54 protein-coding genes, 2 tRNA genes and 3 rRNA genes (2 of these 59 only partly in view) are annotated in these 54,128 nt (G+C 70.1%); 38 read left to right on the forward strand and 21 right to left on the reverse strand.

What is annotated here, in order from left to right; all coding sequences use genetic code 11:
• The 5 genes from AC2EAQ_RS17615 to AC2EAQ_RS17635 form a co-directional block, all read left to right on the forward strand.
• Positions 1-92: the final stretch of an Lrp/AsnC family transcriptional regulator gene (locus AC2EAQ_RS17615; protein ID WP_484645744.1), read on the forward strand. The gene continues 346 nt to the left of window position 1, outside the view; the window shows 92 of its 438 coding nt (coding positions 347-438); its start codon lies beyond the left edge, outside the window; the stop codon is at positions 90-92.
• 82 nt (positions 93-174) lie between these two features.
• On the forward strand, positions 175-1,494 hold the full coding sequence (locus tag AC2EAQ_RS17620; protein WP_484645745.1) for a cyclic di-GMP phosphodiesterase: 1,320 nt from the start codon (positions 175-177) through the stop codon (positions 1,492-1,494).
• A 90-nt stretch (positions 1,495-1,584) separates the two neighbouring features.
• The gene (locus tag AC2EAQ_RS17625) at positions 1,585-3,165 is read left to right on the forward strand and encodes a class I SAM-dependent methyltransferase (RefSeq protein WP_484645746.1); all 1,581 of its coding nucleotides are present in this window, start codon (positions 1,585-1,587) and stop codon (positions 3,163-3,165) included.
• 1 nt (position 3,166) lies between these two features.
• A complete protein-coding gene (locus AC2EAQ_RS17630; RefSeq protein WP_484645747.1) occupies positions 3,167-3,796 on the forward strand; it encodes a YbhB/YbcL family Raf kinase inhibitor-like protein in 630 nt (209 codons plus the stop codon).
• Positions 3,796-4,437: a histidine phosphatase family protein gene (locus AC2EAQ_RS17635; protein ID WP_484645823.1), complete on the forward strand. Its 642-nt coding sequence runs from the start codon at positions 3,796-3,798 to the stop codon at positions 4,435-4,437. The genes AC2EAQ_RS17630 and AC2EAQ_RS17635 overlap by 1 nt, the downstream gene beginning before the upstream one ends.
• A gap of 28 nt (positions 4,438-4,465) precedes the next feature.
• Here AC2EAQ_RS17635 and ruvB read toward each other — a convergent pair whose 3' ends face one another.
• Genes ruvB through AC2EAQ_RS17655 form a run of 4 tightly spaced genes read right to left on the reverse strand, consistent with a single transcriptional unit; the run spans position 4,466 to position 8,767 of the window.
• Positions 4,466-5,518 carry a Holliday junction branch migration DNA helicase RuvB gene (gene ruvB, locus AC2EAQ_RS17640; protein ID WP_484645748.1) on the reverse strand — a complete coding sequence of 351 codons (1,053 nt, stop codon included), beginning with the start codon at positions 5,516-5,518 and terminating at the stop codon, positions 4,466-4,468.
• A 37-nt stretch (positions 5,519-5,555) separates the two neighbouring features.
• On the reverse strand, positions 5,556-6,128 hold the full coding sequence (gene ruvA / locus AC2EAQ_RS17645) for a Holliday junction branch migration protein RuvA (RefSeq protein ID WP_484645749.1): 573 nt from the start codon (positions 6,126-6,128) through the stop codon (positions 5,556-5,558).
• A gap of 40 nt (positions 6,129-6,168) precedes the next feature.
• Positions 6,169-6,816, reverse strand: a complete 648-nt coding sequence (locus AC2EAQ_RS17650) for a response regulator (RefSeq protein ID WP_484645750.1) — start codon at positions 6,814-6,816, stop codon at positions 6,169-6,171.
• Positions 6,817-6,856: 40 nt separating this feature from the next.
• Entirely contained in the window at positions 6,857-8,767 is a 1,911-nt protein-coding gene (locus tag AC2EAQ_RS17655) for a sensor histidine kinase (RefSeq protein WP_484645751.1), read from the reverse strand.
• A gap of 79 nt (positions 8,768-8,846) precedes the next feature.
• Here AC2EAQ_RS17655 and AC2EAQ_RS17660 point away from each other — a divergent pair, with 79 nt between their 5' ends.
• Together AC2EAQ_RS17660 and ybeY are read left to right on the forward strand one after the other, a co-directional pair.
• Positions 8,847-9,800, forward strand: coding sequence for a PhoH family protein (locus tag AC2EAQ_RS17660; protein ID WP_484645824.1), 954 nt, complete (start codon positions 8,847-8,849; stop codon positions 9,798-9,800).
• Positions 9,790-10,260, forward strand: coding sequence for an rRNA maturation RNase YbeY (ybeY, locus tag AC2EAQ_RS17665; protein ID WP_484645752.1), 471 nt, complete (start codon positions 9,790-9,792; stop codon positions 10,258-10,260). Before AC2EAQ_RS17660 ends, ybeY begins: the two co-directional genes overlap by 11 nt.
• Here the strand turns inward: ybeY and AC2EAQ_RS17670 are convergent.
• The gene (locus AC2EAQ_RS17670) at positions 10,239-11,336 is read right to left on the reverse strand and encodes a magnesium transporter CorA family protein (RefSeq protein WP_484645753.1); all 1,098 of its coding nucleotides are present in this window, start codon (positions 11,334-11,336) and stop codon (positions 10,239-10,241) included. The genes ybeY and AC2EAQ_RS17670 overlap by 22 nt on opposite strands.
• A 25-nt stretch (positions 11,337-11,361) precedes the next feature.
• Positions 11,362-12,366, reverse strand: coding sequence for a porphobilinogen synthase (hemB, locus tag AC2EAQ_RS17675; protein WP_484645754.1), 1,005 nt, complete (start codon positions 12,364-12,366; stop codon positions 11,362-11,364).
• A 214-nt stretch (positions 12,367-12,580) separates the two neighbouring features.
• Here hemB and AC2EAQ_RS17680 point away from each other — a divergent pair, with 214 nt between their 5' ends.
• Genes AC2EAQ_RS17680 through AC2EAQ_RS17710 form a run of 7 tightly spaced genes read left to right on the forward strand, consistent with a single transcriptional unit; the run spans position 12,581 to position 17,508 of the window.
• Positions 12,581-13,009, forward strand: coding sequence for a CopD family protein (locus AC2EAQ_RS17680; protein ID WP_484645755.1), 429 nt, complete (start codon positions 12,581-12,583; stop codon positions 13,007-13,009).
• Positions 13,009-14,121 (forward strand): VanZ family protein, encoded by a 1,113-nt coding sequence (locus AC2EAQ_RS17685; protein ID WP_484645756.1) that lies wholly within the window; start codon positions 13,009-13,011, stop codon positions 14,119-14,121. Before AC2EAQ_RS17680 ends, AC2EAQ_RS17685 begins: the two co-directional genes overlap by 1 nt.
• Positions 14,122-14,162: 41 nt before the next feature.
• Positions 14,163-14,495 carry a (2Fe-2S) ferredoxin domain-containing protein gene (locus AC2EAQ_RS17690; RefSeq protein WP_484645757.1) on the forward strand — a complete coding sequence of 111 codons (333 nt, stop codon included), beginning with the start codon at positions 14,163-14,165 and terminating at the stop codon, positions 14,493-14,495.
• Between the two features lie 6 nt (positions 14,496-14,501).
• Positions 14,502-15,128, forward strand: a complete 627-nt coding sequence (locus tag AC2EAQ_RS17695; protein ID WP_484645758.1) for an alpha/beta hydrolase — start codon at positions 14,502-14,504, stop codon at positions 15,126-15,128.
• Positions 15,125-16,294 (forward strand): D-alanyl-D-alanine carboxypeptidase family protein, encoded by a 1,170-nt coding sequence (locus AC2EAQ_RS17700; RefSeq protein WP_484645759.1) that lies wholly within the window; start codon positions 15,125-15,127, stop codon positions 16,292-16,294. Before AC2EAQ_RS17695 ends, AC2EAQ_RS17700 begins: the two co-directional genes overlap by 4 nt.
• Positions 16,295-16,330: 36 nt before the next feature.
• Positions 16,331-17,227 carry a D-amino acid aminotransferase gene (locus AC2EAQ_RS17705; RefSeq protein ID WP_484645760.1) on the forward strand — a complete coding sequence of 299 codons (897 nt, stop codon included), beginning with the start codon at positions 16,331-16,333 and terminating at the stop codon, positions 17,225-17,227.
• On the forward strand, positions 17,224-17,508 hold the full coding sequence (locus AC2EAQ_RS17710; protein WP_484645761.1) for a YbeD family protein: 285 nt from the start codon (positions 17,224-17,226) through the stop codon (positions 17,506-17,508). The genes AC2EAQ_RS17705 and AC2EAQ_RS17710 overlap by 4 nt, the downstream gene beginning before the upstream one ends.
• Before the next feature lie 51 nt (positions 17,509-17,559).
• Here the strand turns inward: AC2EAQ_RS17710 and AC2EAQ_RS17715 are convergent, their stop codons facing one another.
• Complete coding sequence (locus AC2EAQ_RS17715) at positions 17,560-18,216, reverse strand: tetratricopeptide repeat protein (RefSeq protein WP_484645762.1); 657 nt, start codon at positions 18,214-18,216, stop codon at positions 17,560-17,562.
• Positions 18,217-18,291: 75 nt separating this feature from the next.
• Here AC2EAQ_RS17715 and lipB point away from each other — a divergent pair, with 75 nt between their 5' ends.
• The 3 genes from lipB (at position 18,292) to AC2EAQ_RS17730 (ending at position 20,701) form a co-directional block, all read left to right on the forward strand.
• Positions 18,292-18,960, forward strand: a complete 669-nt coding sequence (lipB, locus tag AC2EAQ_RS17720; protein WP_484645825.1) for a lipoyl(octanoyl) transferase LipB — start codon at positions 18,292-18,294, stop codon at positions 18,958-18,960.
• Entirely contained in the window at positions 18,957-19,919 is a 963-nt protein-coding gene (gene lipA, locus AC2EAQ_RS17725; protein WP_484645763.1) for a lipoyl synthase, read from the forward strand. Before lipB ends, lipA begins: the two co-directional genes overlap by 4 nt.
• Before the next feature lie 347 nt (positions 19,920-20,266).
• On the forward strand, positions 20,267-20,701 hold the full coding sequence (locus tag AC2EAQ_RS17730) for a CAP domain-containing protein (protein WP_484645764.1): 435 nt from the start codon (positions 20,267-20,269) through the stop codon (positions 20,699-20,701).
• 24 nt (positions 20,702-20,725) lie between these two features.
• On the opposite strand, the gene AC2EAQ_RS17735 is transcribed toward AC2EAQ_RS17730, so the two are convergent.
• Entirely contained in the window at positions 20,726-21,235 is a 510-nt protein-coding gene (locus tag AC2EAQ_RS17735; protein WP_484645765.1) for a peroxiredoxin family protein, read from the reverse strand.
• A gap of 12 nt (positions 21,236-21,247) precedes the next feature.
• Between AC2EAQ_RS17735 and AC2EAQ_RS17740 the strand changes: the two genes are divergently transcribed.
• The 11 genes from AC2EAQ_RS17740 to rrf all read left to right on the forward strand — a co-directional run bounded on the left by AC2EAQ_RS17740 (position 21,248) and on the right by rrf (position 31,710).
• Positions 21,248-21,928, forward strand: coding sequence for a DUF4197 domain-containing protein (locus tag AC2EAQ_RS17740; RefSeq protein WP_484645766.1), 681 nt, complete (start codon positions 21,248-21,250; stop codon positions 21,926-21,928).
• 31 nt (positions 21,929-21,959) lie between these two features.
• Positions 21,960-22,487: a hypothetical protein gene (locus AC2EAQ_RS17745; protein ID WP_484645767.1), complete on the forward strand. Its 528-nt coding sequence runs from the start codon at positions 21,960-21,962 to the stop codon at positions 22,485-22,487.
• A complete protein-coding gene (locus AC2EAQ_RS17750; protein WP_484645768.1) occupies positions 22,484-23,725 on the forward strand; it encodes an MFS transporter in 1,242 nt (413 codons plus the stop codon). The genes AC2EAQ_RS17745 and AC2EAQ_RS17750 overlap by 4 nt, the downstream gene beginning before the upstream one ends.
• 24 nt (positions 23,726-23,749) lie before the next feature.
• Positions 23,750-24,202, forward strand: coding sequence for a PTS sugar transporter subunit IIA (locus AC2EAQ_RS17755; protein ID WP_484645769.1), 453 nt, complete (start codon positions 23,750-23,752; stop codon positions 24,200-24,202).
• Complete coding sequence (locus AC2EAQ_RS17760) at positions 24,171-24,440, forward strand: HPr family phosphocarrier protein (protein WP_484645770.1); 270 nt, start codon at positions 24,171-24,173, stop codon at positions 24,438-24,440. Before AC2EAQ_RS17755 ends, AC2EAQ_RS17760 begins: the two co-directional genes overlap by 32 nt.
• 37 nt (positions 24,441-24,477) lie before the next feature.
• Positions 24,478-26,247 carry a phosphoenolpyruvate--protein phosphotransferase gene (gene ptsP / locus AC2EAQ_RS17765; RefSeq protein WP_484645771.1) on the forward strand — a complete coding sequence of 590 codons (1,770 nt, stop codon included), beginning with the start codon at positions 24,478-24,480 and terminating at the stop codon, positions 26,245-26,247.
• Positions 26,248-26,593: 346 nt separating this feature from the next.
• Positions 26,594-28,122, forward strand: a 16S ribosomal RNA gene (locus AC2EAQ_RS17770).
• 71 nt (positions 28,123-28,193) lie between these two features.
• A tRNA-Ile gene (locus tag AC2EAQ_RS17775) sits at positions 28,194-28,270 on the forward strand.
• 9 nt (positions 28,271-28,279) lie between these two features.
• A tRNA-Ala gene (locus AC2EAQ_RS17780) sits at positions 28,280-28,355 on the forward strand.
• Positions 28,356-28,619: 264 nt separating this feature from the next.
• A 23S ribosomal RNA gene (locus tag AC2EAQ_RS17785) occupies positions 28,620-31,491 on the forward strand.
• A gap of 106 nt (positions 31,492-31,597) precedes the next feature.
• Positions 31,598-31,710 (forward strand): 5S ribosomal RNA (gene rrf / locus AC2EAQ_RS17790).
• The 16S, 23S and 5S rRNA genes sit together here with 2 tRNA genes alongside, the layout of an rRNA operon.
• A 98-nt stretch (positions 31,711-31,808) precedes the next feature.
• Here the strand turns inward: rrf and AC2EAQ_RS17795 are convergent.
• Entirely contained in the window at positions 31,809-33,518 is a 1,710-nt protein-coding gene (locus tag AC2EAQ_RS17795) for a long-chain-fatty-acid--CoA ligase (RefSeq protein ID WP_484645772.1), read from the reverse strand.
• A 47-nt stretch (positions 33,519-33,565) separates the two neighbouring features.
• A complete protein-coding gene (locus AC2EAQ_RS17800) occupies positions 33,566-34,276 on the reverse strand; it encodes a DUF8198 family protein (protein WP_484645773.1) in 711 nt (236 codons plus the stop codon).
• Positions 34,277-34,356: 80 nt separating this feature from the next.
• Between AC2EAQ_RS17800 and AC2EAQ_RS17805 the strand changes: the two genes are divergently transcribed.
• The 3 genes from AC2EAQ_RS17805 to AC2EAQ_RS17815 are packed head-to-tail and all read left to right on the forward strand — an operon-like array spanning position 34,357 to position 37,429.
• Positions 34,357-34,887, forward strand: a complete 531-nt coding sequence (locus tag AC2EAQ_RS17805; RefSeq protein ID WP_484645774.1) for a hypothetical protein — start codon at positions 34,357-34,359, stop codon at positions 34,885-34,887.
• A complete protein-coding gene (locus AC2EAQ_RS17810; RefSeq protein WP_484645775.1) occupies positions 34,884-36,500 on the forward strand; it encodes a GMC family oxidoreductase N-terminal domain-containing protein in 1,617 nt (538 codons plus the stop codon). The genes AC2EAQ_RS17805 and AC2EAQ_RS17810 overlap by 4 nt, the downstream gene beginning before the upstream one ends.
• Positions 36,497-37,429 carry an esterase/lipase family protein gene (locus AC2EAQ_RS17815; protein WP_484645776.1) on the forward strand — a complete coding sequence of 311 codons (933 nt, stop codon included), beginning with the start codon at positions 36,497-36,499 and terminating at the stop codon, positions 37,427-37,429. The genes AC2EAQ_RS17810 and AC2EAQ_RS17815 overlap by 4 nt, the downstream gene beginning before the upstream one ends.
• Here AC2EAQ_RS17815 and phhA read toward each other — a convergent pair.
• Complete coding sequence (phhA, locus tag AC2EAQ_RS17820; RefSeq protein WP_484645777.1) at positions 37,416-38,303, reverse strand: phenylalanine 4-monooxygenase; 888 nt, start codon at positions 38,301-38,303, stop codon at positions 37,416-37,418. The two genes, AC2EAQ_RS17815 and phhA, sit on opposite strands and share 14 nt — an antisense overlap.
• A gap of 2 nt (positions 38,304-38,305) precedes the next feature.
• Positions 38,306-39,409, reverse strand: a complete 1,104-nt coding sequence (gene hppD, locus AC2EAQ_RS17825) for a 4-hydroxyphenylpyruvate dioxygenase (protein WP_484645778.1) — start codon at positions 39,407-39,409, stop codon at positions 38,306-38,308.
• Positions 39,410-39,526: 117 nt separating this feature from the next.
• Between hppD and AC2EAQ_RS17830 the strand changes: the two genes are divergently transcribed.
• Positions 39,527-40,009, forward strand: a complete 483-nt coding sequence (locus AC2EAQ_RS17830; RefSeq protein ID WP_484645779.1) for an Lrp/AsnC family transcriptional regulator — start codon at positions 39,527-39,529, stop codon at positions 40,007-40,009.
• A gap of 21 nt (positions 40,010-40,030) precedes the next feature.
• Here AC2EAQ_RS17830 and AC2EAQ_RS17835 read toward each other — a convergent pair whose 3' ends face one another.
• The 4 genes from AC2EAQ_RS17835 to AC2EAQ_RS17850 all read right to left on the reverse strand — a co-directional run bounded on the left by AC2EAQ_RS17835 (position 40,031) and on the right by AC2EAQ_RS17850 (position 42,336).
• Positions 40,031-40,882 (reverse strand): HDOD domain-containing protein, encoded by an 852-nt coding sequence (locus tag AC2EAQ_RS17835; RefSeq protein ID WP_484645780.1) that lies wholly within the window; start codon positions 40,880-40,882, stop codon positions 40,031-40,033.
• 64 nt (positions 40,883-40,946) lie between these two features.
• Positions 40,947-41,207: a hypothetical protein gene (locus AC2EAQ_RS17840; protein WP_484645781.1), complete on the reverse strand. Its 261-nt coding sequence runs from the start codon at positions 41,205-41,207 to the stop codon at positions 40,947-40,949.
• 42 nt (positions 41,208-41,249) lie between these two features.
• Positions 41,250-41,423, reverse strand: coding sequence for a hypothetical protein (locus AC2EAQ_RS17845; protein WP_484645782.1), 174 nt, complete (start codon positions 41,421-41,423; stop codon positions 41,250-41,252).
• A gap of 334 nt (positions 41,424-41,757) precedes the next feature.
• The gene (locus AC2EAQ_RS17850) at positions 41,758-42,336 is read right to left on the reverse strand and encodes a hypothetical protein (protein ID WP_484645783.1); all 579 of its coding nucleotides are present in this window, start codon (positions 42,334-42,336) and stop codon (positions 41,758-41,760) included.
• 50 nt (positions 42,337-42,386) lie between these two features.
• On the opposite strand from AC2EAQ_RS17850, the gene AC2EAQ_RS17855 reads away from it, so the two are divergent.
• The 5 genes from AC2EAQ_RS17855 (at position 42,387) to AC2EAQ_RS17875 (ending at position 47,030) form a co-directional block, all read left to right on the forward strand.
• The gene (locus AC2EAQ_RS17855) at positions 42,387-43,241 is read left to right on the forward strand and encodes an aldo/keto reductase (RefSeq protein WP_484645784.1); all 855 of its coding nucleotides are present in this window, start codon (positions 42,387-42,389) and stop codon (positions 43,239-43,241) included.
• A 32-nt stretch (positions 43,242-43,273) separates the two neighbouring features.
• Positions 43,274-43,822: an SRPBCC family protein gene (locus AC2EAQ_RS17860; RefSeq protein WP_484645785.1), complete on the forward strand. Its 549-nt coding sequence runs from the start codon at positions 43,274-43,276 to the stop codon at positions 43,820-43,822.
• Between the two features lie 73 nt (positions 43,823-43,895).
• On the forward strand, positions 43,896-44,570 hold the full coding sequence (locus AC2EAQ_RS17865) for a hypothetical protein (protein ID WP_484645786.1): 675 nt from the start codon (positions 43,896-43,898) through the stop codon (positions 44,568-44,570).
• 34 nt (positions 44,571-44,604) lie between these two features.
• Positions 44,605-45,975, forward strand: a complete 1,371-nt coding sequence (locus AC2EAQ_RS17870) for a S1C family serine protease (protein ID WP_484645787.1) — start codon at positions 44,605-44,607, stop codon at positions 45,973-45,975.
• A 2-nt stretch (positions 45,976-45,977) separates the two neighbouring features.
• Positions 45,978-47,030: an FHA domain-containing protein gene (locus AC2EAQ_RS17875; protein ID WP_484645788.1), complete on the forward strand. Its 1,053-nt coding sequence runs from the start codon at positions 45,978-45,980 to the stop codon at positions 47,028-47,030.
• A gap of 42 nt (positions 47,031-47,072) precedes the next feature.
• Here the strand turns inward: AC2EAQ_RS17875 and fusA are convergent, their stop codons facing one another.
• The 4 genes from fusA to AC2EAQ_RS17895 all read right to left on the reverse strand — a co-directional run bounded on the left by fusA (position 47,073) and on the right by AC2EAQ_RS17895 (position 52,458).
• Positions 47,073-49,151, reverse strand: coding sequence for an elongation factor G (gene fusA / locus AC2EAQ_RS17880; protein WP_484645789.1), 2,079 nt, complete (start codon positions 49,149-49,151; stop codon positions 47,073-47,075).
• A gap of 73 nt (positions 49,152-49,224) precedes the next feature.
• Complete coding sequence (gene chrA, locus AC2EAQ_RS17885) at positions 49,225-50,580, reverse strand: chromate efflux transporter (protein ID WP_484645790.1); 1,356 nt, start codon at positions 50,578-50,580, stop codon at positions 49,225-49,227.
• Between the two features lie 41 nt (positions 50,581-50,621).
• Positions 50,622-50,990 (reverse strand): glyoxalase superfamily protein, encoded by a 369-nt coding sequence (locus AC2EAQ_RS17890; protein WP_484645791.1) that lies wholly within the window; start codon positions 50,988-50,990, stop codon positions 50,622-50,624.
• Positions 50,991-50,997: 7 nt separating this feature from the next.
• A complete protein-coding gene (locus AC2EAQ_RS17895) occupies positions 50,998-52,458 on the reverse strand; it encodes an AMP nucleosidase (protein ID WP_484645792.1) in 1,461 nt (486 codons plus the stop codon).
• Between AC2EAQ_RS17895 and AC2EAQ_RS17900 the strand changes: the two genes are divergently transcribed.
• Complete coding sequence (locus tag AC2EAQ_RS17900) at positions 52,457-53,767, forward strand: D-amino acid dehydrogenase (protein WP_484645793.1); 1,311 nt, start codon at positions 52,457-52,459, stop codon at positions 53,765-53,767. The two genes, AC2EAQ_RS17895 and AC2EAQ_RS17900, sit on opposite strands and share 2 nt — an antisense overlap.
• On the opposite strand, the gene AC2EAQ_RS17905 is transcribed toward AC2EAQ_RS17900, so the two are convergent.
• A protein-coding gene (locus AC2EAQ_RS17905) for an RNA polymerase sigma factor (protein WP_484645794.1) crosses the window boundary here: on the reverse strand, positions 53,758-54,128 show its 3' end. It continues 844 nt past the right edge of the window; 371 of the gene's 1,215 nt are visible here — the last part of the coding sequence; its start codon lies off the right edge, out of view — the gene reads right to left on this strand; the stop codon is at positions 53,758-53,760. The two genes, AC2EAQ_RS17900 and AC2EAQ_RS17905, sit on opposite strands and share 10 nt — an antisense overlap.

Raw genomic sequence — 54,128 nt, forward strand, 5'->3', positions numbered from 1 at the left:
CGCTCGACGCGCTGATCGATCGCATCGGCAGCCTCGACGGGGTGGAACGCACCACGTCGGCCATCGTGCTTTCTACACGGATCGCGCGCTGAGCCCGCGCGTCGCTGCGACGCGGCGTCAAGTTCGAGCGGCACCGGCCGAAACCGGGACAGACGCCGAGAGTGAAGTTCGACCTTGAGCCACGCTGCCCCCACCATTGCCACTGCCGACCTCCAGGTCGGCATGTTCGTCCACCTGGACCTGGGGTGGATGTCGCATCCGTTCGCGCTGTCCAGCTTCCGGATCGCGGACACGAACCAGATCGCCACCATCCGCTCGCTCGGCCTGGCGCGCGTGCGCTGGAGCCCGGAGCAGAGCGACCCGGCGGTGCTGGAGCCCAAGCCTGCGCCGGCGAAGCCGGCCGCGCCCGCCGCCCCGCCCGAGCCACCGCCCGACACCGTCACCCGCGCGGCCATCGCCGAGCGTACGCGCGTCGAGCGCCAGGCCGCGGCGGCCCAACGTTCCGCCGCGCAGCTGGTGCAGCGCCAGTACGGCGAGGCCGCGCGCGACTGGCGCGGTGCCTCCGACCTGGCGCTGAAGGACCCGCAGGCCGCCGGCCAGCGCCTGGGCGCCCTGACCCGCGCCCTGGTCGAGAAGATGCTCGCCGCGCGCGAGCTGTCGATCCGCGCCGTGTCGGCCACGCCGGGCGACCGGGCCACGCACCCGCTCAACGTGGGCGTGATCTCGCTGCTGATGGGCCGCCTGTGCGGCATGTCCGAGGCCGACCTGATCGACCTGGGCGTGGGCGCGCTGACGCACGACCTGGGCAAGCTTGAACTGCCCTCGCACCTGCACCGCCAGGACGAGCACTGGACCAGCGCCGAGACCGCGCGCTACCGCGACCACGTCGCGCTGGGCGTGGCGCTGGGCAAGCGCATGGGCCTGTCGCCGGGCGCGCTGCTGGTGGTGGGTCAGCATCACGAGCATTGCGACGGCAGCGGCTTCCCGCAGGGCGTGGATGCCAACCGCATGAGCGTGGCCGCGCGCGTGGTCGCGCTGGTCAACCGCTACGACAACCTGTGCCACCCGGCGCAGGCCGCGCGCGCCATGTCGCCGCACGAGGCGCTGTCGCTGCTGTATGCCCAGGGCCAGAAGCGCTACGACCCGGCGATCCTGAACACCTTCGTCCGCATGATGGGCGTCTACCCGCCGGGCTCGGTGGTGCAGCTCACCGACGACCGCTGGGCCGTGGTGGAAAGCGTCAATGCGGCGCGGCCGCTCAAGCCGCGTGTCACCGTCCACGAGCCGCATGTGCCGGTGGACGAGGCCCCGATGGTGGACCTGGCCCTGGAAGCCTCGCTGGGCATCCGGCGCAGCGTGCCGGTGTCGCAGCTGCCGCGCGAGCTGCAGGAGCCGCTGGCACCGCAGTCGAGGTCGTGCTGGTTCTTCGAGGCCGGCGTCAGCGAGGAGCCGTCTTCCGAGCACGGCGAGCTGGCCCAGGCGCAGCACCACTGATCGAGCGCAGGCCCCGAGCCCGAGCCGCCTTGCGCGGCGCACGGCGCGGTCCTTAAATCGGGGTGTGAGCCCCGCCCGCCCGACCGCGCCATGAACGCGCTGGCTGCCATCGTGCAGGAGCGCCTGGGCGCGCGGGCGCCGGCCCTGGCGGTGCAGCTGCCCGGCGGGCCCCGCCTGGGCGCGGCGCAGGCCCCGGCGCTGCTGACGCTGACGGACCTGACCAGCCTGAGCCACCTCGCCCGCGGCCACGTCGGCCGGCTGGCCGAGGACTACGTCGAGGGCCGGGTCGACCTGCACGGCCCGATGCGCGCCATCGTCGAGGCGGCCGGCAACCTGATCGACGACGACCCGACCGCGGCGCGGCCCTCGGCCGGCGGATGGTGGGGCCGGCTGCTGCGGCACAGCCGCTCGCTGGCGCGGCACACGCCGCAGGCCGACGCACGCCAGATCGAGTTCCACTACGACGTCTCCGACGCCTTCTACGCCCTGTGGCTCGGGTCGCTGCGGGTGTACTCGTGCGCGTACTGGCGCGACGGCGTCGACGACCTCGACGGCGCCCAGGCCGCCAAGCTCGACCTCGTGTGCCGCAAGCTGATGCTGCGGCCGGGCGACCGCTTCCTCGACGTCGGCGCCGGCTGGGGCGGCCTGCTGCTGTGGGCGGCCGAGCACTACGGCGTGGACGCCACCGGCATCACGCTGTCGCGTCACCAGCATGCCCACGTGAACCGGCTGATCGCACAGCGCGGCCTGGGCGGCCGGGTGCGCATGGAATTGCTCGACTACCGCGCGCTGCCCGAGGACCGCCGCTTCGACCGCATTGCCTCGATCGGCATGTTCGAGCATGTCGGGCGCGCGCGGCTGCCGGACTACTTCGCGAGGCTGCACCGCCTGCTCGAGCCCGGCGGCCTGCTGCTCAACCACGGCATCACCGCCGGCGGCACCCGCAACAGCCAGCTCGGCGCGGGCATCGGGGACTTCGTCGAGCGCTACATCTTCCCGGGAGGCGAACTGCTGCACGTGTCGCACGTGCTCGCCGCGATGGCCGAGGCCGGCTGGGAGGCGGTGGACGTGGAGAACCTGCGGCCGCACTACGCGCGCACGCTATGGGCCTGGTCCGACGCACTCGAGGCCCGGCTCGACGCCGCCCGCGCCGCCAGCTCGGAGCGGGTGGTCCGGGCCTACCGGCTCTACCTGGCCGGCAGCGCGATGGCCTTCGAGCGCGGCTGGATGGCGCTGCACCAGGTGCTGGCCGCCCGGCCCAGCGGCCGCGTCGAGGACGGCCCGATCCGGGGTGCACAATCGGCTTATCCGTTCACGCGGGACTACATCTACCGCGATGCCACGGCCCACCCGATGCTCTACAAGTTCAAGTCCAAGGCAGCAGGCGACGTCATCATGCTCGGCCCCAACGGGGACCAGCTGCTGCGCACCGTCGGCCGCGAGCCGGCGGCCAAGGGCATCTTCGAGGTGGACCACATGCCGGCGCTGATCGCGGCGCTGGAAGCCGCGGTGGCTGCCGACGACGCGCGGCGCGAACAGCAGGGCGCCGACGACGACGGCGGCGCCCGCGGCAAGGGCGACGGGGTCACGCTGCGCCAGCGCGTGTGGCCGCTGGTCGAGATGCTGCGCCGCTGCCATGCGGCGCGCGAGGTGATCACCTGGGGGACCTGACGTGAAGCTCTGGAGCGACAGCTGGACCAATGGCGACCGCATCGGCGAGCGTTATGCCGCCGGCCGCATCGACGGCAGCGGCGTGGGGTTCTCGGACAACCTGAATCCGCACCTGGCCTGGAGCGACCTTCCGGCGGGCACGCGCTCGCTGGTCCTGATCTGTCACGACTTCGACGTGCCGTCCAAGCCCGACGACGTGAACCAGCCGGACCGCGAGATCCCGAGCGACCTGCCGCGCGTGGACTTCTTCCACTGGTTGCTGGTGGACCTGCCCCCGTCGGTGTCGCACATCGCCGAGGGCGAGTTCAGCCGCGGCTTCACGGCCCGCGGCAAGCCCGGCCCGGCCTCGCTGCACGGCGCGCGCCAGGGCGTCAACGACTACACCGGCTGGTTCGCCGGCAACGCCGAGATGGCAGGCAGCTACTTCGGCTACGACGGCCCGTTCCCGCCCTTCAACGACTCGCTGGTGCACCACTACGTGTTCACGCTGTATGCCCTGGACATCGCCCGGCTGCCGGTCGACGGCGCCTTCAACGGCGTCCAGGTGCGCCAGGCGCTCGGCGGCCACGTGCTCGACGCGGCCACCTACTCGGGCACCTACACGCTCAACCGACGGCTGCTGCGGCCTTGATCGAGGCGGTCACCCGGCTTGTCGCCATCCGGCATGGCGAGACCGACTGGAACGTCGGCACCCGCATCCAGGGTCAGATCGACATCGGCCTGAACGCCCGCGGTCGCTGGCAGGCGGCGCGGCTGGGGCAGGCCCTGGCGGACGAGCGCTTCGACGCGGTCTACTCCAGCGACCTGGGGCGGGCGATGGACACGGCGCGCCCCCTGGCCGGCGCGGCGGGCCTCCCGGTGCTGCCGCACCCGGTGCTGCGCGAACGCGCCTTCGGCACCTTCGAGGGCCTCACCTTCGCCGAGATCGAGGAGCGCTTTCCCGACGAGGCGCGGCGCTGGCGCGAGCGCGACGCAGCCTTCGGGCCGCCGGGCGGCGAGACGCTGGCCGACTTCTACGCCCGTGCGGTGGCGGCGGTGGCGGGCATCGCGGCGCGTCACCGCGGGCAGCACATCGCCGTGGTCACGCACGGCGGCGTGCTCGACGCGCTGTACCGCGCCGCCACCCGCATGGCGCTCGATGCGCCGCGCACCTGGCAGGTGGGCAACGCCAGCATCAACCGGCTGCTGCACGGCGACGAAGGCTTCACGCTCGTCGGCTGGTCGGACAACCTCCACCTCGAGGCGCCGGCGCTCGACGAGGGCACGGCCTGAGGGCGGCCCCGCCGGCCGCAGCGGCGCGCTAGAAGAGCTCGGGCCCGCTGCGCGGCGGCACCACGCCGAGGTGCCGCCAGGCGGCGGCCGTGGCCGTGCGGCCGCGCGGCGTGCGCTGCAGGAAGCCCTGCTGGATCAGGTAGGGCTCGATCACGTCCTCGATCGTGCCTGCCTCCTCGCCGATGGCCGCGGCCAGGTTCTCCAGACCGACCGGGCCGCCGTCGAAGCGGTGGATCACGGCCTCCAGCAGCTTGCGGTCCATCACGTCGAAGCCCAGCGGGTCGACGTCGAGCATGGCCAGCGCGGCGTCGGCGACGGCGCTGTCGATGCGGCCCTGCGCCTTCACCTCGGCGTAGTCGCGCACGCGCCGCAGCAGCCGGTTGGCGATGCGCGGCGTGCCGCGCGAGCGCCGCGCGATCTGCTCGGCGCCGCCGGCGTCGATCGGCGCGCCCAGCAGGCCGGCCGAGCGGTGGACGATGCGTGCCAGCTCCTCGGGGGAATAGAACTCCAGCCGCGCGACGATGCCGAAGCGGTCGCGCAGCGGATTGGTCAGCATGCCCGCGCGCGTGGTCGCGCCCACCAGCGTGAAGGGCTGCAGGTCGAGCTTGATCGAGCGCGCCGCCGGCCCCTCGCCGATCAGGATGTCGATCTGGTAGTCCTCCAGTGCGGGATAGAGGATCTCCTCGACCACCGGCGACAGGCGGTGGATCTCGTCGATGAACAGCACGTCGTTGGCTTCGAGGCTGGTCAGGATGGCCGCGAGATCCTTCGGCTTCTCCAGCACCGGGCCCGAGGTCTGGCGCAGGTTGACGCCCAGTTCCGCCGCGACGATGTGGGCCATCGTTGTCTTGCCCAGCCCGGGCGGCCCGAACAGCAGCACGTGGTCCAGGGCCTCGGCACGGCGGCGCGCCGCGCTGATGAAGATCTCCAGCTGCTCGCGCGCCTTGGCCTGGCCGACGTAGTCCTGCAGCGCCTTGGGCCGCAGCGCGCGTTCGATCGCCTCCTCGTTGGGCGATGCGGCGGCGGCCGTGACGATGCGCCGGGCGGGCGCGCCGCCGAGGTCGTCGGTCTGGATGCTCATACAGCCATTATCGGCGCCCGTCGCGCGCCGCCGGCGGCTACTTCGACAGCGACTTCAGCGCCAGCTTGATGCCGTCGGCCACGCCCACGTCGGGCGGCAGCGCCTTGAGTGCTGCCGTGGCCTCGCGCTCGTTGTAGCCCAGCGCCACCAGCGCCTGCACGATGTCGGCCTGGGCGTCGCTGGCGACGCTGCCGGGCGTGCCCAGGTCGGGCGCGAGCTTGCCCTTGAGCTCGAGCAGCAGCCGCTCGGCGGTCTTCTTGCCGATGCCCGGCACCTTGGTCAGCCGCAGCGCCTGCTGCTGCGCCACGGCCTGCGCCAGCTCGTCCACCGACAGGCCCGACAGCACCGACAGCGCGGTGCGCGGGCCGATGCCCGAGATGCGGATCAGCTCGCGGAAGGTGGCGCGCTCGCCGGCGGTGAGGAATCCGTAGAGCAGCTGCGCGTCCTCGCGCACCACCAGGTGCGTCAGCAGGGTGACGCGCTCGCCCAGCGCCGGCAGGTTGTAGAACGTGCTCATCGGCACGTCGACCTCGTAGCCGACGCCGTGGCAGTCGACGAGCAGCTGGGGCGGGGACTTCTCCGCGAGGGTTCCGGACAGGCGGCCGATCATGGCCGCATTATTGACCCGCCCCGGGTCGACGCGCCGTCGCCTAGCGCCGGAACAGCCCGAGGCGCTGAGCCTCGAGCGCGGCCTCGGCGCGCGAGCTCACGTTGAGCTTGCGGTAGATCTGCTTCACGTAGTCGGCGATGGTGTGCCGGCTCAGGCCGAGCTGAACACCGATCTCGGGCAGCGTGAAGCCCTTGGCCACGCGCAGCAGCACCTCGCTCTCGCGCTCGGTCAGCGACACGTGGGGAAGGGCATTGGCCTGCGGCTTGGCCTGGTCGGCGAAGTAGGCGATGACGCGGCGCGCGATCGACGGCGACAGCGGCGGCTCGCCCTGGCTCATGCGCTGCAGCTGCTCGATGATCAGCTCGCGCGCCTGCTCCTTCAGGATGTAGCCGAAGGCGCCGGCCTGCAGCGCGGGAAAAAGGTGGTCGTCGTCGTCGTGGATCGTCACCACGACCGACTGGCAGTCGGCCTGCGTCTCGCGCAGCTTCTCGACCACGTCCACGCCGGAGCCGTCGGGCAGGCCCAGGTCCACCAGCGCCAGGTCGAAGCGGATCGCCGACACCAGCTCCAGTGCGTCGTGCACGCGCGCGGCCTCGGAGATCTGGCCGTCGGGGAACACGCGCAGCACCAGGTCCTTCATCCAGGCGCGGATCTCCGGCAGGTCTTCGAGCAGCAGGATGGTCTTCATGGCGTGTCCTCGCATTGAGCCTTCGGGTTGTACCCCAGGCTCAGCCCGGCAGCGTGTGCTTCTCGAGGGGAATCGTGAGGCGGATCACGGTTCCGTAGCCCGGGCCCGACTCCACCAGGCACTGGCCCTGCAGTTGCTTGGCGCGGTGCTTCATGCTGGACATGCCGTGCCCCCGGTCGAGCCGGCCGTCCAGCTCGAGCGGGATGCCCTTGCCGTTGTCCTGGATCTTGAGCTGGAAGTCGCCGCTGGAGATGGTGCAGCGGATCGAGCAGCGAGATGCGCCGCTGTGCTTGATGATGTTGTTGACCGCCTCGCGCAGGATGCGCGTGGTCTGCACGTAGGCCCGCGCCGACAGGGTCTGCGGCAGGTCCTCGCCCGGGGCCTGCCAGTCGCCCTCGACGCCGGTCTGCGACAGTCGGCCCACCACCTCGGCGCGCCAGTCGCCCAGCGCGTCGATCAGCTTGACCGGCTTGCCGGTCAGGCCGCGCACCGATAGGCGCATCTCCTCCAGGGCCTCGCGCGCCAGCGTCGAGATGCGCTCGCTCTCGCTGGTGTGCACGATGGTCAGCAGCTTGGCGCCGAGGTCGTCGTGCAGGTCGGCCGCGATGCGCTTGCGCTCCTGCTGGGTCACCTGCTCGACGCGGGTCTCGGCCATCTGGGCGTAGTTGCGTTCCATCACGGCGGTGGCCTCGCGCACGCGCAGCTCGAGCGACGCGCGAAGGTCCTCCGCGGTCTGCAGCGCGCGGCCGTAGCGCTGCACCAGCCACACGCCCAGGCCGACGAAGCCGAGCGGGATCGCCGCGTGCGGCAGCACGCGCACGCCGTCGGCCAGAAGTTCCTGCTGACCGGCCAGCTCGATGCCGACCATGGCGCCGATGATGGCCAGCACTGCGAGCATGGGCCAGAAGTCGTGCCGCCGCTCGCGCCAGGTGATGTGCAGGTAGAAGAGCATCGCCACCAGCACCTGCACGGCCAGCAGCACGTACCAGGAGCTGGCGATCATGTTGACGCGCAGCGGACCGGCCAGCAGCAGGCTGGCCGGCACGATCGCGCACTGCGCCAGCAGCGCCACCTCGATCGGCCGCGAGCGCCGGTTGGCGAAGTGCAGCAGGAACTGCACCGCGCACAGCGCCACCAGCGGCACCAGGGCCACCAGCAGCAGTTCGGTGTCGTAGTTGGGCAGCCCCAGGCCGGGCCACCACAGGCGCGCGGTGATCAGCGACCAGCCGATGCACAGGCCGCCGAAGTAGGCCAGGTGGCTCTCGCGCCGATGCCACCAGCCCATCACGAACACCACGGTGCCCATCAGCAGCAGGGCCGCCGACGCGACCTGCGGCAACGTGGACTTCATCAGCGTCAGGCGCTCGTGGAGCGCGTGCAGCTCGGGAAACGGCCCGACCAGCGGCGCGGACAGCCCGGCCGCGCGCTGCCGCGAGGCCACCTGCTCGAGCGCATAACCGGACAGGCGCAGGTCCAGTGCATTGCCGCGGTCTTCCAGCAGGGCGGCCGGCAGCGCCACCAGTCGCGGGCGCTCGCAGTCCTGGCTGATCGGGTCGGTGGTGCGGCCCGCGGCGAACAGGCGCTGGCCGTTGAGCTGCACCTCGACGTTGCCGCAGGCGCGCTCGATCAGCAGGCCCAGCAGCTGCCCGCGGTCGCGTGCGCCGACCGCGTCGAAGCGAAGCCGGTACCACGCGGGCGAGCGCACATGCGGTCGCGACTCCGACCAGTCGTCGGGCAGGGTCACCACGCGCCACACGGCCCGGGTGGGAAAGCGGTCCTCGCCGATGTCGTCGGCGATCAGCGCGTCGGCGAAGCGCTGGCTCGTCGGCTCCTGCGCCAGGGCCGCGCCCCAGGGCCCGAGCCACCAGCACGCCGCCAGCAGCAGGATCAGCCAGAGGCTGGGCGCGGTGAATCGGCTCGCGCGACCGCGGCAGGCAACGGCAGCAGACATGGCCGACGATTGTGCAGGATGGTGCGGCCCTGGCGACGCGGCCACAATCGGCCCTTCGTTGCATCCTGCGCATCTGCCCGTGATCCTGCGCCACGCCTTCACTCCGGTCGACAACCTGCGCCTGGGCCACCTCAGCGGTGCCCTGGACGCGCACCTGCGCGCGGTGGAGGCGGCGCTGGGTGTGACCATCTCGCGCCGACAGGAGGTGTTCCGCATCGAGGGCCCGAAGCCGGCGGCCGAGAAGGCCCGCGCGCTGCTGGAGACCCTGTACGCGCGCGCGGCACGCCCGATCGGCGAGCAGGCCCTGCAACTTGCGCTGGCCGATGCCGGCGCGTCCGCCACGGGCGCGGCCGCGGAGGGCGACGAGATCGTGCTGCACACGCGTCGCGCCGACCTCGCCGGCCGCACGCCGAACCAGCGCCAGTACCTGCGCCACATCCTGGACCACGACATCGCCTTCGGCATCGGCCCGGCGGGCACGGGCAAGACCTTCCTGGCCGTGGCCTGTGCCGTCGACGCGCTCGAGCGCAGCGCGGTGCAGCGCATCGTGCTGACGCGGCCCGCGGTGGAAGCCGGCGAGCGGCTGGGCTTCCTGCCGGGCGACCTGACGCAGAAGGTCGACCCCTACCTGCGGCCGCTGTACGACGCGCTGTACGACCTGATGGGCTTCGACCGCGTCACCAAGGCCTTCGAACGCGCCACGCTGGAGATCGCGCCGCTGGCGTTCATGCGCGGCCGCACCCTGAACCATTCCTTCGTCATCCTCGACGAGGCGCAGAACACCACGCCCGAGCAGATGAAGATGTTCCTCACCCGCATCGGCTTTGGCAGCAAGGCGGTGATCACCGGCGACACGAGCCAGATCGACCTGCCGCGCGGTGCCACCAGCGGCCTGGTCGAGGCCGAGCAGGTGCTGGCGCGGGTGAAGGGCATCGCGATGACGCGCTTCACTTCGGCCGACGTGGTGCGCCATCCGCTGGTGGCGCGCATCGTCGAGGCCTACGAGCGGGCGGGCCGGGCCGATGGCACCTGAGCTGCACCTGTCGCTGCAGCAGCCCGACGGCCGCCATCGCGCCGTGCTGGCGCGGCACCGGGTGGCACGCTGGATCCGCGCCGCGTTGTCGGCGCCGGCACAGATCGCGGTGCGCATCGTCGACGAGGACGAGGGCCGTGCCCTCAACCGCGACTACCGCGGCCGCGACTACGCCACCAACGTGCTCACCTTCGACTACCAGCGCGAGCCGCTCGTGACGGCCGACCTCGTGCTGTGCGCGCCGGTGGTGGCGCGCGAGGCGCGCGAGCAGCGCAAGCCGCTGGAGGCGCACTACGCGCACCTCGTGGTGCACGGCACCCTGCATGCCCAGGGCTGGGACCACGAGCGGGCCGCACAGGCGCGGCGCATGGAAGCGCTGGAGGTGAAGGTGCTGCAGGCTCTGGGCTACGCCGACCCCTACCGCGCCGCGCCGGCGCGTCAGCCGCGCGTGCTCAGGTAGCGCTTGCGCCAGAAGAAGGCGCCCAGGCCGAGTCCGAGCGCCGTCATCAGCCCGAGCGTGACCCACACGCCGGTGGCCGTATGGATCAGCGGCAGCGCGTCGAAATTCATGCCGAAGAAGCCGGTGACGAGGTTCAGCGGCATGAAGATCGCCGTCAGCACGGTCAGCGTGCGCATGATGTCGTTGGTGCGGTGCCCGAGCGCGGAAAAGTGCATCTGCACCGCGTTCTCGGCCGACTGCTCCAGGCGCCGCACATGGGTCAGCACGCGCTCGATGTGCTCGAGCACGTCGCGCGAGCGCACGCTCAGCAGCTCGCGCTCGCGGCCCGCACCGGGGTCGCCGGGGGCGGGCCATTCCGCCAGCGCGTCGATCCACTCCTGCACGGCGGCGCGCTGGTCCTCGCAGGTGTCCTCGAGCAGGTGCAGCGCATTGCGGGCCTCCAGCAGCAGCGGCCAGTCGTGGAACCGGCTCTTCGGGTTGAGCAGTTCGCGCTGCAGGAAGCCGAGTTGCCGCGTCAGCAGGCGGCGCAGGTCCAGGTAGCCGTCGACCATGTGGTTGAGCATGCGCAGCATCAGGTCGGCCGGCGCCGAGGGCAGCCGGACCGCGCCGCGCAGTTCCGCGCCCGCCGTCATGCCTGACAGGCGCTGCGCGAACCAGTCGCGCACCGCGCAGTCGGCCGGATGCACGGTGAGCAGCAGCCGGTCGAAGACCGCGAATCCCACCGGGCTGGTGTCGATCGACGACAGCGCCTGGCGCGCGGTGTCCAGCGAGCCGTGCTCCTCGTCGACGAAGAGCTTCTCGCTGCCGGCACCGGCCGCGAGCCGGCGGAACACCATCAGGTCGTACCAGGAGGTGTAGTCGAAGTGGCTCGGCAACTGGTTGTTGAGCAGGTCCGACACGTGCAGGTCGACCAGCGCGCCGAGGCCCCAGCGCTGCAGCAGCTCCTGCAGCTGCGGCCCCTGCACCTCGAACTCGCGCCTGGCGCTGCCGATCCAGAGGAAGCCGGTGTCCGGCAGCGTGTCGGGCAGGCCGCCCAGTTCGATGAAGCGGTCCGGGGTGACGTGGAAGACGCGCATCGGCCGGGCGGCGCGGGTCGATCGGTCAGCGCCGCAGGGCGCGCGCGGCGTCGAGCGCGAAGTAGGTGAGCACGCCATCGGCCCCGGCGCGCTTGAACGCGAGCAGCGACTCCATCATCACCGCGTCGTGGTCGAGCCAGCCGTTGGCCGCAGCGGCCTTGAGCATGCTGTACTCGCCGCTCACCTGGTAGGCGAACGTGGGCATGCGGAAGGTGTCCTTCACACGGCGCACGATGTCCAGGTAGGGCATGCCGGGCTTGACCATCACCATGTCCGCGCCTTCGGCGATGTCGAGCTGCACCTCGCGCAGCGCCTCGTCGCTGTTGGCCGGGTCCATCTGGTAGACCTTCTTGTCGCTCTTGCCCAGGTTGCCGGCCGAGCCCACCGCGTCGCGGAAGGGCCCGTAGAAGGCGCTGGCGTACTTGGCGCTGTAGGCCATGATGCGCGTGTGGATGCGGCCCGACGCTTCCAGCGCATTGCGGATCGCGCCGATGCGGCCGTCCATCATGTCGCTCGGCGCCACGATGTCGACGCCGGCCTCGGCCTGCACGCGGGCCTGGCCTACCAGCACCTCGACCGTCTCGTCGTTGAGGATGTAGCCGCTGGCGTCGATCAGGCCGTCCTGGCCATGCGAGGTGAACGGGTCGAGCGCGACGTCGGTCAGCAGCGCCAGTTCGGGGAAGCGTTGCTTGAGCGCGCGCACCGCGCGCGGCACCAGGCCTTCGGGGTTGAGCGCCTCGCGGCCGTCGGGGGTCTTCAGGGCCTTGTCGATCACCGGGAACAGCGCCATCACCGGCACGCCGAGCGAGACGCAGGCCTCGGCCTGCGCGAACAGGCGGTCCACCGACAGGCGCTGCACGCCGGGCATCGAGGCGACGTCCTCGGAGCGGTTGTCGCCGTCGAGCACGAACACCGGGTAGATGAAGTCGGCCGGCGCAAGGTGCGCCTCGCGCACCAGCGAGCGGATCGCGGCGTCGCGCCGAAGGCGCCGCGGACGGCTGGCGGGAAACGGGGGCAGGGGTGTGGTCATCGTGGAGGCGTCCGGACGTGAGCGCACGCTGTTTCCGGACCGTTACACAAGTCACGAAAACTGATACATTGCCCGGCGAATGATAGCTGCAAGGCCGTCATTCCCTGCTTTACCTCCCTGAGCAGGTGCCTTAGCGTGATGACAGCGATAAGGCATTGCAGCCCCAGCTTCGCGCTGGGGCTTTTTTTGGGCGGCGGGTTTCCATAATGCGTCCATGAGTTCCGGCTACCTCTGGATCAAGGCCTTCCACATCGTGTTCGTCGCGAGCTGGTTCGCGGGCCTGTTCTACCTGCCGCGGCTGATGGTGAACCTGGCGCAGGTGCCGCAGGGCAGCACCGCCGAACGCGAGCGCCTGCTCGGCATGGGGCGCCGCCTGTACCGCTTCGCCACGCTGCTGATGGTGCCGGCGCTCGCGCTGGGCCTGTGGCTGTGGCTCGGCTACGGGGTCACCGGTGGCTGGCTGCATGCCAAGCTGGCCGTCGTGCTGGCGGTGATCGGCTACCACCACGCCTGCGGGTCGATGCTGCGCGCGTTCGAGGCCGGCACCAACCGCCGCAGCCAACGCTGGTTCCGCGTCTTCAACGAGGTGTCGGTCCTGCTGTTCATCGCCGCCGTCGTGCTCGTGGTCGTCAAGCCCTTCTGATGCAACACCGCAGCACCGCGCTGCCGCTGGCCTTGTGCGCCGCTGCGCTGGTGCTGTATGCGAGCCTGTATCCGTTCGAGGGCTGGCGCTGGCCACCGGGCCTGGATGTCGTCGCCGTGGTGTCGCTGCCCTGGCCGGTCTACAGCAGCCGGTTCGACGACTGGACCAATGCCCTGGGCTACCTGCCGCTGGGCGCGCTGGTGTACGGCGCCGGAGTGCGTGGCGGCGCTCGCGCCCTGCCGGCCTTCGTGGCCGCGATCCTGCTGCCCACGGCGCTGTCGGCGTCGGTCGAGGTGGCGCAGCAGTTCCTGCCTGGGCGGGTGCCCTCGCTGAAGGACCTGGTGCTCAATGCCGCAGGCGCCACGGCCGGTGCGGTGCTGGCCGCCGCGTTGCAGTCGGCCGGCTGGGTGGACCGCTGGCAGGCGCTGCGCGAGCGCTGGTTCGCACGCGACAGCGCCACCGCGCTGCTGCTGCTGCTGCTGTGGCCGGTGGCGCTGCTGTTTCCTGCCCCGGTGCCGCTGGGGCTCGGGCATGTCTGGGGCGAGGTCGCGGCCGCGGTGCAGTCGGTCCTGGAAGGCACGCCGTGGCAAGACGACGCCGCCGCCTGGCTGGCGGACAGCGGCCGTGCCGCCGCGCCGCTGAGCCGCATCGAGGAAGGGCTGGTCGTCGCGCTCGGCCTGCTCGCGCCCTGCCTGCTCGCCTATGCCACCAGCCATGCCGGCTGGCACCGGCTCCTGCTGCTGGCCGGCGCGGTGCTGTTGGGCCTGGGCGTGACCACGCTGTCGACGGCGGTGAACTTCGGCCCCGCGCATGCGCTGGCCTGGTGGTCGCCCGCGGTGCTGCCGGCGCTGTCCGTCGGCGCGGCGCTGGGCCTGCTGGCCGCGGGACTGGGCCGCCGCGTCGCCGGCGCGCTCGGGTTCGCGGCGCTCGCCGTGCTCGTGACCCTGGTCGCGCGTGCGCCGGCCGACCCCTACTACGCCGCCAGCCTGCAGGGCTGGGAGCAGGGACGGTTCATCCGATTCCACGGTCTGGCGCAGTGGGTGGGCTGGCTGTGGCCGTTCGCGGCCATGACCTGGCTGCTGGCCCGCATGGTGCGCCGCGACGGCGGCTGATGCGAAGGCGCCTGCGCAGGGTCGGCTCCTACAATCCCTGCATGACCGACAGCTACTACAAGCGCCACATCTTCTTCTGCCTGAACCGGCGCGACAACGGCGAGGCCTGCTGCGCCGACCATGACGCGCAGGCGGGCTTCGACCGCTGCAAGTCGCGCGTCAAGGCCGCAGGCCTGATGGGCCCCGGCGGCGTGCGCGTCAACAAGGCGGGCTGCCTCGACCGCTGCGCCGGCGGGCCGGTGGCCGTGGTGTACCCGGAGGCCGTCTGGTACAACTTCGTGGACGCCGCCGACATCGACGAGATCGTCGACTCGCACCTGAAGAACGGCCAGGTGGTGGACCGCCTGCGCCTGGCGCCCGACGTCGGGCGCTGATCCGTCGTGAACCCGCGAACCGACCGCCGCGTGGTGGCAGGCCCCGCCGGGGACCTGGCCTGCGCGCTCGACGCGCCCGAGGGCGAGCCGCGCGGCCTGGCCGTCGTCTGCCATCCGCATCCGCTGCACGGCGGCACGATGGACAACAAGGTGGTGGCCACGCTGGCGCGCGCCTTCCTGCAATGCGGCTGGCGCACGGTGCGCTTCAACTTCCGTGGCGTCGGCGGCTCCGCCGGCACCTGGGACGAGGGCCGCGGCGAGATCGACGACGCGCTGGCGGTGGTGCAGGCGCTGCGCCAGCCCGGCGAGACGCTCGCCCTGGCGGGCTTCTCGTTCGGCGCCTACGTCGCCTCGCACGCGGCGGTGCGCGTGCAGCCGTCGCAGATGGTGCTGGTGGGCCCCGCGACACAGAACTTCACGGTGGCCCCCGTGCCCGCGGGTACCCTCGTGGTGCACGGCGAGGCCGACGAGGTGGTGCCGCTGTCCTGCACGATGGACTGGGCGCGCCCGCAGGCCCTGCCGGTGACGGTGGTGCCCGGTGGCGGGCACTTCTTCCACGGCCAGCTGCCGCTGCTCAAGGCCCTGGTGCTGCGGCACCTGGGGCAGATCGACACTCTCTCCTTCGACCGATGAAAAGACTCTTCGCTCTCGCGGTGGCTGCGGCCACCGCGCTGTGCAGCCTGGGCGCGCTGGCGCAGGCGCCGCAGCCGCCCGAACTGGCCGCGCGCCAGTACCTGCTGATGGACCTGACCACAGGCCAGACGCTGGCCGAGCGCGACGCCGACACGCCCACCGACCCGGCGTCGCTGACCAAGCTGATGACGGCCTACGTCGTGTTCGGCGCCCTGCGCGACAAGAAGCTCACGCTCGAGCAGCAGGTGCCGGTGAGCCAGCGCGCCTGGGACGAACGCAAGGGCGACCCGTCGCTGATGTTCATCGACACCACGATGAAGCCCACGGTGGACGAACTGCTGCACGGGATGATCGTCGTGTCCGGCAACGACGCGTCGGTGGCGCTGGCCGAGGCGGTGGCCGGCAGCGTGGACGCGTTCGTCGGCATGATGAACCGGCAGGCCCAGGCCTGGGGCCTGAAGAACACGGCCTTCCGCAACGTGACGGGCATGACCGAGGCCGGCCATCGCGCCAGCGCGCGCGACATCGCCGTGATCGCGGCGCACATCGTGCGCGACTTCCCGCAGTACTACCGCTACTACTCGCTCAAGGAGTACACGTACAACAAGATCCGGCAGGACAACCGCAACCTGCTGCTGCGCCGCGACGCGACGGTGGACGGCATGAAGACCGGCTTCACCGATGCGGCGGGCTACTGCCTCGTGGCCAGCGCGTCGCGCGAGTACCCCAACCTGGGCGCGGGCCAGAAGCGGCGCCTGCTGTCGGTGGTGCTGGGCACGGGCTCGCGCGAGGCACGCGCCAACGAAAGCCAGAAGCTGCTGAACTGGGGCTTCAGCGCGTTCGACCCGGTGCGGCTGTTCGAGGCCGGCAAGCCGATCCTGTCGCCCGAGGTCTGGAAGGGCACGAAGCGCGAGGCCGCGCTCGGCGCGGAAGGCCCGGTGATCGTGGCCGTGCCGCGCGGCGAGGCCGACAAGCTGCGCACCCAGGTCGTGCGCACCGACCCGCTGGTGGCGCCGCTGGCGCAGGGCCAGCGCGTGGGCACGATCAAGGTGACGACGGCCGCCGGCGCCACGGTGGCCGAAGTGCCGCTGGTGGTGCAGTCCGCCGTGGATCAGGCCGGCCTGTTCGGGCGCGCCTGGGACGCGGTGCGGCTGTGGATCCGCTGACGCCGGTGACACAATGACCGCAACCGGAGACACCGCATGAGCACCGACCGCCTCTGCTACCTCAACGGCAGCTTCAGGCCGATGTCGCAGGCCCATGTGTCGGTGCTCGACCGCGGCTTCATCTTCGGCGACGGCATCTACGAGGTGGTGCCGGTGTACGGGCGGCGCCTGTTCCGCTTCCACGAGCACATGGCGCGGCTGGAGCGGTCGCTCGAGCGCATCCGGATCCGCAATCCGCACACGCGGGACGAATGGCTGCAGCGCTGCCGCCGGCTGGTGGCCGCGCTGGCGGAGTCCGAAGGCGTGGACGACCAGGTGATCTACCTTCAGGTCACGCGCGGCGTGGCCCCGCGCGACCACGTCATGCCCGAGGGCATCGAGCCGACGGTGTTCATGATGTGCAACCCGATGAAGCCGGCCACCGCCGAGCAGCGCCACCACGGCGTGACCTGCACCACCGCGCGCGACTTCCGCTGGGAGCGCGGCGACATCAAGAGCGTCTCGCTGCTGGGCAATGTGCTGGCGCGCCAGATGTCGGCCGACCACGGCGCCTTCGAGACCATCATGTTCCGCGACGGCGCGCACGGTGGCCCCTGGCTTACCGAGGCGTCGGGCAGCAATGTCTGGATCGTCAAGGACGGGGCCCTGCTCGGGCCGCCGCGCAGCGAGCACGTGCTCGAGGGCATCCGGGTCGAGCTGCTGGCCGAGCTGTGCGAAGAGACCGGCATTGCCTACAACCTGCGGCCGATCTCGGAGTCCGACGTGCGCTCCGCCGACGAGGTGCTCCTGACGTCGGCCACCAAGGAGGTGATCGCGGTCACCCGCCTGGACGGCGAGCTGGTGGGCCACGGCGCGCTGCGCGGCAAGCCCGGCCCGGTGTACGCGCGGCTGTACGAGGCCTACCAGCGCGCCAAGTCCTTGCAGGCGATATGAGCACCGACACCGGCACGCCGGGCCGGGACAGCCTGATCCAGTACCCGAGCGCGTTCCCGATCAAGGTGATGGGCGCCCATGTCGAAGGCTTCACCGAAGCCGTCGTCGCGGTGGCGCGGCAGTTCGACCCGGGCTTCGACGCCACCACGGTCGAGAAGCGCCCGAGCAAGGGCGGCAATTACCTCGGCCTGACGATCACTATCACGGCCACCAGCCGCGAGCAGCTCGACGAGCTGTACCGCACCCTGTCCACCCATCCGATGGTGAAGGTGGTGCTGTAGCGGCACGGCGCGGCGCGCGCCGGGGCAGTCGCCGGTGTCAGCTCGCCGGTGTCAGCTCGCCGGCCGCGAAAGCCGATCGTCGATCTCGCGCACCTTGCCCGGCGCAGCCAGGTCGCCGTTGCGCGCCGCGGCGGCGTACCAGTAGCGTGCCTCGGCGAGGTCACGCTCGATGCCGTCGCCGCCCTCGAGCATGGACGCATACAGGTACATCGCGCCGACGTCGCCGCCCTGGGCCGCGAGCCGGTACCAGCGCGCCGCCAGCGCCGCGTCGCGCACGGCGCCGCGGCCGAGGTAGTACGCGGTGCCCAGGTCCACCCGGGCGTCGACGCTGCCCGCCTCGGCAGCGCGCCACAGCCACAGCACCGAGCGCTGCAGGTCCACCGGCAGCCCGGCGCGACCCAACTCATGCAGTTCCGCCATGGCCACCATGGCGGTCACGAAGCCGGCGTCCGCGGCCCGGGTCATCAGCCGCACGCCCTGGGCGTCGCTGGCGCGGGGCAATTCGCGCCGCAGGTGCATCACGGCCAGGTTGTAGTCGGCTGCGGCCACACCTTCGCTCGACAGGCGGCCGAAGGCTGCCCGGGCCCGGGCGAGGTCGCCCCGTTCGTAGGCGGCCACCGCGTCCTGCAGCCGGGTGTCGGGCCCGGCACCGAAGGCGGGCAGGGCGGCCAGCAGCGCGCAGGCGGCGGCGAACTTGAGTCTGGGCATGGGTTGCACGATACCTCCGGGGCTTGGTCGGCGCAGGGCGCCGGGCCTTTCACTGCCATGCGAGACTTCGGCCCGATGCGCGTCCGGATGCTCGGCCATTGCGACTGGCAAGCCACTGCCGAGGCGATGCACGCCTTCACGCAGGCGCGCGACGAACACACGCCCGACGAACTCTGGCTGGCCGAGCACGATCCGGTCTTCACGCAGGGCCTGGCCGGGCGCGCCGAGCACGTGCTCGGCGCGGGCGACATCCCGGTGCTGCAGAGCAACCGGGGCGGGCAGGTCACCTACCACGGCCCGGGTCAGGTGCTGGCGTATCCGCTGGTGGACCTGCGCCGGCACGGCATCTACGTCAAGGAGTTCGTCTACCGGCTCGAGTCGGCGGTGCTCAAGGTGCTCGAGGGCGCGGGCCTGACCGGGCACCGGGTGGCCGGCGCCCCGGGCATCTACGTCAGGCTCGACGACCCGTCCGGCCACGCGTCGCTCGCCGGCCCGGCCGACCCGCGCGACCCGTTCCGCGGCCTGGGCAAGGTGGCGGCGCTGGGCATCAAGGTCAGCCGCCACTGCACGTACCACGGCGTGGCGCTGAACGTGGCGATGGACCTGGAACCCTTCTCGCGCATCGACCCTTGCGGCTACTCAGGGCTGGCCACGGTGGACCTCGCTAGACTGGGCGTCCGGATGGACTGGGGCGACGCTGCCGACCGACTGTCCCGCGCCCTCGTCAACCAGTTCCTGCCATGAGCACCGAAACCCCCTACGACCCCACTGCCAAGCAGAAGGCCCAGGCCAAGACCGCGCGCATCCCGATCAAGGTGGTGCCGGCCGAGGTGCTGAAGAAGCCCGACTGGATCCGGGTCAAGGCGGCCACGCCGAACTCGCGCTTCTACGAGATCAAGCAGATCCTGCGCGAGCACAAGCTGCACTCGGTGTGCGAGGAGGCGTCCTGCCCGAACATCGGCGAGTGCTTCGGCAAGGGCACGGCCACGTTCATGATCATGGGCGACAAGTGCACGCGCCGCTGCCCCTTCTGCGACGTCGGCCACGGCCGCCCGGATCCGCTGGACACGCAGGAGCCCGAGAACCTGGCGCGCACGATCGCGGCACTGAAGCTGAAGTACGTGGTGATCACCAGCGTCGACCGCGACGATCTGCGCGACGGCGGGGCGGCGCACTTCGTCGAGTGCATCCGTCGCACGCGCGAGCTGTCCCCGTCCACCACGATAGAGGTGCTGGTTCCGGACTTCCGCGGCCGCGACGACCGCGCGCTGGACATCCTGAAAGCCGCGCCCCCGGACGTGATGAACCACAACCTGGAGACCGTGCCGCGCCTGTACAAGGAGGCGCGCCCGGGCAGCGACTACACCTTCAGCCTGAACCTGCTGCGCAAGTTCAAGGCCCTGTTCCCCGACGTGCCGACCAAGAGCGGCCTGATGGTGGGCCTGGGCGAGACTGACGAGGAAATCCTCGCCGTGATGCGCGACATGCGCTCGCACGGGATCGACATGCTCACGATCGGGCAGTACCTCGCCCCCAGCGGCCACCACCTGCCGGTGCGGCGCTACGTGCATCCGGACACCTTCGCGATGTTCGAGCGCGAGGCGGTGGCGATGGGCTTCTCGCACGCCGCCGTGGGCGCCCTTGTGCGGTCGAGCTATCACGCCGACCAGCAGGCCCACGCGGCCGGCGTCGCGCCGGCCTGAGCGGCGCCGCGTCCGAGACGTAGTTCACGCGCCGCGGCCGCCGGCGCCGGATCGGACGGATCTGCTTGCAACTTGCGACGCCTGCCGGGGCGCGCCCCAGGCAAGCTCGCGCCATGGACCTGCTTGCTTTGCGGAATCTGCGCCCTGCCCCGGTGCGCTCGACGATCGCGGCCCTGTTTGCCGCGGTGCTTGCCGGCTGCGGAGGCGGGGGCGGCGGCGGCGACGAGTCGGCGACGGCGGCTGCGCCTTCGGCACCCTCGCCGGCTCCCGGCCCTGCGCCGGCTCCGTCGCCTTCACCCGCGCCGTCGCCCTCGCCGTCCCCGGCGCCGCCGCCGGCCGGGCCCGACATGACCTGCGGGCTGTCGTCCTTCGACGCCGACGCGTTGCGTCTGATCAACCAGTACCGCGCGGCCGGTGCGACGTGCGGCAGCCGGGGCAGCTTCCCGGCGGCGCCGCCGCTGGCGGCGCAGGCGCAGCTCGCGCGGGCGGCCTACGACCACTCGCGCGACATGGCCGACAACAACTATTTCAGCCACACCAGCCTCGACGGCCGCACGCTTGGCACGCGCGTCACGGCGGCCGGCTATGCCTGGTCCACGGTGGGGGAGAACATCGCGGCCGGCTACTCGACGGTGCAGCAGACGGTGGATGCCTGGATGGCCAGCGACGGCCATTGCGCCAACCTGATGAACGCGCGCTTCACGCAGTACGGCCTGGCCTGCGCCCGCAACGACGCGAGCACTTACCGCACCTACTGGACGCTCAACCTCGGGCGGCCCTGAATTCCACGCGCGACAGCCGCGCGCTCAGGTCTCGGCGAGCAGTTCGCCGATCAGCGCCTGCAGCGCGGCGAAGTCCGGCGTGCCCAGGTAGCGCTTGACGACGCGGCCCTGGCGGTCGATCAGGAACGTGGTCGGCGTCATCTGCACGTCGCCGAACGAGCGCGCGATCGCGCCGGTGTTGTCGATCGCCACGCCGAACGGCAGCCGGCGCGACTCGGCGAAGCGGGCCACGTAGGCCGGCGGGTCGTAGCTCATCGCCACGGCCAGGGTCTCGTAGCCGCGGGCGCGGAATTTCTCGTGCGTGGCGACGATCTGGGGCATCTCGGCCACGCAGGTGGTGCAGCTGGTGGCCCAGAAGTTCACCAGCACCACCTTGCCCTTCATGGCGTCGGTGGACGCCTTGCTGCCGTCGAGCAGGGTGTACGACACTGAGGGCGCGGGCTCGCGCGCCATGATCGACCGCCAGGCCAGGCCGGCGGCGGCCACCAGGGCGAGGGCGATCAGGACGAGCGGGAGCGGACGCGTGACTTTCATGAAGGGCAGGCCATGCAGCGAAGACAGTTTACGGCCGGGTGGATTCTCGTATCGGGTCTCGGGTTCCGTGGCACGGCGCGGGCCGCCGGCCTGAGCGAGACCGATGCCGCGTCCGGCGTGCGCGCGGCCCTTGAGCGCGGCGCAGGCTCGGCCGTGGCCCTGCTCGGGCGCAACGACGGCTTCCTGGCCAACCCCAAGGTGCGCATCGAGCTGCCCGGGTTCCTGAAGGACGCGGCAAAACTGCTGCGCGCCACGGGGCAGGGTGCCCGCGTCGACGAGCTGGTGCTGGCGATGAACCGCGCCGCCGAGGCGGCCGTGCCCGAGGCCAAGGCGCTGCTGGTGTCCGCGGCCCGGTCGATGTCGGTGGAGGACGCGGTGCGCATCGTGCGCGGGTCGGAAACGTCGGTCACCGAGTTCTTCAGCCGCAAGACCCGTGCGCCGCTGGAAGTGAAGTTCCTGCCGATCGTGGAGCGCGCCACGGCGCGCGTGTCGCTGGCGCGCAAGTACGACGCCGTGGCTGGCAAGGCGGCCGGGCTCGGCCTGGTGCGCAAGGAGGACGCGGACCTGAACCGCTACGTCGGCGGCAAGGCCCTCGACGGCCTGTACCAGATGATCGGCGAGGAGGAAAAGCGCATCCGCCGCGACCCCGTGTCCACGGGCAGCGCGATCCTGCGCAAGGTGTTCGGCAGCTGACGACCGGTGGCGGGCCGGATAATCGGCCGCGATGTACCGACCCCACCGATCCGCCGTCGTCGTTGCCGCGGCGGCCCTGGCCGGCTGTGCGCCCGCGCTGGACTGGCGCGAAGTGCGGCCCGACGGCAGCCAGGCCCGGCTGATGATGCCCTGCAAGCCGGCCAGCCACGCGCGCACGGTCGCGCTGGCGCAGCGCCGGATCGAGATGTCCCTGTATGCCTGCACCGCGGGCGAGGTGACCTACGCCCTGGCGTTCGCCGACATGGTCGACCCCGCGGTCGTGACCGCGGCGCTGGGTGAGCTGGCGCAGACGGCCATCGCGAACCTGCGCGCGGCCGACTCGGCGGCGTCGTCGTCCGCTGGCGTGCCCGGCATGACGCCCAATGCACAGGCCGCCCAATGGCGCCTTGAAGGCCGGCTGCCGGACGGCCGGCAGATCCAGGAGCACATGGCGCTGTTCGCCTACGGCACCCGCGTCTACCAGGCCACCATGGTGGGTGCCCGCATCGACGCCGAGGCCCGTGAGACCTTCTTCTCCGGCCTGGCCGTGGGGCGATGACGCATCTCGCCACGGCCGCCGGGCCGCAGGAGGAATCGGCCGGCGCGTCGGTGGCCGTGGCGATGTTCCTGGCGTTCGCATTCGCCTACTTCTTCTCGGCGCTTCTGCGGGCGGTGACTGCGACGCTGGCGCCGGCCTTCAGCACCGAGCTCGGGCTGTCCTCGGCCGACCTCGGCCTGCTCGCCGGCGCGTACTTCCTGGGCTTTTCGGCCATGCAGCTGCCGCTCGGGCGCTGGCTGGACAGCTTCGGCCCGCGCCGGGTGCTGCTGGCGTTCCTGACCATCGCGGTGGTGGCGTGTGGCGCGTTCGCCCTGGCGACGTCTTTCCCCGGCCTGTGGGTGGCCCGGGCCCTGATCGGCGTGGGCGTGTCGGCGTGCCTGATGGCCCCGATGACGGCGTATCGGCGCCGGTTCGGCCCGGCGGCGCAGCTGCGCGCCAACTCCTGGATGCTGATGACCGGGTCGCTCGGCATGCTGGCGTCGACCCTGCCGGTGCAGTGGCTGATGCCGGTGACCGGCTGGCGCGGCCTGTTCTGGGGCGTCGGTGCGGCGCTGCTGCTGGCGATGGTGCTGATCGCGGTCCTGGTGCCCCGCGACAGCCCGCCGCCGGCTCCGGCCGCGCAGGACGGCGGCGGCTATCTCGCGATCTTCCGGCACCCCTACTTCGTGCGGCTGACGCCGCTGGCCTTCGTGGTCTATGGCGGCCTGCTGGCCGTGCAGTCCCTTTGGGCCGGCCCCTGGCTCACCGTGGTGGCCGGGCAGAGCGCGCAGGACGCGGCGAAGGGCCTGTTCCTGATCAACCTGTCCATGCTGTGCGCGTTCTTCGCCTGGGGCGTGGTGATGCCGCGCCTGACCCACCGCGGCTGGAAGGTCGACCAGCTGATCACGCTGGGCGTGCCGCTGTCGCTGCTGCTGCTGGCCGCCGCGGTGGCGCTGGGGCCGCGCGCCCAGGCCGCACATTGGGCGCTGTGGTGCGTGTCGTGCACCTTCGTGTCCCTGAGCCAGCCGGCGGTGGGGCAGGCCTTCCCGCCGAGCCAGGCCGGGCGGGCCCTGTCGGCATTCAACCTCGTGATCTTCCTCGGCGTGTTCTGCACCCAGTGGGGCATCGGGCTGGCGATCGACGCGCTGGCGTCGACCGGTCTGTCGCGGGCCGACGCCATGCGCGCCGCGCTGGGGCTGTTCGGGCTGGCCAGCATCGCGGCCTATGCCTGGTTCGTCATGCGTCGTGCCGACCCATAATCGGGCCGAATCGGAGTTCGCTTGATGGCCGGCCTGCTGATCATCGCCCATGCGCCCCTCGCGTCGGCCCTGCGCCAGGTGGCCGAGCACGTGTATCCGGGCTGCGCCGCCAGCGTGCAGGCGATCGATGTGCTGCCCCAGACCGCGCCCGAGGACCTGCTGGCCCGCGCCGCCGCGACGCTGGAGTCGATGCCCGCCCGGGACACCCTGATCCTCACCGACGTGTTCGGTGCCACGCCCTGCAACGTGGCCCAGCGCGTGGCCGACGGCGTGCGCGTGCGGGTGGTGACGGGCGTCAACGTGCCGATGCTGTGGCGCACCCTGTGTTACGCGGACGAGTCGCTCGACTCGTTGGTGGCGCGAGCGCTTGCCGGTGCCACCCAGGGCGTGCTGCAGGCCACGCCCACCAGGCCACAACAACAGGCGCGCGGCGCCGGGGAAGCGGATGCAAAAGGCGACCGTCAGGATCAGCAATAAGTTGGGGCTCCACGCGCGGGCCTCGGCCAAGCTCACCAAGCTGGCGGGCAGCTTCGCCTGCGACATCCACATGAGCCGCAACGGTCGGCGCATCAATGCCAAGAGCATCATGGGCGTGATGATGCTGGCCGCCGGCATGGGCTCCGACGTCGAGATCGAGGCCGACGGCAGCGACGAGGCGGCGGCGCTGCAGGCGCTGCAGGCCCTGGTCAACGACAAGTTCGGCGAGGCCGAATGAGCCGCACCGGTTCCGCGCGCGCCCGGAGGGCCCCGGCATGACCATCCAGATCTTCGGCCTGGCGGTGGCCCGCGGGGTGGCCATCGGCCGCGCGGTGCTCATCGCGTCGAGCCGGGTCGACGTGGCGCACTACTTCGTCAATGTCGAGCAGGCGGAGTCCGAGGTCGCGCGGCTGCATCAGGCTCGCGACGAGGTGGCCCATGAACTGTCCACGCTGCAGCACGACCTGCCGGCGGATGCGCCGCACGAGTTGTCGGCCCTGCTGGACGTCCACCTGATGCTGCTGCACGACGAGAACCTCGTCGGTGCGGCGTCCACCTGGGTCCGCGAGCGGCACTACAACGCCGAGTGGGCGCTGTCGGCGCAGCTCGAGGTGCTGGCGCGCCAGTTCGACGAGATGGAGGACGAATACCTGCGCGAGCGCAAGGCCGACCTCGAGCAGGTGACCGAGCGCGTGCTGGCCGCCCTGGCCCGTCAGGGCGGCGCCCACACGACCCGCGCGGGCGCGCCGCCGGCGCCGGACTTCGGCGGCGAGGAGCCGCTGGTGCTGGTGGCCAGCGACATCGCACCGGCCGACATGCTGCAGTTCAAGCGCAGCGTGTTCAAGGGCTTCGTCACCGACGTCGGCGGGCGCACGTCGCATACCGCGATCGTGGCGCGCAGCATGGACATCCCGGCCGTGGTCGGCGCGCGCGAGGGCAGCCGCCTCATCCGTCAGGACGACTGGATCATCATCGACGGCGACACCGGGGTCGTCATCGTCGATCCGCCGCCGATCGTGCTCGAGGAGTACCGCTTCCGGCAGCGTCAGCTCCAGCTGGAGCGCGAGCGTCTGGACCGGCTGCGCCACACGCCGGCCGTCACGCTGGACGGCCAGGCCGTCGAGATGCTCGCCAACATCGAGATGCCCGACGACGCGGCCGTGGCGCTGGAGTCGGGCGCGGTCGGGGTGGGGCTCTTCCGCAGCGAATTCCTCTTCATGAACCGGGGCTCGGACCTGCCCGGTGAGGACGAGCAGTTCGAGGCCTACCGCGCGGCGGTCGAGTCGATGAAGGGCCTGCCGGTGACGATCCGCACGGTCGACATCGGCGCCGACAAGCCGCTCGATCGCATGAACGTCCACGAGTTGCGGCACGAGCACTCGCTCAATCCGGCGCTCGGGCTGCGCGCGATCCGCTGGAGCCTTGCCGAGCCCGCCATGTTTCGTGCGCAGCTGCGCGCCATCCTGCGGGCCAGCGCGTTCGGCCAGGTGCGCATCCTGGTGCCCATGCTCGCGCATGTTTCCGAGGTGCGCCAGACGCTCGAGGCGCTCGAGCGTGCCAAGCAGCAATTGCGCGATGCGGGCAAGGCGTTCACCGACGTGCAGGTGGGCGCCATGATCGAGGTGCCGGCGGCGGCCGTGAGGATCGACAGCTTCCTGCGCCACTTCGACTTCGTGTCGATTGGCACCAACGACCTGATCCAGTACACCCTCGCGATCGATCGGGCGGATGAGCATGTGGCTCACCTGTACGACCCCTGGCATCCGGCCGTGCTGGCGCTCATCAACACCACCATCACGAAGGCGATCGCCGCGGGCAAGGGCGTCAGTGTGTGTGGCGAAATGGCCGGCGACCCGGCCTTCACGCGTCTGCTGCTCGCGATGGGGCTGCGCAGCTTCTCGATGCATCCGCGCCAGATCGCTCCGGTGAAGCAGGCCGTCCTGAGGGCGGATGCGCAGCAGATGTCCGCGCACGTCGCCACCGTCCTCGAGGGCGACGACCCGTTTCAGGCCGCGCAGTCGCTGCTGGGCGGGCCTTCCCACTGAGGCGCTTCGGCCACCCGCACACGCAACGTTGGCAGTCCTCAAAAACCCGTGCTATAGTCGCGGGCTTCGTTGGGTGCCGGGCACTCGGCGCAGGCAAGTCGGCAAGCCCGGTGCGCCAGCAGCCAGAAAGCCCGATCACTTGACAAGGATAAGAAAAACAGAAGAGAATCCCATCTCTTCGCTGAACGAAAGTCAGCGCGTCGCGAAAGCGGCAGGTTCTTTAAAAACAAACAGCCGATAAGCGTGGGCGTTTGAAGGCGAATGCCAAGAGTCGCAAGACTCTCAAACGCTCACGGATGAAGAAGTGAAGTTCACTTCAATTCCGTATTGAGCAAAATTCAAGATCGAACTGAAGAGTTTGATCCTGGCTCAGATTGAACGCTGGCGGCATGCCTTACACATGCAAGTCGAACGGTAACGCGGGGCAACCTGGCGACGAGTGGCGAACGGGTGAGTAATGCATCGGAACGTGCCCAGTAGTGGGGGATAGCCCGGCGAAAGCCGGATTAATACCGCATACGACCTACGGGTGAAAGCGGGGGACCGTAAGGCCTCGCGCTATTGGAGCGGCCGATGTCAGATTAGGTTGTTGGTGGGGTAAAGGCCTACCAAGCCGACGATCTGTAGCTGGTCTGAGAGGACGACCAGCCACACTGGGACTGAGACACGGCCCAGACTCCTACGGGAGGCAGCAGTGGGGAATTTTGGACAATGGGGGCAACCCTGATCCAGCCATGCCGCGTGCGGGAAGAAGGCCTTCGGGTTGTAAACCGCTTTTGTCAGGGAAGAAACGCTCTGGGCTAATACCCCGGGGTAATGACGGTACCTGAAGAATAAGCACCGGCTAACTACGTGCCAGCAGCCGCGGTAATACGTAGGGTGCAAGCGTTAATCGGAATTACTGGGCGTAAAGCGTGCGCAGGCGGTCGTGCAAGACAGATGTGAAATCCCCGGGCTTAACCTGGGAACTGCATTTGTGACTGCACGGCTGGAGTGCGGCAGAGGGGGATGGAATTCCGCGTGTAGCAGTGAAATGCGTAGATATGCGGAGGAACACCGATGGCGAAGGCAATCCCCTGGGCCTGCACTGACGCTCATGCACGAAAGCGTGGGGAGCAAACAGGATTAGATACCCTGGTAGTCCACGCCCTAAACGATGTCAACTGGTTGTTGGACGGCTTGCTGTTCAGTAACGAAGCTAACGCGTGAAGTTGACCGCCTGGGGAGTACGGCCGCAAGGTTGAAACTCAAAGGAATTGACGGGGACCCGCACAAGCGGTGGATGATGTGGTTTAATTCGATGCAACGCGAAAAACCTTACCTACCCTTGACATGCCTGGAATCCTGCAGAGATGTGGGAGTGCTCGAAAGAGAGCCAGGACACAGGTGCTGCATGGCCGTCGTCAGCTCGTGTCGTGAGATGTTGGGTTAAGTCCCGCAACGAGCGCAACCCTTGCCATTAGTTGCTACGAAAGGGCACTCTAATGGGACTGCCGGTGACAAACCGGAGGAAGGTGGGGATGACGTCAGGTCCTCATGGCCCTTATGGGTAGGGCTACACACGTCATACAATGGCCGGTACAGAGGGCTGCCAACCCGCGAGGGGGAGCTAATCCCAGAAAACCGGTCGTAGTCCGGATCGCAGTCTGCAACTCGACTGCGTGAAGTCGGAATCGCTAGTAATCGCGGATCAGCTTGCCGCGGTGAATACGTTCCCGGGTCTTGTACACACCGCCCGTCACACCATGGGAGCGGGTTCTGCCAGAAGTAGTTAGCCTAACCGCAAGGGGGGCGATTACCACGGCAGGGTTCGTGACTGGGGTGAAGTCGTAACAAGGTAGCCGTATCGGAAGGTGCGGCTGGATCACCTCCTTTCTGGAAAAGTGCATTCAAATTCTTGCGCCCACACTTATCGGCTGTAGTCGACGACAGATCACATGGCGTGAGGGTCTGTAGCTCAGTCGGTTAGAGCACCGTCTTGATAAGGCGGGGGTCGTTGGTTCGAATCCAACCAGACCCACCATCGTCTGTCGGGGGTGTAGCTCAGCTGGGAGAGCACCTGCTTTGCAAGCAGGGGGTCATCGGTTCGATCCCGTTCACCTCCACCACTGTCTCAGACGGCCAGGCAAGCGATTGCTGATCGCTTGCCTGGCCGGTCTTTGGATCGGCTGTCGTTCTTTAACAATTCATAGAGTCGAATCAGCGTTGCCGGCGGAAAGCCCTTTGGGGTACCGTGCCGTCGGCAACTGATGATTGCGTCACCAGACAACTGCTTCGAAAGAAGCTTTTGAACGGCATAACGCGAATACTCAAATCGATCGCAAGATCGACAGTCCTTGACAGGAGCCCCATACGGGGCGTCAAAGTTATAGGGTCAAGTGACTAAGTGCATGTGGTGGATGCCTTGGCGATTACAGGCGATGAAGGACGTGATAGCCTGCGATAAGCTGCGGGGAGCTGGCAAACGAGCTTTGATCCGCAGATTTCCGAATGGGGAAACCCACCCGCAAGGGTATCGCATGCTGAATACATAGGCATGCGAAGCGAACCGGGCGAACTGAAACATCTCAGTAGCTCGAGGAATAGACATCAACCGAGATTCCGAAAGTAGTGGCGAGCGAAATCGGACCAGCCTGCACGTTTTAGCAGTCGACTTATCAGAACGGAATGGAAAGTCCGGCCATAGTGGGTGATAGCCCCGTACGAGAAAAGACGACTGTGGAACTGGGCGTGCGACAAGTAGGGCGGGACACGTGAAATCCTGTCTGAAGATGGGGGGACCATCCTCCAAGGCTAAATACTCGTAATCGACCGATAGTGAACAAGTACCGTGAGGGAAAGGCGAAAAGAACCCCGGGAGGGGAGTGAAATAGATCCTGAAACCGCATGCATACAAAAAGTCGGAGCCCGCAAGGGTGACGGCGTACCTTTTGTATAATGGGTCAGCGACTTACATTCAGTGGCAAGCTTAACCGAATAGGGGAGGCGCAGGGAAACCGAGTCCGAATAGGGCGTTCAGTCGCTGGGTGTAGACCCGAAACCAGGTGATCTATCCATGGCCAGGATGAAGGTGAGGTAACACTTACTGGAGGTCCGAACCGACTAGTGTTGCAAAACTAGCGGATGAGCTGTGGATAGGGGTGAAAGGCTAAACAAACCTGGAGATAGCTGGTTCTCTCCGAAAACTATTTAGGTAGTGCCTCAAGTATTACCAACGGGGGTAGAGCACTGTTATGGCTAGGGGGTCATGGCGACTTACCAAACCATTGCAAACTCCGAATACCGTTGAGTACAGCTTGGGAGACAGTGCACCGGGTGCTAACGTCCGGACACAAGAGGGAAACAACCCAGACCGCCAGCTAAGGTCCCTAATATTGGCTAAGTGGGAAACGAAGTGGGAAGGCTAAAACAGTCAGGATGTTGGCTTAGAAGCAGCCATCATTTAAAGAAAGCGTAATAGCTCACTGATCGAGTCGTCCTGCGCGGAAGATGTAACGGGGCTAAGCCAGTAACCGAAGCTGCGGATCGTGGCAACACGATGGTAGGAGAGCGTTCCGTACGCCTGTGAAGGTGGGTCGTGAGGCCTGCTGGAGGTATCGGAAGTGCGAATGCTGACATGAGTAGCGTTAAAGGGGGTGAAAAGCCCCCTCGCCGAAAGCGCAAGGTTTTCTACGCAACGTTCATCGGCGTAGAGTGAGTCGGCCCCTAAGGCGAGGCAGAGATGCGTAGCTGATGGGAAACAGGTCAATATTCCTGTACCGATGTGTAGTGCGATGTGGGGACGGAGAAGGTTAGCTCAGCCGGGTGTTGGATGTCCCGGTTCAAGCCTGTAGTCGTGCCTGGTAGGCAAATCCGCCAGGCTTAGATGAGGGGTGATAACGAGGAAGCTTGCTTCCGAAGTGAGTGATACCCTGCTTCCAGGAAAAGCCACTAAGCTTCAGCTGCACACGACCGTACCGCAAACCGACACTGGTGCGCGTGATGAGTATTCTCAGGCGCTTGAGAGAACTCTGGAGAAGGAACTCGGCAAATTGACACCGTAACTTCGGAAGAAGGTGTGCCTTTAGTAGGTGAAGTCGTACAGACGGAGCCCAATGAGGCCGCAGAGAATCGGTGGCTGCGACTGTTTATTAAAAACACAGCACTCTGCTAAGACGAAAGTCGACGTATAGGGTGTGACGCCTGCCCGGTGCTGGAAGATTAAATGATGGGGTGCAAGCTCTTGATTGAAGTCCCAGTAAACGGCGGCCGTAACTATAACGGTCCTAAGGTAGCGAAATTCCTTGTCGGGTAAGTTCCGACCTGCACGAATGGCGTAACGATGGCCACACTGTCTCCTCCAGAGACTCAGCGAAGTTGAAATGTTTGTGATGATGCAATCTCCCCGCGGAAAGACGGAAAGACCCCATGAACCTTTACTGTAGCTTTACATTGGACTTTGAACAGATCTGTGTAGGATAGGTGGGAGGCTTTGAAGTCCGGTCGCTAGATCGGATGGAGCCAACGTTGAAATACCACCCTGGTGTGTTTGAGGTTCTAACCTTGACCCGTTATCCGGGTTGGGGACAGTGTATGGTAGGCAGTTTGACTGGGGCGGTCTCCTCCCAAAGCGTAACGGAGGAGTTCGAAGGTACGCTAGGCACGGTCGGAAATCGTGCTGATAGTGCATAGGCATAAGCGTGCTTGACTGCGAGACTGACAAGTCGAGCAGGTACGAAAGTAGGACTAAGTGATCCGGTGGTTCTGTATGGAAGGGCCATCGCTCAACGGATAAAAGGTACTCTGGGGATAACAGGCTGATACCGCCCAAGAGTTCATATCGACGGCGGTGTTTGGCACCTCGATGTCGGCTCATCTCATCCTGGGGCTGTAGCCGGTCCCAAGGGTATGGCTGTTCGCCATTTAAAGAGGTACGTGAGCTGGGTTTAAAACGTCGTGAGACAGTTTGGTCCCTATCTTCCGTGGGCGCTGCAAGATTGAGAGAGCCTGCTCCTAGTACGAGAGGACCGGAGTGGACGCACCTCTGGTGTATCGGTTGTCACGCCAGTGGCATTGCCGAGTAGCTAAGTGCGGAAGAGATAACCGCTGAAAGCATCTAAGCGGGAAACTCGTCTCAAGATGAGTCTTGCCGGGGCCTTGAGCCCCCTGAAGAGTCGTTCGAGACCAGGACGTTGATAGGCCGGGTGTGGAAGCGCAGTAATGCGTTGAGCTAACCGGTACTAATTGCTCGTGAGGCTTGACCCTATAACTTTGACGTGTTCGTCAACAGTTATGCCGGGTGGCGTAATCATCAAACTGATTCGATTCTGTGAATTGGCTTGCCCGAAGTTCGGGCAGGCGACAAGTCAAGCCTGATGACCATAGCGAGGTGGTCCCACTCCTTCCCATCCCGAACAGGACAGTGAAACGCCTCTGCGCCGATGATAGTGCGGATGCCCGTGTGAAAGTAGGACATCGTCAGGCTAATTACCAGAGAAGCCCGGCCTGCAAAGGTCGGGCTTTTCGCCTTTCCGGGCCGACCACTGCAGCGTGGCCGCTTTCGGCTGTGGCCTGGCGCGTGATCAGCGCGGCCGGAGTTCCCGCCGCAGGATCTTGCCGACGTTGCTCTTCGGCAGATCGTCCCTGAACTCGATCTGGCGCGGGCGCTTGTAGGCGGTGAAGTTGTCGCGGCAATAGGCGGCGAGGTCCTCCTCGGACAGCGACGGGTCGCGCTTGACCACGTACAGCTTCACCGCTTCGCCGGACTTCGCGTCCGGCACGCCCACCGCGGCGCACTCCAGCACGCCAGGGTGCAGGCCCACCACCTGCTCGATCTCGGTCGGATAGACGTTGAAGCCCGACACCAGAATCATGTCCTTCTTGCGATCGACGATCCTGACGTAGCCCCGCTCGTCCATGATGCCGATGTCGCCGGACTTGAAGTACCCGTCGTCCGTCATGACCTTGGCCGTCTCGTCCGGCCGCTGCCAGTAACCGGCCATCACCTGCGGGCCACGGATGCAGATCTCCCCCGGCTGCCCCGTGGGCAGGTCCTTGCCGTCGTCGTCGCGGATGGCGATGCGGGTGGACGGGATCGGGATGCCGATCGTCCCGCTAAAGCTCTGGCTGTCCACGCGGTTCGAGGTGGCCACCGGCGAGGTCTCGGACAGGCCGTAGCCCTCGACGATGGGGCAGCCCGTCACCTCGAGCCAGCGCTTGGCCGTCGCCTCCTGCACGGCCATGCCCCCACCATTGCTCACCACCAGGCCGGAAAAGTCCAGCCGCGCGAACGCCGCGTCGTTGGCCAGCGCGTTGAACAACGTGTTGACGGCCGGGAACATGTTCACCCGGTAGTCCGACAGCGTGCGCACCAGCCCCGGAATGTCGCGCGGATTGGGGATCAGCAGGTTCAGCATGCCCAGCCGCGCGCCCATCAGGTAGCAGATCGTCAGCGCGAAGATGTGATACATCGGCAGCGCGCACACCACGGTCAGCTGTGCCCCCGCCACCTTGTCCAGCATCGGCCGGAACCAGGCCTCGGTCTGCAGGATGTTGGCCACCACGTTGCGATGCAGCAGCGTCGCCCCCTTGGACACGCCGGTGGTGCCGCCCGTGTACTGCAGGAACGCGACGTCGTCCGGCCTGACGTCGGCGCGCCGCATCGTCATGCGCGAGCCCTTCTCCCACGCGTCGACGAAGCGAATGACCGAGCAGCCACCATCCAGCGGGAGCCGGAACTCGGGCACCATCTTCTTCAGGTGCCGCACCGCGAAGTTCACGAAGCGGCCCTTCCAGAAGCCGAGCATGTCGCCCATGCTCAGCAGCACCACCTGGCGCACGGCCGTGCGCTCGATCACTTCCTCCAGCGTGTGGGCGAAGTTCTCCAGGATGAAGATCACGCGCGCACCCGAGTCGTTGAGCTGGTGCTCCAGCTCGCGCGGCGTGTAAAGCGGGTTCACGTTGACCACCACGTGCCCCGCGCGCAGCACGGCGGCAATGGCCGCCATGTACTGCGGCAGGTTCGGCATCATCAACGCGACGCGCGACCCGCGCTCGAGCGACAGGCTCTGCAGCCACGCGCACAGGTCCTGCGACACACGGTCCATGTCGCCGAAGGTCCATCGGCCGCCCAGGCACGCGGCGGCGTCGCGGGACGCGTACTGCCGGAACGCGCCATCCAGCACGTCCACCAGCGTGGTCTGGCCGTCAAGGGCGATCTCGGCCGGAACGCCGGCCGGGTACTCGGCCAGCCAGGGACGGGCATCGGACTCCAGGGGGCTAGGGCTCAGCATGGGCCCGATGCTGCTTGGCCCCTTGCCGCATGGCTACGGGAGTTGTCCTAGCCGTCCGACGTGCCGTCCGCCGCGCCGCCCGACTCGTCGAACAGCGCTTCGGCCAGCGCCGTCTCGCGCGCCTCGATGATCGACAGGAACGCATCGGCGCCCCTCATCGCGTGGAAGTGATCGAACCCAGACTCCAGGAACGCCTGTAGCGTGCCGAGACCGGACGCCCGCGCCGGCCCCCGCATCAGCCGCAGACTCGTCCGGAGCATGGGGACGCGGGTCAGCCGGTCGATCGACTCGCCCACCGTGCGCACCAGGCCGATCTGGCGCTGGCGCCCCGGCGCATCGCCACAGCGGCGCCAGGCCCGCGCATAGTCGCCGGGCGCCAGCGTGGCGGTGGCGTCGCCGCCAAGGGCCCGGCCCATTGCCGTATCGAAGCGCTCGGACAGCGCATGCAGCGCGCCCAGGCTCTCCACCGTTCGCACCACCTCCTCGGGGAACAGCCGCACCAGTGCCGGCACGATGCGGGCGAACTCGGCGTCCCGGCGGCTGAAGTCGGACGGGCCGTACAACTCCTCCAGGAAGAACCGCGCCGCGCCGGCGTAGCGCGGGCTGGCCAGCAGGTCGACATAGGTGTGGCGGAACCGCTCCTGCTGATACCGCTTCACGCGGTCGACCTGCCGCCCCAGCGCCGGGTCGGCCGCCCGCGCTGCGCGCTCGGCCGCCACGCAGGCCAGGTGGCCCGAGATCGCTTCGGCGGGGTCCATGCTCGGTCGGGGTAACTCTCTGCCTGCGTTAGTCGGCCGTCCCTAATGCCGGCCCGCGCAATGATGCAACACTCGACCGCATGCAACGTCGATCACTGCTGGGACTCGGCCTGGCCGGCGGGCTGGTGCTGGCTGCCGCCGGCGGCGGTGCGGCCTGGATGCTGCGCACGCCGGCCTGGCACCGGGGACAACTCTCGCCCGACGCCCGCGCGCTGCTCGGCGCCGTCGCGGTCTCCGTACTCGACGGCAGCCTGCCCGCGCAGGGCGACCCATTGCGCGAACCCGCCCTGAAGGCTCACCTCGAGCGCTTCGCGCGCGCGCTGGGCACCCTGTCGCCGGCCACGCAGGCGGAGGTGGATCAACTCCTGAGCGTGCTGAACACCGCACCGGGGCGGCGCCTGCTGGCCGGCCTGGCGTCACCGTGGCCGCAGGCCTCCAAGGCGGAGGTGGACGCTGCATTGCAGGCGATGCGGGTGTCGGACACGATGATCCGGCGTCAGGCCTACCACGCACTGCGCGACCTGACCCAGGCCGCGTACTTCTCCGACCCGGCCACCTGGGCCGCGCTGGGCTACCCCGGCCCGCATCCGCTGACAGGAGCCGCCGCATGAGTGCGCTGCCCGACCCGATCGCCGACGGCCTGGCGCGCGGCTGGCAGGTGCACGGGCCGGGCCACCAGCCGCTGCCCGAGTCCCTGGACTGCGACGTGGCCATCGTCGGCACCGGTGCCGGCGCCGGCATCACCGCCGAGCTGCTGACGGCGGCCGGCCTGCGCGTCGTGATGGTCGAGGAAGGGCCTCTCAAGTCCAGCCGCGACTTCCGCCAGCTCGAGTCCGAGGCCTATCCGTCGCTGTACCAGGAGGCCGCCGCGCGCAAGACCGCCGACAAGGCGATCAACATCCTGCAGGGCCGCTGCGTCGGCGGTTCGACCACGGTCAACTGGACCAGCTCCTTCCGCACGCCGTCGGCCACGCTGGCCTACTGGCGCGACCACTTCGGCCTGGCCGACTTCACCGACGACGCGCTGTCGCCCTGGTTCCTGAAGGCCGAGCGGCGCCTGCACATCGGTCCCTGGCTCGCCGCCCCCAACGAGAACAACGACCTGCTGCGCCGCGGTGCGCTCAAGCTCGGCATCTCCGCCGCGGCGATCCAGCGCAACGTCAAGGGCTGCTGGAACCTCGGCTCGTGCGGCATGGGCTGCCCCACCAACGCCAAGCAGTCGATGCTCGTTACCACGCTGCCCACCGCGCTCGACCGCGGTGCCGTGCTGCTGGTGCAGACCCGGGCCGAGCGGTTCCGGATCGAAGCCGGCCGCATCGCGGCGCTCGAATGTGCCGCCGCTGCAGCCGCCGACGGCCCGCCGCCGGCGCGAACGCGCATCGTCGCGCGCCACTACGTGCTCGCCGCCGGGGCGATCAACTCGCCGGCCCTGCTGTTGCGCAGTGCCGCGCCGGACCCGCATGGCCTGCTCGGCCGGCGCACCTTCCTGCATCCGGTGGTGGCGTCGGTGGCCGCGTTCGGGCATCGGGTCGCCGGCTGGGAAGGCGCGCCGCAGACGATCTACAGCGACCACTTCCTGGACCTGCATCCGGTCGACGGCCCGATGGGCTACAAGCTCGAGGCGCCGCCGCTGCATCCGCTGCTGTTCTCCACGTCCATCGTCGGCTTCGGGCGTTCGGCCGCGCAACGCATGGCTGAGTTCGCGCAGACGCACGCCCTGCTGGCCCTGCTGCGCGACGGCTTCCATCCCCAGTCGCCCGGCGGCCGCGTCACGTTGCGCCGCGACGGTTCGGCCGAACTCGACTACCCGCTCACCGACTTCGTCATGGAAGGCGCGCGCCGCGCGCTGCTGTCGATGGCGGAGATCCAGTTCGCGGCAGGCGCGCGGCACGTCGGCGTGGGTCACGAGACCGCACCGATCTACACCCGCTGGGACGAGGCGCGCGAGGGCATCGCCGCGCTGCCGATGAAGCCGCTGCTGGCCAAGGTGTTCAGCGCGCACGTGATGGGCGGCTGCGCCCTGGCCGCCGACGCGGGCCGCGGCGTGCTTCGGCCGGACGGCGTGCACTGGCAGATCGACAACCTGTCGGTGCACGACGGGTCGATCTTCCCGACCAGCATCGGCGCCAATCCGCAGCTGTCGATCTACGGCATCGTCAACAAGCTGGCCACCGGGCTGGCGCGACGGCTGACGGGTCGCGACGTGGCCCTGCTCGCCGCGTGACCGCGAAGCTCCAGCGCATCACCGTCGCGCTGCTGCTGTTCGCGGCGCTGCTGTGGCTGGCCTTCCAGGGCTGGCGGGGGAACTGGCTGCTCGGCCTCGTCGGTGCCTTCGTGCTGCTCAACGTCCAGCCGCTGGTGCTGGCCTTCGAGTTCTTCGTGCTGGTGCCCTGGATCAACCGCCGCGACGGTGCGCCGCGTGCGTCCTGGCGCCAGCTGTGGACCGCGTGGTGCGTCGAGTCCTTCACCGCGCATGCCGTCTTCTCGTGGCGCCAGCCGTTCCGCGCCGCGGCCTGCCCGGACACGCTGGGCCTGCCGCAGGCGGCGGGGCGGCGGCCCGTGGTGCTGGTGCACGGCTTCTTCTGCAATCGTGGCCTGTGGAACCCCTGGGCGCGGCGCCTGCAGGCGCTGGGCATCCCGCACGAAGCCGTCAACCTGGAGCCGCCGTTCGCCGCCATCGACGCGTTCGTGCCGATCATCGACGCCGCCGTGGCGCGGGCGCGCGAGTCCACCGGGCTGGCGCCCGTGCTGGTCGGGCACAGCATGGGCGGCCTGGCGATCCGGGCCTGGTGCCGCCAGCGCGGCAACGAGGCGGTGGCGCTGACGGCGCGCATCGTCACCATCGGCTCGCCGCACGCCGGCACGTTCACCGCGCGCTTCGCGCGGGCCGACAACGCGCGCCAGATGGGTCTGGACAGCGACTGGCTGCGCGCGCTCCACGAGGCCGAGGCGCCCGAGCTGCGCTCGCACTTCACCTGCTTCTGGAGCCACTGCGACAACGTCGTGATGCCCGCGTCCACCGCCACGCTGCCGGGAGCGGACAACCGACACCTGCCCGGGCAGGCCCATGTGGCGATGGTGTTCGCCGAGCCCGTGTTCGACGAGGTGCTGCGCCTGGCCGCCCCCGGCCCGGCGCCGCTCAGTTCGCGCTGAAGGTGCGCTCGCCCGGCAGCACGACGCCGGCGTCCACCGTGGGCAGCGCCCGCACCTCGCGGTACACCGGGGTGAAGTCCGGCGCGGTGGCCTCGAACAGCTGGTCGAACGAGTCGATCACGAAGTAGTTGGCCTGGAAGCTGTCGATCCGGTAGCGCGTGCGCATCAGGCGCTTCAGGTCGAAGCCCACCCGCTTCGGCGCCGCGCTGCCCACGCTGTACGCCAGCTCGCCCGCCGACGACAGGATGCCGGCGCCGTAGGCGCGCAGGCCCTGCGGCGTGGCGATCAGGCCGAACTCCACCGTGTACCAGTACAGCCGCGCCAGCAGCTCGCAGGCGTCTAGACGGCTGGCTTTGAGCCCGCCCGCGCCATAGGCCTGCATGTAGTCGGCGAACACCGGGTCGAACAGCAGCGGCACATGGCCGAACAGGTCGTGGAACACGTCCGGCTCGACGATGTAGTCGAACTCGTCCGGCCGGCGCAGCCAGTCCGTCACCGGGAAGCGCCGCGCCGCCAGCAGGGCGAAGAACGCCTCCTCGGGGATCAGCCCCGGCACGGCCACGATCTGCCAGCCCGTGGCCCGGTGCAGGCGCTCCGACACGGCGTCGAAGCGCGGCACCCGGTCGGGGTCGCCGAGCTGGCCGATCGCGGTGATGAACTCGTCGCAGGCGCGGCCCTGCAGTTGGCCGACCTGCCGCGCATGCAGGCGCCGGTAGGTGTCGTGGTCCTGCGCGGTGTACTGGGCGTAGTCCTGCTCGCAGGTGTAGTCGGGGCGCGCGCGCGAGTAGTCGCCGCGCGGAGGGCGGTCGCCTTCGCCGTAGGTGACGGGGGCCACCCCGGCATTGACGGCCTTGGAGCTGCCGGCCGCCTGCATGGTCAGGCCTTGGTGAGCACGCCGCGGCGCATCTGGTCGAGCTCCATGCTCTCGAACAGGGCCTTGAAGTTGCCTTCGCCGAAGCCCTGGTCGCCCTTGCGCTGGATGAACTCGAAGAAGATCGGGCCGAGCTGGTTCTCGCTGAAGATCTGCAGCAGCAGCTCGCCGGCCTTGCCGTCGATCAGGATCTTGCGCCGGCGCAGCTCGGCCACGTCCTCGCCGTGGCCGGGGATGCGGCGGTCCACCAGCTCGTAGTAGGTGTCGATCGTGTCGAGCAGCGACACGCCACTCTCGCGCAGCCGGTCCACCGTGCGCAGCAGGTCGGTCGAGCCGAGGGCGATGTGCTGGATGCCTTCGCCGTGGTAGCGGTCGAGGTACTCCTGGATCTGTCCCGGCTTGTCGTTGCCTTCCTCGTTGATCGGGATGCGGATCTTTCCGCAGGGGCTGGTCATCGCCTTGCTCTTCACGCCGGTGACCTGGCCCTCGATGTCGAAGTAGCGGATCTCGCGGAAGTTGAACAGCCGCTCGTAGAAGCCGGCCCACTCGCCCATGCGGCCGCGATGCACGTTGTGGGTGAGGTGGTCGATGTAGGTCAGCCCGAAGCCCTCGGGCTGCAGCGCGTCGGCCCCCACGCCGGGCAGCGGCTCGAAGTCCACGTCGAAGAAGCCGATGTTGCCGATGTCGCCGGGCTGCGCGCCGTTCTTGCCGCGCCAGCGATCGACGAAGTAGATCAGCGAGTCGCCGATGCCCTTGATCGCCGGGATGTTCAGCTCGCCCGGGCCGGCCTGTCCGGCATAGCCCCAGGCGCCCTGCGACAGCGCGCGCTCGTAGGCCGACTTGGCGTCCTTGACGCGGAAGGCGATCGCGCAGATCGACGGCCCGTGCAGGCGCGCAAAACGCTGGGCGAACGAGTCCGGCTCGGCATTGACGATGAAGTTGATCTCGCCCTGGCGGTACAGCACCACGTTCTTGTGGCGGTGCCGCGCGATCGGGCGAAAGCCCATGCGCGCGAACAGCGCGCCCATCGCCGCCGGGTCCGGCGCGGCGTACTCGATGAACTCGAACCCGTCGGTGCCCATCGGGTTGTCCCAGGGAGTGAACTGCATGGTCGGCCTCGCGTGCGGCGTTGGGATGCGTGACTCTAGGGTCGTGCCGGCGCAGGATTTCTGCAAGTCGCGGCCTCTTGACCGCAAAATTTGCAGGAAATCTGCAAAACTAAGGCCATGGAAGGCCCAATCACGCTCGACACGATCGATCGACGCATTCTTCGCGCGCTGCAGCGCGACGGGCGGATCACCTACGACGTGCTGGCCCAGGAGGTGGGCCTGTCGCCGTCGGCGGCGCTGCGGCGCGTCAAGCGCCTGGAGGAGTCGGGGGCGGTGGCCGGCTACGTGGCGCTGCTGTCGCCCGAGCGCGTGGGGCTGCCGCTCACGGCCTACCTCAACGTGCGGCTGGAAAAGCACACCGAGCGCCACAAGCGCAATCCGATGGACCTGTTCCGCGCCTCGGTGCAGACCTGGCCCGAGGTGGTGGAGTGCGCCTCGCTCACCGGCGAGATGGACTACCTGCTGCGCGTGGTGGTGCAGGACATGGCGCACTACTCGCGCTTCATCATGGACACGCTGCTCAAGCACCCGAGCGTGCAGGACTGCAAGACCAGCTTCGTGCTCGACCGGGTCAAGAACACGACGGCCCTGCCGCTGTAGCGGCGTCGGGCCGGGCGGCGCTCAGCCGTCGGACTCGTCGATGTCGTGCAGCAGGCGCAGCGTCGGGCCGGCGCCCAGCTGCAGCAGCGCGGAGATGTCGGCCACGTCGTCGGGCAGGGCCGCGTTGTCCCAGCCCGTGGCCGTGTGGCGCGCCACGCGCACTGCCAGCAGCACGTACTTCACCTGGGTGCGGTCGGCATGCTTGTCGCCGTCGAGCTGGATCAGCAGCTCGGGCAGGCGCCAGGACTTCATCAGCAGCTGCTGCAGTTCGCCCAGCGTGATGCCCAGCACGTCGCGCTGGGCGGTGGCCGAGCGCAGCGCGGGGTCCGCGCGCTGGCGCCGCGCGATCTCCAGCGCTAGGCCGGGTGCGTGGCACCACAGCAGCAGCTCGGCGAAGTCGTGCAGCAGCGCCGCCTCGTGGATCACGGCGGCGTCGGGGTCGAGACGGTGGGCGGCGAAGCCCAGCGCGAAGCGGGCGGCCCGGTGCGATCGGCTCAGCACCGCCTGCGCGCCGGCCAGCGCCTCGGGTTCGTCGGCCAGCGTGGCCTCCACGGTGGTCAGCTCGGCGAACTGTCGGAAGAAGGGGCCGACGCCCATCAGCACCAGCGCGCCGGTGACGGTCTCGACATCGGTGGCGCGACGGCTGGTCATGCCCACGTGCGAAAGCACCTTGAGCGTCATCAGAGGATCGTTGCCCACGGCCTCGGCCAGCAGGTGCGCGTCGACCGCGTCCTCGTTGGTGGCGAGCTCGGCCACTTCGGCAGCCGTGCGGGCCAGCACCGGGATCGGCGCGCTGCGCATCCACGCCGCCCACGCGCCCAGGCTTGACGGCGGGGCATGCAGGCGGGGGGGCGTGTCGACGGCGGTGTTCATGAGGGGGCCTCGTCACCGTTATCGGCGCCGGCCGCGGGGGCTTGAGCCCCGCGGCCGGCGCGGATCACAGGCGCGTCACGCCGGGCAGCAGCGCGACCAGCACGCCATCAGCGTAGAGCGCGCCTTCCGGCGCGCCGGCTTCGGCGTGGAACTCCAGTTGCGGCAGCACCGCCGGGGCGGGCAGCGCGGGCGCCGCGATCCGGCGTGCCAGACGCGACAGCCAGCGGCTGGCACGGCGCAGCACGGCGGCAGCGACGCTGCGGGCGAGGTGGGAAGCACCGCTCGCCGGGGCGAGCGCGGGGGACATCAGGGCGCGGGGTGACATGGCGGGTCTCCTGGGCACCGGGCAGGCGGTGCCTCGATGCAGTCATGGATGGGGTGGGTGTTCCTTGGCGGTCAGGCGCTCGAGTTCGCGACGCAGGGTGCGTGCGTCCTTCTGGCGCTGGGCGCCGCGTGCCGGACCGTGCGGCCCGGCATGGCGCTGATGGGCCAGACGGGCGACCGGGTTGCGCGGCGCGACGCGGGGAAGGGTGATCTTCATGAAACGGACTCCTGTGGATGAACGACAAAGCAAAAGGCCCGGGGCATTGCTGCACCCGGGCCTTGGGGCCGACGTCGTGCGCGACTAGGTGGCAGCGACGGCGGCACCCGCTCCGGGCAGGGCGGCAGACTGGAAGACGGCATGGCCGACCGCGCAACGGCGGTGGGTGCGACCCATTCGGTTGTCAGGGGACATGCGGCTCCAGGCGGACGGGGTTGAGGGGCGGGGTGTCATCGCACGGGAGCCGACAGGCCCGGAAGCGACTTGCGCGCATGATAAACAATTGATTATCTTGCGCAAGGCCCCTTTCCCCCAAGAACAAGGGATTCGGGCGTCAGCGCTTCTTTTGTCGCAGCGGTGCGACACCGGTGCGCGTCTTCTGCCACAGGCTCGTGTCGTCGCCCGCGGCCGGGCGCGGCGGCGGAGACGGCGCCGTGGGTCCGGGCGCCGCGGGCATCAGCACTTCGCCGAGCAGGTCGAGCAGGCGGTTGCGGGCGCGCTGCGGGTGGCGGCGGTAGTAGGTGAGCACCAGGCCGACGATGAAGCGCTCGTCGTCGTCCACCGGCAGCGGGCTGTCGGACGGCGGCTCCGGCGCTGCCGGCGCGGGCGCCGTGCGGCGCGGGTCGGCGGCGGCGGCGGCGGCGCCGGCCCCGTGGTCCTGGTCCATCCAGCCTACGGGCTTGTGCGTGAGTTGCTCGAACTGCCGCGCCAGGCGCTCGCCGATCTGGCGCGAGCGGCTCTTGATCTGGCTCCAGTAGCTGGGCTGGATCTGCAGGCGCTCGGCGAAGCGACGCTCGAGCCCGCGCAGGGTGGCGGCGTCCGGGTCCTTCACGGTGGCGCGCACGAACTCGTCGAACAGGCGCATCGCGTTGTCGAGGCGGGTCTGCGCCACGTCGCGCATCGGAAGGGTCATGCCTCGATGATAAAGGCGTGTTGACCCCTCCGGTCGCTACGATCGCCCCGATGAAGACCGTGCTGCTGCCCGGAGGCGCCGTCTGCCCGGCCCTGGGGCTGGGAACCTGGCGCCTGGGCGAATCGGCGTCCGCCCGCCGCTCGGAGGTCGACGCGGTAAGAGGTGCCCTGGATCTGGGCTACCGCCTGATCGACACCGCCGAGATGTACGGCGACGGCGGGGCCGAGACGGTGGTCGGCGAGGCCCTCGGCGACGCCCTGCGGCTCGGCGGCCTGCGCCGCGAGGACATGTTCGTCGTCAGCAAGGTGCTGCCGCACCACGCCAGCCGCCGCGGCGTGGCCCGGGCCTGCGACGCGAGCCGGCGCCGGCTCGGGCTGGACCGCATCGACCTGTACCTGCTGCACTGGCCCGGGCCGCATCCGCTGCAGGACACGGTGGCCGGCTTCGTCGACCTGCTGGCCGCGGGCGCCATCGGCCACTGGGGCGTGAGCAATTTCGACCGGGCCGCGATGCAGGCGCTGGTGGCGCTGCCGCAGGGCGACGGCTGTGCCGCCAACCAGGTCTGGTACTCGCTCGGCGAGCGCGGCGCGGACTTCGACCTGCTGCCGTGGCATCGCTCCCGTCGCCTGCCGCTGATGGCCTACAGCCCGATCGACCAGGGCGCCCTGGCCGGCCATGCCGGCCTGGCGGCGCTGGCCCGCAGCCTGGGCGTGACGGCCGCGCAACTGGCGCTGGCGTGGACGCTGCGCCATGATTTCACGGTGTCGATCCCCAAGGCCGTGCGCGAGGCCCACCTTCGCGACAACCTCGCGGCCGCGGACCTGGTGCTCGACGCCGCCACGCTGACGGCACTGGACGCCCTGTTCGCGCCGCCGCGTCGGGCCCGTCCGCTGTCCGTCAACTAGCGCTGCCCAGCGCCGCCCGGGAGGTACCGACCATGACCGCACCCCGCCTGCGATCGATCGACAAGCACATCGAGGTTCCCGCCTCCGTGCACGCTGTCTGGGCGGCGTGGACCACGCGCGAGGGCATCGTGAGCTTCCTCGCGCCGGACGCCCGCGTCGAGGCGCGCGTCGGCGGGCCGTTCGAGATCTACTTCGACCCCCTGGCGCCCGCCGGCACCCGGGGCGCCGACGACATGCGCTTCATGGCGCTGCAGCCTCCCTCGATGCTCAGCTTCGACTGGAACGCACCGCCGCACCTGGCCGAGGCGCGCGCCCAGCGCACCTTCGTGATGGTGCGCCTGTCGGCGGTGTCGGACGGGCTCACGCAGGTGCACCTGCACCACACCGGCTGGGGCGACGGGGGCCAGTGGGACGAGGCCCTGGCCTACTTCGACCGGGCCTGGGGCTTCGTGCTCGACAGCCTGCGTCACCTTTTCGAGCACGGCCCGGTGGACTGGGCGCCGCGCCTGGAACAACTTCGCGCGATGCATGCCGAGGCCGCGCCGGACACGCCCGGCACGGCACCGGGCGCGACAAAGTAACGCGGCGGCCCGCGGCGGCCGCGGGACACTGGCGCCGGAAAGCCGGCCGTCCGCCCGGCCCGGAGCCGCGCCCGTGAGTTTTCTTGACGAACTCAAGCTCGTCACAAGAGCCCTGCAGCAGGACACCTCGACCGACCCCGAGGTGCAGCAGCGCAATCACCGGCTGGCCAACGAGGCCTGCCGCACGGCGCACGACTACTGGAACGAGCTGTGCGTCCACCTCAACGTGATCCAGGCGCCCAGCACCGCGCGCTACGCCGTCGACGGGCGCCAGCCCCTGCAGGGGCTGGTGTGCCGCAACTTCCGCGTCGCGCCGCACCTGCGCCTGGTGCCCGGCGGCACGGCGGAGTACGACGCCGTGGTGCTGGTGTGGCAGGCCATCGGCACCCAGCGCCAGCGCATCGAGAAGCAGCTGCCCCACGACATCGAGCGGGTCCGTGCCAACCTGCGCCACGGCAACATCCCGGTGCACGAGGACGGTCTGCGCCAGCCGGGGACGGGGCGCCTGCAGGGCACGGCCTTCGAGTTCATTCCCGACGTCACCGCCAGTGTGCGCGTGCAGCCGCTGCACGACTCGGGGCGGGTGCGGATCACCTTCGTCAACGTCGACCAGCTCGAGCGCGTCGAGGCGGAGTTCCCCGCGGTGGGCCTGCGCAGCCGCCTGCTCGACGACATCGGTCGCTGGATCGTCGGCCAGCCGCACCAGACCCTCGAGTACGCCGCCGAGGTCAAGCGTTTCCTGCCCTGACGGTCGCCCGCACGGCTCTGCCTAGAATCGCCCGATGATCCTTCGGGCCTGGCGCGTCGCGCTGTCCACCGCCGCGTGCTGCCTGGCCCTGGGGCTGGGGACGGTCACGGCCCGTGCGGCCGACGCCCGCAAGCCCGCCGCCGAAGCGACGGTGCCGGTGTCGGCCGGCGGCCAGCGCGTGTTCGACGACACGCGCACCAAGCTGCTGCAGGTGCGCACGCTGCTGCGCGACCAGGACAGCCAGGCGTCGGTCGGCTCGGGCTTCGTCGTGGCCGCCGAGGGGCTGGCCATCACCAACTACCACGTCGTCAGCCAGTTCGCGCTGCGCCCGTCGCGCTACCGGCTCAGCTACACCATGGCCGACGGCACCTCGGGCACCGTGCAGCTGCTGGCGGTGGACACGGTGCACGACCTGGCGCTGGTGCGGCTGGTGCCGCCCGAGGGCCGGCCCGCCGCCGCGCTGCCGGCGCTCGCGTTCCGGCCCGCGGCCCTGCCGCTGGCGCGCGGCGAGCGCATCTACTCGATGGGCAACCCGCTGGACGTGGGTTTCGCCATCGTCGAGGGCAACTACAACGGGCTGGTCGAGCGCAGCTACCTGCCGCAGATCTTCTTCGCCGGCTCGCTCAACCCGGGCATGAGCGGCGGGCCGGCGCTGGACGCCGCCGGCCGCGTGGTGGGCATCAACGTCGCGGCGCGGCGCGACGGCGAGCAGGTGAGCTTCCTGGTGCCGGCGCAGTTCGCCGAGCAGCTGCTCGAGCGCGGACGCACCGCCGCGCCGATGCAGGGCGCGGCGCATGCCGAGATCACGCGCCAGCTCAAGGCGCACCAGGCCGGCCTCGTGGAGCGCTTCATCGCCCAGCCCTGGCGCAGCGCCAACCACGCGCGCTACCGCGTGCCCGTGCCGCAGGAGACCTTCATGCGCTGCTGGGGCAGCACCTCGCCGGCGCGCGACAAGCAGCTGCAGTTCGAGCGCAGCGACTGCGTCATGGACAGCTCCGTCTTCGTCACCGACGCGCTGCTCACCGGAGCGCTGACGGTGCGCCACGAGGCCTACGACGGCAGCAAGCTCGGGGCGCTGCGCTTCGCCCGCATGTACACCGACAGCTTCCGCAACGAGGGCTTCTTCAGCGGGTCCGCGGCCACCGCGCCGCAGTGCCGCGAGCGCTTCATCGACCGCGACGGCCTCGCGCTGCGCACCGTGGTGTGCCTGGCGGCGCTCAAGCGCTTCGACGGCCTGTTCAACCTGTCGGTGCTGACCACCACGGTGGACCATCCGACGCAGGGCGTCCAGGGCCGCCTCGACGCGCGCGGCGTCGACTTCGCCGGCGCGATGAAGCTGGTCGACCACTACCTGCAGGGCTTCGGCTGGACCCCGTCCGCCGCGCCCGGCGCCCCGGCCCGATGACGATGGCCACCGACTCCCTGCCCCCCGGCCTGACGCCGGAAGCGCCTGCGACCGTGCCGGCGCCGGCGTCGGCGCGCCTGGCGCAGGTCGAGCTGCTCGACGCCGACGGCCGCGTGCAGCAGGCCTGGGACGTGACGGCCTGGCCGGTCACGCTGGGGCGCGCGCTCGACAACCCGATCGTGCTGCACGACCCGCACGTGGCCGCGCACCACGCCCGGCTCGATGTCGACGCCGACGGGCGTGTCACGCTCGAGGCGCTCGCCAGCCGCAACGGCGCGCGCATCGACCAGGGGGCCGGCCCGCTCGCGCTGGCCGCCGGTGCGCGGGCCGTGCTGGCACCGCTGGCCACCTGGCAGCTTGGCGCCACCCGGCTGCGCGTGCGCCGGGCCAGCGACGCGCTGCCGGCCGAGCTGCCGCTGTCGGTGGCCGACGCGCCGCCGGCGCGGTGGATGACGCTGGCGCTGCTGGCGGCGATGCTGGCCTGGGCCGGCGGCACGCTGTGGCTGGAGTCCAATGCCGACGGCACCTGGGAGGACTACCTGCCCGGCCTGCTGGCGCTGCTGGGGGCCCTGGCGCTGTGGTCGGCGCTATGGGGCGTGGCGACCAAGATCTTCACGCGCCACTTCGTGCTGTTGCCGCACCTGGGCATCGTGTTGACCTGGTCGCTGGCGATCGTCGCCGGCGAGACCGCGCTGGCGCTGGTGGCGTTCATGTTCGACTGGCCCTGGGCCAGCCGGGCGCGCAGTCTCGTGGCCTGGGCGCTGGCGGCGGCCATGCTGGCGCAGCACCTGCGCATCGTGCTGCCGGCCCACGGACGCCGCATCGGCGTGGCCGTGGGCACCGTGGCGGCGCTGGGGCTCGGCTGGACGATGGCAATGCAGTGGCAGCGCACCGACCGCCTGTTCTCGGAGCTGTACACCGCCACGCTGCTGCCGCCGTCGTGGCGCGTGGCCGACGCCCAGCCGCCGCAGGCCCTGGTGGAGGACCTTCGCGCGCTCGAGGCGCCGCTGCTCGAGCAGGCGCGCAAGGCGGCGGCCAAGGACGCGGAGCCCTAGTCGCCCGCGCCACCGGACCGGCGCCGGCCGCGGCCCGGCGCCTCAGTCCTCGTCGTGCACCTGGTGCTGCGCCATCAGCTGGGCCTGCACCGTCGGCGGCACCGGGTCGTGGTGCGACAGCGCCAGCGCGTAGCGTCCCTGCCCGCTCGTCATCGCGTTGAGCCGGGACTGATAGCCCGCCAGCTCGGCCAGCGGCGCCAGGCCCCGCACCGTCACCTGGCCGGCGCCGGCGTTGCCGGTGCCGTTGACCTGGCCGCGCCGCGAGGACAGGTCGCCCGCGATGTCGCCCATGGCCTGCTCCGGCGCGGTGATCTCCACCCGCGCCACCGGCTCCAGCACGATCGGGCGCGCCGCCCGCACGGCCGCCATGAAGGCCTTGCGGCCGGCGGTGACGAAGGCGATCTCCTTGCTGTCCACGCTGTGGTGCTTGCCGTCGTACACGACCACGCGCACGTCCACCAGCGGGTAGCCGGCGATGACGCCGGCGGCCATCGCGTCGCGCACCCCCTTTTCCACCGCGGGGATGAACTGCGTCGGGATGGTGCCGCCCTTGACCTGGTCGACGAACTCGAAGCCCGCGCCGCGCGCCAGCGGCTCGACCTTGAGGAACACCTCGCCGAACTGGCCCGCACCGCCGGACTGCTTCTTGTGGCGGTGGTGCCCCTCGGCCGCAGCGGTGATGGTCTCGCGGTAGGCGATGCGCGGCGGCCGCGTGCTGACCTCGAACCGGTACACGTCGCGCAGCCGCTCCAGCAGCACGCGCAGGTGCAGCTCGCCCAGGCCGTAGACGATGGTCTCGTTGGTGGCGGCCACATGCTCCACCTTCAGGCACGGGTCCTCGTCGACCAGCTTGCCGAGGATCTCCCACATCCGCTGCTCGTCGCCGTGGCGCCGGGGCTCGATGGCCAGGCCGTGCACCGGCACCGGCAGGTCGAGCGGGCGCAGGTGGATGTGGTCGTCCTCGGCGGCGTCGTGCAGCACGGCGTCGTAGCGCAGGTCGTCCACCTTGGCCACGGCGACGATGTCGCCCGGAACCGCCCGGGCCACCTCGACGTGTTCCTTGCCCTGCAGCATGAACAGGTGGCCCACCTTGAACGGCTTGCGTCCGTCGCCGACGTAGAGCAGCGAGTCCTTCGTCACCGTGCCCTGGTGCACGCGGAAGACGCCCATGCGGCCGACGAAGGGGTCGACCGTCACCTTGAACACATGCGCCAGCACATGGGCCTGCGGGTCGGGGCGCGCCTGCAGCGGCTGCGCCTGCGCGTCTTCGCCCTGCAGGAACTCGGGCGGGTTGCCCTCGGCCGGGTGCGGCAGCAGCCGCTCGACCACGTCGAGCAACTCGCCCACGCCGGCGCCGCTGCGTGCCGACACGAAGCACACCGGGATCAGGTGGCCCTCGCGCAGCGCCTGCTCCAGCGGGGCGTGCAGCTCGGACGCGTCGATGTCGCCGTCGTTGAGGTAGCGGTCGACGAAGGCGGCGTCCACCTCCACCACCTGCTCCACCAGCGCGCGGTGCGCCGCCTCGACGCTGCCGAAGTCGCTGTGGCCGTCGCGGTTGTAGAAGCAGTCCACCACGCGCGTGGCGCCGGCGTCGGGCAGGTTCAGCGGCAGGCACTCCTTGCCGAACGTGGCCTGCACGTCGGCCAGCAGCTCGGCCAGCACGCCGGCCGCGGCGTCGATCTTGTTGACGATGATGAGCCGGTCGAGGTGGCGCTCGGCGGCGTAGTTCATCATCCGCACGGCCATCGGGTCGATGCCGGACACCTTCCAGGTGGCGGCGTTGATCACCACGGCGGCCGTCTCCACCGCTTCCAGCGCCGGCAGCGACTGGCCGACGAAGTCCGTCGCGCCCGGGGTGTCCAGCAGGTGCACGCGGATGCCGCCGTGCACCAGGTGCAGCACCGACGTGTTCAGCGAGTGCGCCATGCGGCGCTCGAGCGGGTCGAAGTCGCTGACCGTGGTGCCGCGGTCCAGGCTGCCCGGCGTGCCGATCATGCCGGCGCGCGCCAGCAGCGCCTCGGCCAGGCTGGTCTTGCCTGCGCCCTGCGGGCCGACGAGCGCCAGGGTCCGGATGCCGGTGGTGTCGATCGATGCACCCCCGGCGACAGATGGGCTGGGCATGGTGGGTCTCCTCGATGGCGGACCGACCCAGCCTAAGGGATCGGACCGGCCCGCACAAGGCGGCGCACCCGGCCTACTTGAGGCCCGACAAGTGCAGCGCCAGCCCGAGCACGGCGCAGACGACGATCACTTCGATGACGCCGCGGCGCCAGCGCATCAGGGCCGCCGCGGCGGCCAGCGCCAGCACGGCCGACGCGGCGTCGAAGGGCCCGCCGAAACCGGCCGGCCACAGCACGTGGATGCCGAAGAACAGGCCCAGGTTGAGCACCACGCCCACCACCGCCGCCGTGATCGCCGTCAACGGCCCGGTCAGGCGCAGTTCGCCGTGGGTCGACTCCACCAGCGGCGCCCCCGCCAGGATGAACACGAACGACGGCAGGAAGGTGAACCACGTGACCAGCACCGCGGCCAGCACGGCGGCCCAGGCCACGCGGTCGGGGCCGAGCAGGGCCGCCAGCTCGCTGCTCTGCCACGCGCCGACGAAGGCCACGAAGGCCACCACCATGATCAACGGGCCCGGCGTGGTCTCGCCCAGCGCCAGGCCGTCCATCATCTGCGTCGGCGTGACCCAGCCGTAGTGGCCGACGGCGCCCTGGTGCACGTAGGGCAGCACCGCGTAGGCGCCGCCGAAGGTCAGCAGCGCGGCCTTGGTGAAGAACCACGCCATCTGGGCATAGGTGCCGTGCCAGCCGGCCCAGGCCACCAGCAGCGCCATCGGCGCGGCCCACAACACGAGACCGGCGGCCACCACGCGGGCCAGGCGGGCGGCCGAGTGGCGCGCGTGCGGCGGCGGCGGCGTGTCGTCGTCGATCAGCGCCGGGCCGTAGCGGCGCGTGCCGGTGGCGTGGGCCGCACCGCCCGGCGCGAACCGGGCCGGCGCCACGCGGCTGCCGACGTAGCCCAGCGCGGCCGCGGCCAGCACGATGGCGGGAAACGGCACCTGGAACGCGAAGACCGCGACGAAGGCCAGGGCGGCGATCGCCCACAGCCAGGCGTCGTGCAGCGCACGCGAACCGATGCGCCAGGCCGCGTGCAGCACGATGGCGGTGACCGCCGGCTTGATGCCGTACAGCAGGCCCGCCACCACCGGCAGATCGCCGAAGGCCATGTAGATCCAGGCCAGGCCGGTCAGCAGCACCAGCGAGGGCAGCACGAAGAGCACGCCGGCGACGATGCCGCCGCGGGTGCGGTGCATCAGCCAGCCCAGGTAGGTGGCGAGCTGCTGCGCCTCGGGCCCGGGCAGCACCATGCAATAGTTCAGCGCATGCAGGAAGCGGCGCTCGCTGATCCAGCGCCTGCGCTCCACCAGCTCGGCATGCATGATCGCGATCTGCCCGGCGGGGCCGCCGAAGCTGACGAAGCCGAGCTTCAGCCAGAAGCGCAGCGCATCGGCAAAGCGCACCGGTGCAGGAGCTTCGTCGGCGGACATCGCCGCACCTTAACCGATGGCCCGGGCGCGGCGGACGGCGCTCAGAGGCTGATCGCGCTGGTGAAGGTGAGGCGGTTGCCGAAGGGGTCGGTGACCGTCATGTCGCGCGTGCCCCAGGGCATGGCGTGCACGGCGGGACGCACGTTCGGATGGCCCCTGGCGGCCAGTTCGGCCCGCAGCGCGTCGATGTCGTCCACCGCGATGCGCACCGCGGCGCCGGGGCTGGCGTCGCCATGGTGCTCGGACAGGTGCAGCTCGCAGCCGCCGCGGCGCAGGCCCAGGTACAGCGGCATGCCGGGCTCGAACCGGTGCTCGAACAGCACCTCGAAGCCGAGGTAGCGCACGTAGAAGTCGCGCGCCCGCGCCTCGTCGAAGCTGCGCAGGATGGGTGTGACCGGGCCGATGCTCATGCGGACCTCACTGGAAGGCGACCTCGGCGAAGCTGCGCAGCTTGCGGCTGTGCAGCGAACCCATGCCGTCCTGGCGCAGCAGCTCGATCGCCCGCATGCCGATGCGCAGGTGCTGGTCGACGCGCTCGCGGTAGAACTGGTTGGCCATGCCCGGCAGCTTGATCTCGCCGTGCAGCGGCTTGTCACTCACGCACAGCAGGGTGCCGTAGGGCACGCGGAAGCGGAAGCCGTTGGCGGCGATGGTGGCCGATTCCATGTCCAGCGCCACCGCGCGGCTCTGGCTGAAGCGCCGCTCCGGGCCCGGATGCGGCAGCAGCTCCCAGTTGCGGTTGTCGGTGGTGGCCACGGTGCCGGTGCGCAGCACGCGCTTGAGCTCGTAGCCGGTGAGCTGCGTCACGTCGGCCACCGCGCGCTCGAGCGCGACCTGCACCTCCGCCAGCGCCGGGATCGGCACCCACAGCGGCAGCTCCTCGTCGAGCACGTGGTCCTCGCGCACGTAGCCGTGCGCCAGCACGTAGTCGCCGAGCTGCTGCGTGTTGCGCAGGCCGGCGCAGTGGCCGAGCATGATCCAGGCATGCGGCCGCAGCACCGCGATGTGGTCGGTCATGTTCTTGGCGTTGGCCGGGCCGACGCCGATGTTGACCATCGTGATGCCGGAGTGGTCGGGCCGCATCAGGTGGTAGGCCGGCATCTGCGGCAGGCGCGGCGGCGAGCTGCCCGTGACCGCGCCGCCGCGCTGCGTGACCACGTTGCCCGGCTCGACGAAGGCCGAGTACCCGCAGTCCTCGCGCGCCATGGTCTCGCGGCCGAGCTTGATGAACTCGTCGATGTAGAACTGGTAGTTCGTGAACAGCACGAAGTTCTGGAAGTGCTCGGGCCAGGTGCCGCTGTAGTGGCGCAGCCGGTGCAGCGAGTAGTCCACCCGCGGCGCGGTGAACAGCGCCAGCGGCTGCGCCTCCCGGGGGCCCGGCTCGTGGGTGCCGTTGGCGATGCCGTCGTCCATCGCGGCCAGGTCCGGCAGGTCGAACAGGTCGCGCATCAGCTGGCGCCGCTGCGGCGTCAGCGTGCCCTCGAGGTGGTCGTCCTCGGCGAGCGAGAAGTGCACCGGGATCGGCTCGTCGCTGGCGCCGATCTCCAGCGCCACCGCATGGTTGCGCAGCAGCAGCCGGAACTGTTCGCGGTAGTAGTCCGCGAACAGGTCGGGCCGCGTCAGCGTGGTCTCGTAGCGGCCGGGCCCGGCGACGAAGCCGTAGGCCAGGCGCGAGTCGGCGCGCAGCACGGTGTCGACGCGGATCCGCACGTAGGGGTAGGTGGCGCGCACGCGCTCGCCGGGCAGGTCGCCCGCCAGGAAGGCCTGCAGCCGGGCGCGCAGATGGGCCACGCCGGCGTCGTAGATCGCCATCACGTGGGCCAGGGCGGCGTCCGGGTCGTTGAACTCGCGGCGGGGGGCGACGTCGGGCGTGATCATGGGAGGGCATTGTGCAGCGGCGCTGCGTAAACTGGTCCCCTCAGGGGGTGCAGTGATGAAGGTGCTGGTGCTGGGCGGCGGCGTGATCGGGTGTACCGCGGCCTACGAGCTGGCGAGCGAGGGCCACGAGGTGACGCTGATCGAGCGCCAGCCCGGCCCGGCGCTCGAGACGAGCTTTGCCAACGCGGGCGAGGTGTCGCCCGGCTATTCGGCTCCCTGGGCCGGCCCGGGCGTGCCGATCAAGGCCGTGAAGTGGCTGCTGATGAACCACCGCCCGCTGGTGCTGCGTCCGCACCTGGACTGGCCGATGGTGGGCTGGATCCTGGCCATGCTGCGCAACTGCACGGCGGCGCGCTACGAGCGCAACAAGAGTCGCATGGTGCGGCTGGCCGAGTTCAGCCGCGACTGCATGAAGATGCTGCGCGAGCAGACCGGCATCGCCTACGACGAGCGCATGCAGGGCACGCTGCAACTGTTCCGCACCCAGAAGCAGCTCGACGCGACCGGCGGCGACACCGCCATCCTGGACCGCTTCGGCGTGCCCTACGAACTGCTCGGCCGCGGCGGCTGCATCGAGGTGGAGCCGGCGCTGGCCCGGGTGCGCGACAAGTTCGTCGGCGGCCTGCGGCTGCCCGGCGACGAGACCGGCGACTGCTACAAGTTCACCTGCCGCATCGCCGAGCTGGCGGCGGCCAAGGGCGCGCGCCTGCGCTACGGCGAGACGCTGCAGTCGCTGCTGACCGACGGCAGGCGCATCACCGGCGTGGTCACCGACCGCGGCCGCGTCCAGGCCGACGCCTACCTGGTGGCGCTGGGCAGCCACTCGCCGCGCCTGCTGGCGCCGCTGGGCATCACGCTGCCGGTCTACCCGGTCAAGGGCTACTCGATCACGCTGCCGATCACCGACCCGGCCGGCGCGCCCGAGTCCACGGTGATGGACGAGACGCACAAGGTGGCCGTCACCCGCCTGGGCGACCGCATCCGCGTCGGCGGCACGGCCGAGCTGGCCGGCTACACGCTGCGCCTGCACGAGGCGCGGCGCCGCACGCTGATGCACGTGGTGGGCGACCTGTTCCCGGACGGCGGCGACCTCGGCCGCACCGAGTTCTGGTGCGGCCTGCGGCCGATGACGCCCGACGGCACGCCCGTGGTCGGCGGCACCGCGATGCCCAACCTGTGGCTCGCCACGGGGCACGGCACGCTGGGCTGGACCATGGCCGCCGGCACCGCCAAGGTGATGGCCGCGCTGATCGGCGGCCGCCCGGCGCCGATCGACATGGAAGGCCTGACGATCGCGCGCTACGGCTGAAGCGTGGCGCGGCGCCGCTCGAGCAGGCGCCGGTCGGCGCCGTTGCGGGCATGGACGATGGCCGTGTCCAGCTCGCGCCGCGCGGCGTCGGGCTCGCCCAGTCGCTGCAGGGCATGCGATAGCGCGGCGTGCGCATGGGCCCGCAGCGCGTCGGGCACCTGCGGCAGCAGCGCCTGCAACGCGTCGCGCGCGCGGCCGGCGTGGCCGGCCTCGGCCAGCGCGATCGCGTGCGACAGGCGCGGCGCCGCGCTGTCGTCGATGGCCAGCAGCGTGTCGTACAGGCCGACGATGCGATCCCACGCGGTGCCGGCGTAGTCCCGGGCCAGCGCGTGCTCGGCGGCGATGCCGGCCAGCAGGTGCC

It is taken from the genome of Aquabacterium sp. T101 (assembly GCF_057219775.1).

Excerpts from the sequence above, each read along its gene's own strand:
- AC2EAQ_RS17625 (WP_484645746.1), top strand. The coding sequence starts at position 1,585 with ATGAACGCGCTGGCTGCCATCGTGCAGGAGCGCCTGGGCGCGCGGGCG.
- ruvB (WP_484645748.1), bottom strand. The coding sequence starts at position 5,518 with ATGAGCATCCAGACCGACGACCTCGGCGGCGCGCCCGCCCGGCGCATC.
- ruvA (WP_484645749.1), bottom strand. The coding sequence starts at position 6,128 with ATGATCGGCCGCCTGTCCGGAACCCTCGCGGAGAAGTCCCCGCCCCAG.
- AC2EAQ_RS17650 (WP_484645750.1), bottom strand. The coding sequence starts at position 6,816 with ATGAAGACCATCCTGCTGCTCGAAGACCTGCCGGAGATCCGCGCCTGG.
- AC2EAQ_RS17655 (WP_484645751.1), bottom strand. The coding sequence starts at position 8,767 with ATGTCTGCTGCCGTTGCCTGCCGCGGTCGCGCGAGCCGATTCACCGCG.
- ybeY (WP_484645752.1), top strand. The coding sequence starts at position 9,790 with ATGGCACCTGAGCTGCACCTGTCGCTGCAGCAGCCCGACGGCCGCCAT.
- AC2EAQ_RS17670 (WP_484645753.1), bottom strand. The coding sequence starts at position 11,336 with ATGCGCGTCTTCCACGTCACCCCGGACCGCTTCATCGAACTGGGCGGC.
- hemB (WP_484645754.1), bottom strand. The coding sequence starts at position 12,366 with ATGACCACACCCCTGCCCCCGTTTCCCGCCAGCCGTCCGCGGCGCCTT.
- AC2EAQ_RS17680 (WP_484645755.1), top strand. The coding sequence starts at position 12,581 with ATGAGTTCCGGCTACCTCTGGATCAAGGCCTTCCACATCGTGTTCGTC.
- AC2EAQ_RS17685 (WP_484645756.1), top strand. The coding sequence starts at position 13,009 with ATGCAACACCGCAGCACCGCGCTGCCGCTGGCCTTGTGCGCCGCTGCG.
- AC2EAQ_RS17690 (WP_484645757.1), top strand. The coding sequence starts at position 14,163 with ATGACCGACAGCTACTACAAGCGCCACATCTTCTTCTGCCTGAACCGG.
- AC2EAQ_RS17700 (WP_484645759.1), top strand. The coding sequence starts at position 15,125 with ATGAAAAGACTCTTCGCTCTCGCGGTGGCTGCGGCCACCGCGCTGTGC.
- AC2EAQ_RS17705 (WP_484645760.1), top strand. The coding sequence starts at position 16,331 with ATGAGCACCGACCGCCTCTGCTACCTCAACGGCAGCTTCAGGCCGATG.
- AC2EAQ_RS17710 (WP_484645761.1), top strand. The coding sequence starts at position 17,224 with ATGAGCACCGACACCGGCACGCCGGGCCGGGACAGCCTGATCCAGTAC.
- AC2EAQ_RS17715 (WP_484645762.1), bottom strand. The coding sequence starts at position 18,216 with ATGCCCAGACTCAAGTTCGCCGCCGCCTGCGCGCTGCTGGCCGCCCTG.
- lipB (WP_484645825.1), top strand. The coding sequence starts at position 18,292 with ATGCGCGTCCGGATGCTCGGCCATTGCGACTGGCAAGCCACTGCCGAG.
- lipA (WP_484645763.1), top strand. The coding sequence starts at position 18,957 with ATGAGCACCGAAACCCCCTACGACCCCACTGCCAAGCAGAAGGCCCAG.
- AC2EAQ_RS17730 (WP_484645764.1), top strand. The coding sequence starts at position 20,267 with ATGACCTGCGGGCTGTCGTCCTTCGACGCCGACGCGTTGCGTCTGATC.
- AC2EAQ_RS17735 (WP_484645765.1), bottom strand. The coding sequence starts at position 21,235 with ATGAAAGTCACGCGTCCGCTCCCGCTCGTCCTGATCGCCCTCGCCCTG.
- AC2EAQ_RS17740 (WP_484645766.1), top strand. The coding sequence starts at position 21,248 with ATGCAGCGAAGACAGTTTACGGCCGGGTGGATTCTCGTATCGGGTCTC.
- AC2EAQ_RS17745 (WP_484645767.1), top strand. The coding sequence starts at position 21,960 with ATGTACCGACCCCACCGATCCGCCGTCGTCGTTGCCGCGGCGGCCCTG.
- AC2EAQ_RS17750 (WP_484645768.1), top strand. The coding sequence starts at position 22,484 with ATGACGCATCTCGCCACGGCCGCCGGGCCGCAGGAGGAATCGGCCGGC.
- AC2EAQ_RS17755 (WP_484645769.1), top strand. The coding sequence starts at position 23,750 with ATGGCCGGCCTGCTGATCATCGCCCATGCGCCCCTCGCGTCGGCCCTG.
- AC2EAQ_RS17760 (WP_484645770.1), top strand. The coding sequence starts at position 24,171 with ATGCAAAAGGCGACCGTCAGGATCAGCAATAAGTTGGGGCTCCACGCG.
- ptsP (WP_484645771.1), top strand. The coding sequence starts at position 24,478 with ATGACCATCCAGATCTTCGGCCTGGCGGTGGCCCGCGGGGTGGCCATC.
- AC2EAQ_RS17795 (WP_484645772.1), bottom strand. The coding sequence starts at position 33,518 with ATGCTGAGCCCTAGCCCCCTGGAGTCCGATGCCCGTCCCTGGCTGGCC.
- AC2EAQ_RS17800 (WP_484645773.1), bottom strand. The coding sequence starts at position 34,276 with ATGGACCCCGCCGAAGCGATCTCGGGCCACCTGGCCTGCGTGGCGGCC.
- AC2EAQ_RS17805 (WP_484645774.1), top strand. The coding sequence starts at position 34,357 with ATGCAACGTCGATCACTGCTGGGACTCGGCCTGGCCGGCGGGCTGGTG.
- AC2EAQ_RS17810 (WP_484645775.1), top strand. The coding sequence starts at position 34,884 with ATGAGTGCGCTGCCCGACCCGATCGCCGACGGCCTGGCGCGCGGCTGG.
- phhA (WP_484645777.1), bottom strand. The coding sequence starts at position 38,303 with ATGCAGGCGGCCGGCAGCTCCAAGGCCGTCAATGCCGGGGTGGCCCCC.
- hppD (WP_484645778.1), bottom strand. The coding sequence starts at position 39,409 with ATGCAGTTCACTCCCTGGGACAACCCGATGGGCACCGACGGGTTCGAG.
- AC2EAQ_RS17830 (WP_484645779.1), top strand. The coding sequence starts at position 39,527 with ATGGAAGGCCCAATCACGCTCGACACGATCGATCGACGCATTCTTCGC.
- AC2EAQ_RS17835 (WP_484645780.1), bottom strand. The coding sequence starts at position 40,882 with ATGAACACCGCCGTCGACACGCCCCCCCGCCTGCATGCCCCGCCGTCA.
- AC2EAQ_RS17840 (WP_484645781.1), bottom strand. The coding sequence starts at position 41,207 with ATGTCACCCCGCGCCCTGATGTCCCCCGCGCTCGCCCCGGCGAGCGGT.
- AC2EAQ_RS17845 (WP_484645782.1), bottom strand. The coding sequence starts at position 41,423 with ATGAAGATCACCCTTCCCCGCGTCGCGCCGCGCAACCCGGTCGCCCGT.
- AC2EAQ_RS17850 (WP_484645783.1), bottom strand. The coding sequence starts at position 42,336 with ATGACCCTTCCGATGCGCGACGTGGCGCAGACCCGCCTCGACAACGCG.
- AC2EAQ_RS17855 (WP_484645784.1), top strand. The coding sequence starts at position 42,387 with ATGAAGACCGTGCTGCTGCCCGGAGGCGCCGTCTGCCCGGCCCTGGGG.
- AC2EAQ_RS17860 (WP_484645785.1), top strand. The coding sequence starts at position 43,274 with ATGACCGCACCCCGCCTGCGATCGATCGACAAGCACATCGAGGTTCCC.
- AC2EAQ_RS17870 (WP_484645787.1), top strand. The coding sequence starts at position 44,605 with ATGATCCTTCGGGCCTGGCGCGTCGCGCTGTCCACCGCCGCGTGCTGC.
- AC2EAQ_RS17875 (WP_484645788.1), top strand. The coding sequence starts at position 45,978 with ATGGCCACCGACTCCCTGCCCCCCGGCCTGACGCCGGAAGCGCCTGCG.
- fusA (WP_484645789.1), bottom strand. The coding sequence starts at position 49,151 with ATGCCCAGCCCATCTGTCGCCGGGGGTGCATCGATCGACACCACCGGC.
- chrA (WP_484645790.1), bottom strand. The coding sequence starts at position 50,580 with ATGTCCGCCGACGAAGCTCCTGCACCGGTGCGCTTTGCCGATGCGCTG.
- AC2EAQ_RS17890 (WP_484645791.1), bottom strand. The coding sequence starts at position 50,990 with ATGAGCATCGGCCCGGTCACACCCATCCTGCGCAGCTTCGACGAGGCG.
- AC2EAQ_RS17900 (WP_484645793.1), top strand. The coding sequence starts at position 52,457 with ATGGGAGGGCATTGTGCAGCGGCGCTGCGTAAACTGGTCCCCTCAGGG.
- AC2EAQ_RS17895 (WP_484645792.1), bottom strand. The coding sequence starts at position 52,458 with ATGATCACGCCCGACGTCGCCCCCCGCCGCGAGTTCAACGACCCGGAC.